Below are 55399 nucleotides of genomic sequence, written 5' to 3' on the forward strand. Positions count from 1 at the left end.
GCGATGTCCTCGCACACCTGTTCGCGATGTCTCCGGTCCAAACACCCCCTTGCGGGGGAGATGGCCGGCAGGCCAGAGGGGGGTGTTCAAGTGCTGAGCGTGCCGGCATGAACTGCATCAGAGGAGCAACCCTTGCCAGCTGAATCCGCATCGCCCGAACCCGTCCTGCTCGCCGTCGAGGGCATCACCAAGCATTTCGCCGGCGTCACCGCGCTAAGCGATGTCTCGCTCGACATCCGCCCCGGCGAAATCCTCGGCCTGCTGGGCGAAAACGGCGCCGGCAAGTCGACGCTCTTGAAAATTCTCTCGGGCGTCATGCCGCCGTCGGGCGGCCGCATCACTTTCGACGGTGCCGATTATCATCCATCCAGCCCGCAGGATGCCAAGCGGCTCGGCATCGTCACCATCTACCAGGAACTGAGCCTGATCCCGACGCTGACTGTGGCGGAGAATATCTTTATCGGCCGCGCGCCGATCGGTCCGCTCGGGCTGGTGAGTTGGGGGCGCATGGAGCAAGAATCGCGCTCGATCATCGCCCGCGTCGGCCTCTCCATCGATCCGATGACGCCGGTGTCGGCGCTGTCGGTGGCCGAACAGCAACTGGTCGAGATTGCCCGCGCCCTGTCGCTGAAAAGCCGGCTGATCATCATGGACGAGCCGACCTCGGCGCTGACCGAGACCGAGGTGCAGCGGCTGCTGTCGATCATGGATCGGCTGCGCAAGGACAAGGTCGCCATCATGTTCGTCACCCACCGGCTGGAGGAAGCGTCCGCCATATGCGATCGCATGACGGTGCTGCGCGACGGGCGGCTGGCCGGGCATCTTAACCGCGAGGGCGGACCGATCGCGCTGCCCAAAATCATCGAGAAGATGGTCGGCCGCGCGGCGTCCGAGCTCTACGCCCGGCCGGCGCAGCGCGCGGTGGCCGGCGATATCGTGCTGTCGGTGCGCGGCCTGCGCACCGTTCGCGACCCCGAGGCGCCCCACGCCATCGTGCTCGACGGCGTCGACATCGACCTCAAGGCCGGTGAAATCCTCGGCGTCGCCGGGCTTGTGGGGTCCGGCCGCACGGAACTGGCGCGCGCCATCTTCGGCGCCGACCGCATCGCGGCCGGCACCATCACGCTCGACGGGAAGCCGATCGCCCCGGCATCACCCGCGGACGCCATTGCGCTCGGCATCGGCCTGCTACCGGAGGACCGCAAGCACCAGGCGATCTTTGCCGCGCTGGGCATCCTGCCGAATTTCTCCATCGCTTCGCTGGGCAGCTTCAGCAACGGTTTCGGCTTCATGGCCGAGCGGCGCGAGCGCGATGCGCTGTCCGGGTTTCGCAAGATGCTGTCGATCCGCATGGCTTCGGCCGAGCAGGCGATCGAAGGCCTGTCGGGCGGCAACCAGCAGAAGGTGATCCTGGCGCGCTGGCTGGCGCGCGATCCGAAAGTGCTGATCGTCGACGAGCCGACTCGCGGCGTCGATGTCGGCGCCAAGACAGAGGTGCACCAGATCCTGGTGCAGCTTGCGGCGCGCGGCATTGCGGTGATGATGATTTCGTCCGAGCTGCCCGAGGTGCTTGCGGTGTCGGACCGCATCGTCACCATGCGCCGGGGACGCATCACCGGCCAGATGCCGGGCGTCGAGGCAAACGAGGAAAGACTGATGGAACTGATGGCACTCGACCGCAAGGAGATACTATGAGCGTGGCGGGGGAACAGGATCAGCGCGGCGGTATCAACTTCGCGCGGCTTTTGATGAGCTTCGGGCCGCTGCTGTTCTTGGTGGCGCTGATCATCGTCTTCACGGTGCTGAAGCCGAGCTTCATGGACCCGATCAATTTGTTCAACATCACAAGGCAGATCTCGATCACCGGGCTGATTGCGCTCGGCATGACCTTCGTCATCCTCACCGCCGGCATCGACCTGTCGGTCGGTTCGCTGCTCGCCTTCTGCGGTATGGTCGCCGCCGTGGTCGCCAAGGGCGGCTCCGCCAACACGCTGTCGCTGTCGACGAGCGGCACGCAAGGGTTCGGCTGGTTCGCAGCACTCTTGGCCGCCGTCGTTGTGGGCGCTGCTGCCGGCGGGGTGCAAGGGCTTGTCATCACCCGGCTAAAAGTGCCGCCCTTCGTCGTCACGCTGGGCGGGCTGACGGTGTTTCGCGGGCTGACGCTGACCATCTCAAACGGCGGCCCGATCTCGGGCTTCGACGCCTCGATGCGCTGGTTCGGAACCGGGCTGATCGGCCCCGTGCCGGTGCCGGCGCTGATCTTCGCCGCGGCCGCCATCCTGTGCCACATCGTGCTGCGCTACACGCGCTACGGCCGAGCCGTCTATGCCGTCGGCGGCAATGCCGAGGCGGCAAGGCTGTCGGGCCTGCGCGTCGACCGCATCCTGATCTCGGTCTATGTCATCGTCGGCTTTTTTGCCGGGCTTGCCGCCTTCGTGCTGTCGGCGCGGCTGAACTCCTCCGAAGCAGTCGCCGGTATTGGCTACGAGCTGACGGTCATCTCGGCCGTCGTCATCGGCGGCACCTCGCTGTTCGGCGGCATCGGCTCTGTCGGCGGCACGGTGGTGGGCGCCGCGCTCATCGGCGTGCTGCAAAACGGGCTGCAGTTCAACAACGTCTCGTCCTACACGCAAAGCATCGTCATCGGGCTCATCCTGATCCTGGCGGTGGCGTTCGACCGGTGGCTGAAATCGCGGGTGAGAAGGTGAGGAGCAAAGGGGGAGGAGCGGTTGGCGCCCAGGCACCCCCCTCTGTCCTGCCGGACATCTCCCCCGCAAGGGGGGAGATTGGCAGCTTCGTCCTCGCCGCTTTCTCTTCAACGTTGAAAATTGGCGAAAGCAGTCATGACGTCCAATCTCCCCCCTTGCGGGGGAGATGTCCGGTAGGACAGAGGGGGGTGCCTCGCACCTGCGCTTGCTAGGGACCCCCATTCTTGCAAAACAAGCATGCTTTGCTAGAAAGACCTGGGGCGGGTGGCATCGTGAGAGAACCTCATGTTTGCCGATATCATCAGACCGATCACCTTGAGTTTTTCGCTGCTGCGGCGGTTCTGGCCGCAACTCGTGGCACTCGTGCTGGCCGGCGTGCTGGTCGGCGATCTCCTCATGCAGCTCGCGGCGAAGGTGGCGCTGGCCAATCACTTCGCCGGGCTGGCGATGCTGACGCTGGTGGCGCTGGCGCAGCTGGTGGTGACGGTGGCGATGTTCCATGTGTTGCGCCCCGGCCTGCCGCATGTGCTGGCCGCGCAGCGCAGCGCGGACAAGGCCGCAACCACCGAGGCGCAAGCCGTCAAGGAGCCGGGTGCTGTGGACCGGCGCGGCTCGCGGCTGGTGCGGATGATCACCATCGCGCTGCTGCCGTTCTTCGCCTATTACGCGGCCTGGGGATTTCTGGGCGACATCGTTCGCCAATATTCGCGCGCCACGCTCGACCAGGCCGATTTCGGCCAGAGCGCCAATGTGCTCGACGTGCTCGATTCGCGCTGGCTGCTGGTCTCGGTGGCGGTGTCCTGGCTGATCCACCGGCTGGCCAAATTCATGCAGACGAAAACGAAAGCCGCCTCGTTCTGGCAGATCGTCGTGGTGATCTGCGAGACCAACTGGATCTTCGTTGGCCTCTATGTGATCAGCCGCTGGAAGGACTCGGCGCTGCAATGGCTGATGAGCCGCAATTTCTGGTCGGCCCTGCAGGCCTCAGTGGACGGGCTGGCGAACCCGGTGCCGATGGCCTCGGCCGCCCCCATGGTGCCGGTCGAGTCGATCGCGCCATCGACGGTTGCCGTCAACCTGTTCTTCTTCATGTTGCTGCCGCTGATCTGGCTGGTGATGGCGGCGCTGATCTATGGCTATGACGTGCGCGACGATGCCGCCCTGATGCGCGTGCACGGCCGGCTGGAGCGCGCCGGCCGGCGCTATGTCGGCCTGCCGAAATTCCTGCGTGATTTCGTCGAGCATTTCATCGCCGGTTACCGCTCGCGCTATCTGCCGATCGCCAACGGGGTTCGGCTGACAGTCAGCTCCAGTCTGGTGCTTTTGTGCACGCTGGTCGTCGGCTACCGCTTGCTCGACTGGGGCGCTGCCTGGCTATGGCTGGGCACGACGCGGCTGATCGGTCCGCACGAGCTCGACGTCTGGCAGATTTTTTCGCATGGCGTGACGCTGCTGTTCGGCAGCCCGTTCCAGGATTCCTCCACCGGCATCCTGATCGAGCCGCTGCGCATATGCTTTCTCGCCGCCGTGCTGGAGACAGCGTTTTCGATGGCGAAGCGGGCGGGGAAGTGAATTCTCTCCGTTTACGGGGAGAAGGACGCTCACTTCGGCGGCCTCTGAAAGCGCAGGAACCACGGCCGCTCGCTGCCCAATCCGACAGCCGGGCGGATGGTCTTGATGGCGTCCTCGGGCACGATGAAGGTTTCGCCCACGGTGATGATTTCGCCCTTCTTGGCGCCGGAGAAGATCGCCGAGGTGCAGTTCATCACGCCGTCCGGCAGGCCGACGCCGGAGATGAAGTCGGACAGCCAGCGGCGCCCGGCGGCGTCGGTCAGTATCACCTTGCAGCCCAGCCACTGTTTTTGCAGATCGGGGTCGCCAACCGTTACCGCAAAGGTGGCGATGACGGCGAAGGCGTGGTCGGGCAAGCGGCCGGCCTTGCCGCCGCGCAGATCGGCCAGCCGCCACTCGCTGCCGCCGAATGGCACGGACTGGCCGAACTCGACATCCCTGGCGATGAGGTCGTCGCCGTGCAGCCATTCACGGACGCTGTCATAGCTGGTCTCGGCCAGCGTCAGCGGCAGCAGGATAGCGAGCGCGGCAAGACCGCGCCGGCGCCATTTTTTCTCGGTCTCTCGGCCTTCGTCGGCGGCTGGTTCGAGATCGGTCGAAACTGCGGTCATGCCTTTGCCTTGGTCTTGCTCAGTGTTGAGAGTTTCGAGCGCAAACTGCGCTGCGGAATTGCTTTGGGTTCAAGCTGGGTTACTCTGAAACGATTGAGCTCCCTGCATCGGAGAACAAAATTTGCAGAGTCCCGAACCGTTTCAGATTTCCGCGACGGATTTCTGGCTCCTGAGCCACCGGACTGACTCTGCTCTGCCCGGGTACCTGGTGCTTGGTTCCAAGCTGCCGACCAACAACCTCTTGGAACTGCCGCAAGCGGCTCTGGCCGAATTGGGCCCATTGCTTGCGGAAGCTCAGAAGGCATTGACGTCGCGGCTGCGGCCTAACCGGCTCTACATCAGTCGCTACGGCCATTCTCCGGGTCATTCGTTCCATTTTCACCTGATACCTGTCTATGACTGGGTCGAACGGCTCTTCTGGTCCGACCATCGATATCGATCCTTGAACAGTTCACTGATGCGTCAAGCGAACCGGGCACCGATGGCGCGGAACTCACGCTGTTTATTTGGAGGGAATTTTGTGAGCGGGCCGATCCACCCCCTGTCGAAGGTCCTTCTGTTGCGGAAGTGATTGCATTGCTGCGCCAGGTCATGGGCAGTTAGGCTTGCGCGCCCCTTCCTACAGTCGCGCATCAAGATCGTATTGCGGCAAGACATCCGCTGGCTGGCCATCGGCGCCGGTCGGCACCGCGTCGAGGCTGATGCGGGCCTGGGCGTCGAGCGGGCCGAACCGGCGCGCGGCGACCAGCAGGCTGGCGCCGGGGATCTGGTCGGGCGGCATCTCGAAGATGAACAGGCCGCGTCTTTCCAACCCCGGATCAATGGAATGCGGCGGCATGTCCTGGCGGTAGCCCAGCCGTTCGCTCTGGTGGTAGCGCAGGCCGGTCGGGCCTTGCCAGGTGCCGTCGGCGACCGTGGTGGAGGTGCTGGTGGCGGTGAGACTGGTCGTCACCACCGCCCACAGGCCGCTGGTCGTCAAAAGCTTCTCCTGGCCGAACTGGTCGCTCTTCAGCGTGCGGGCAAAGACCACTCTGTCGAGGCGGACAGCGAAGCTGCGCGCCCGCACCGTGTCGTGGACGGCGCCGTCGACCGGGATCGGTGCGGTGAGCTCGGCATAATGCGGCTTCGACACCTGCATGCCGTAGCTCAGCGCCACGGTGGTGGCGAGGATCAGGAGATTGCCGATGGCCCGGATATTCATGAGCCGCCTTTCCGTGAGTCTGCCACGGGCAGGTCGACGACGGGCAAGGTGACGGTGCCGAGCCGAGTGGGATTGAACCAGCCGGGCGTCCCGTAAAGGTTGTCGCGCGGCTTGAAGATCTCGGCGATGATGCCGAAGCTGAGATTTGCCGGCACGATGGCGTCGCCGGCAAGCGGCCAGACATAGGCCATGCGTTCGGTCATGCCGGGATGCAGTTCCGGCGTCAGAGTCGAATCACGGGTCAGCGCGATCATCGGCAGGCCGTCGAGCAGAGCGAGTCCGTCCGGCGTGAAGACATTGAAATAGGCCTTGTCGGATTGCGCCGTGCGATTGGTCAGGTCGACCTCCAGCACCAGCGCCTTCTGGCCTGGTTTCAGCGGCACGCCATAGACCTTGGCGCGGCTGACATATGCACGCACCGGCTTGAGATGCCAACGCCCGGCATCGATGCCGGCATCGGGCGGCAATTGCGGCGGGGCGTGGGGGGGCAGGGCGCCGAACGCGCCCATCAGGCCGGCGACGAACAGGGCGGCGATGGTTCCCGCGCCGGCCGTTATCCAGGTTTGAAATTTTAAGCGGGCAGTCTTGAACATTCCAAACTATGCACGTCGACGATCAGCCACCCCTGCGCAGTCTAGAAAGAAAAAATTGCTGATGGAACCCGCAAATGGCTGGTCCAGCCTCACGCTGCTTCGCGCGCCCATAGAAGATGGCCATGGCGACGAAAATACCGCGCCACCAGCCGCTGTTGCTTGGCCCTGATCAGGTCGGGCAGGCGCCGCTCCTGGCGCCAGCGCGGTATGTTGCGCCAGCAGGCTATGAAGCGGACGGCGTCCTCGATGGCCTCCTCCGCCGAGAGGGCCGGGCCAATCGCGGCCAGGAACAGCGCCTCCGACGGTTTCAACGCGTCGATCACCGCCTTGCGCCTGACGTGATCCTGACGGGCGTGGGCGATGCCGTTGCGGCGGATGGCTTCGAAGGCTTCAAGCAGGGCCAGGCTGTCGCCGGCGTAACCGCAGGAACGGGCAAAATCGGCGGCAAGGGCGTCCATTATCGCTCCCGGGTTTGATGCAATGGGCGGGTTCGTGCTCCGACTCACATTTGCATATCCAGCGTGAAAGCATAACTCAAATTACCTTAGAAGAAAAACTTCTGGGAAAGTTTGAAAACTGCGACTCGACTCCGGGCGCAAAACACAGGAATATGCGAACAAATCAGGAACAAAGACGAGGCAGGGGCGATGGCATTGCCGGGCAGGGAACCAACAATGGCGCATGTCGCCTCGATCTCGGTCGAGTGCGCGGATTGCGGCCGCAACCGTTGGTGGCGGCCCGATCAGTTGAAGCGGTTCGGCGTGACGAGGAACACGCCGCTTGCCGCTCTGTCGGGCCGCATCGTCTGCTCGGCCTGCCGTGCCGACGGACTGCCGGGGGCGACCGTTACGATCCAGGCGGCCTTCATCGACGAGCGCCAGCGCGTGCGTAGCGAAGCGCAGATGCTGAGCGATCGCGAGGTGCCGCTGGAGGGAGCGCGGCGGGCTTGAGTCTTGTCGAAAGGGTGAACGGCCGGTTCGCGTAAGCGAATTGATCGTGCCAGTGGCACGATCAAAGGCCAGCGAACGCCGGGGCGCTGCGAAGCAGCGGGGACCCGGCAGGTGGATCCTGCGCTACCCGGCCCTTCGCAAGCTCAGGGCGTTCAAGGCTCGAAAAGCCAAGCAATTGGCTTTTCGTCCGCTGTGCGGACCGCCTTTCACCCCCGCAAGGGGAGAAGGCAAGAAGCGCTCCTCAATACCCCAGCAATTCCTTCAGCGAAATCACGCGCCAGACATGTTTGATGGCGTAGCGGTTGAAGGTCAGCGTCTTCGGCGGATTGTATTGCTCGACCACCAACTCGCCCGCCGTGCGTTTGACCAGCTTCTTGATGAAGGCCTTGCCGTTGCGCTCGTTTTCTTCGGGGAAGGTCTCGATCACCACGTGGTCGCCGGGCACCGCGTCGCGGCCGCCGCAATAGATCAGGTCGCCGGGCTCGTAACGCGGCACCATGGAATCCGAGAGCACGTGCAGGGCGAACACCTTCGGCAGGTTGCGCACGCCCGGCGGGCGCTGGACGTAGCCTGCCGGCTCGCCGTTGAAGGTGAAATCGCCATCGTCGCCGCCGACGGCCGCGCCTAGCACCTCGATATCCATCGAACCGGCGGGCAGCGGACCGGCATCGGTGACGATCTCCGCGTCGGCGACCGGTCCGGCATCGTCGAGAAACACGACCTGCCCTTGGCCCAGCGCCACCGGGTCGACGCGCAGGAAGGCGGCGGTCTTCAGGAGGTTCTCGGTCTTGGGCAGATTGCGGCCGGTTTCCCAGTTGCCGACGGCGGCGACATCGGTGTCGTTGTGCTCCGCAATGTGGCGCATGACCAGGCCGCGCTGCTTGCGCGCCTTGCGGATCGCCGCCCCGACCTTGATCGACAGTTCCGTTTTTGCCATGGCGCCCATGTGAGCGATGAAAGCGGCCCTCGTCTATGAAAGAATGGCTTGCATATATTTTCGAGTTATGCTTATATCTGGTCATGCAAAACCTGTCCAGCTTTGATGGCGCCGAGTCGCCGGCCTCACGCGAGGCGCATCCGGCGGTCATAACCGCCGCCCATTCCCTTCCGCCCCGGCCGTCCTCCTCCCCGGCCGGGGTGAAGCCCGAGGCTCAGTGCTTGACTGCACCAGCCTCGGGTCCGGTCCGCCTGTTTCCGGCGACCGGAACGGCCGGAGCCGCCGCTCCCAGCGGCTCCGGTCCCCAATTCGGCCGGCATGGCGCCGGCGCTGTTTTTTCGGCTGGCCGATCCTGCATCCGCACCGAGGACGGCACCGTCATCCTGTTGGACAGGCTAACGGGCAGGGCGGTTTCCGCCCTGGACAGAAACACGGCCGAGGCGCGGCTTTTGCACCTTGCCGGCGGGAAATCGGCCCAATCCGGCTGAGGCTGGCCGGCTGACAGCCGGCTCTTGAAAAACAACCTGACTGCGGCCCGGCCACCGGGTCGAACCTTGACGCTGCCCGACGGCGCGCGGCCGAACTTTGGATGGAGCTGGTATATGGCAAGCTATAGCGACGCGGAATTGCACGAGATCGGCCGCTGGCTGAAGGACGGGCTTTCAGCCTCCAGGATTGCAGTCGCGTTCACCGCGCTGCGTGGCAGTCCGGTGTCGCGCGACGCCATCATCGGCATCGTGCATCGTAACGCCATGCTGGGCGCGATCGGCTTTGCCAATGGCAAGGGGCCGCCGCCGCGAGCCAGACAGGCCGGGGGCAAGCGCGCTGGAAGCAAGCGGGCCGATGGCATGTCGGCGAATGCGACGCCTGCCGTCGGCAAGATGCATGGCGTGCTTGCCGCCAAGGATATCCATGCGCATGAAGTGGCCCGGCCCAGGCGCGCCCATTCGTTCGTGCGCGAGGCGGGCGTGCTGATCGCCGACGGCGTAGCCTATCGCCTGGAGGTGCCGGCGCCGCCGCGCGCGGCCATCGGCCGGCAGCCGCATGGCGTGGCGATGCGCTTCGTCGATTGCCTGTTTTCACGCTGCCGCGCGCCGCTGGATCTGACGGTGGAGGAGGATTCTGAAAACGATGCGCCAGGCAGCCGGCCGGGCGCCGATATGCTGTGCTGCGGCATGCGCACCACGGCGCTGAAAAGCTATTGCACCTATCATCAGGCGCGCTTCCAGCGCCGCGTATTTGTGGCGGGATGAGCCCGCTCCCCCGTTGCTGCGCCAGCCTCCTCATCCGGCCCTTCGGGCCACCTTCTCCCCGCTGGGAGAAGAGGAGGGCACCGACGGTGCAAGTCTCCTCTCCCCTCGGGGTCCGAAGGACGGGCGAGACACGTGGCTCGCCCCGGAATGGTCAGCCGAACGAAGCGGAGGCTGGGTGAGGGGGCTGCCTCGCCGCACAGAGGTGGAGGATCTGAGATGAATCAAGCCCGGAGCAAAATCGCCAGAATCTTACTTCGGCATCTGCCGGCCCTGCTTGGGCGTGCGGCTCTGCATGCTCCTTGCGTCCATCGCCATCGCCGGGTTGCCTTCGGCGATCAATATGCCGGTCACCCGGGCAAAGCCGGTAAACACCTTCATGGCGTCGGCTTCGGAAATCTGCGCGGCGATCGCCGCGCTGCAGGCGTTAAGCGCGCTGCGGTAGACATGGCCGCGTCGCTCCAGCGGCCAGCGCTGCAGAAAATCGGCGGCTTCGCTGACGCTGTCGATCTCTTCGACCTCATCCTCCACCCGCACTTTGAGCGGCACTCCGGTTTTCATCGTACCCACCGCGTTCACCTTCGCTTTGCGCGCGGCTCTGTCTACCGCATCCTTAAACGCGCCCCGCTGGCGGGCGGTTGCATCAATTTTTCGGCTGGCTGGCGATCCTCATGGACTAGCCACCGCGTTCAGCCAGTCATGGGCGCGGCTTTTGGGCCTGGCCACCAGTATGTTCTGTTGCTTGGCCGCCCTGGTGAAGGCGTCGAATGCGATGCGCTGGCAGCAGGTGCCGTCGACGGCGAGCGTAACCAGCCGCGTCGCCTCGAGATAACCAGGTGCTGTCTTGTCGGGCCATTGGTGGCGCAGTGCCTCGGCTGCGCCGGCCACCGAACTGACCAGCATGGTTTTGTTGTCGCAAAAGCGCACGGTAACCGGCATGAAGGCTGTCATCGGCGAACCTCCCCTTGGCATGGACGCGACATAACGTCGAAAAGCTCGCGCCGGTTCCATCTGCCTGGATGCCGGTCGGCAAGGATGCTGGCGCGGCGGCGAAGAGGGCGATGACCTCCGGTTCATTGAAGGCCAAAGGAACAGCGTCCCGCTCCGCTCTGCCGACCACGTGGGAGATGCCCAGCAGGGCAGAGGGCGCGCGAAGGATCGCCACTTGCCGGCCTCCCACCATCCGACCCAACCAGGAGTCTCCCATGAGCAAAAAGACCAAACCCGCAAAACCGCAGGCGCCGAAATTGCCGAAGGGCGAGGCCGAGCAGGTGCGCATACGCCGCGAGGTCGGCCATGATTTCGCGCTCAGGGATGACGCCTTCGGCCGCAAGCGGCTGGCGGCGGGGACGCTGGAGGCTGCCCGTGTCTACGAAGTGTCGAATGACGGCTACGCCGCGACCGGCGGCATCGTGCGGGTGCGCGCCATCGATGCGCTTATCGGCATCACCTCGCTGTCGCGCCAGCAGCGCGAGGCAGGCCTGCGCTACCGCGAGGATTTCCGCTGCAGCCAGCAGGCTGATGTCAAGCCGATGCGCTGGACCGAGCGCGTCGACGGTGGCCGCGATGGCGGCGGCATCGCCGACAGCGTTCTCGACGCCGGCAGGGCCTATGCCGTCGCCACAAGAGCGCTAGGCCATTGGGAGGTGGCCGCCGTGGTGCGACAAGTCTGCTGCGCGGACGGTTCCCTCAAGCGCCTGGCCGAGCAGACCGGCGAGGGCCGGAACGTGGTGACGAAGCTGCTGAAGGTGGGGCTGGATTTGTTGGCAGTGCATTACGGGATGATGATGATGAGGCGGTGAGGGGTGAAATGGATCCGACCGGCGATGCCGGCCGGATCCGTGATCAAGCCCGTTCCACAGATTCTCAAGATGTGATGAACAATGCGGACCGGGCGCAGATACCCAGGCGCCTAAAACAAGGCCCTCTCCAATGGCCCCGCCAGTGTCTCGGCAAAGCCCGTCGCCAGGTGGTGCCTGTCACGAAACGCCAGCTTGCCTGATATGACGACGTGGCAGGTGGTCGGGCCGCAGAATTGGTTGGTGAGGTCGATGTAGCGGGTGTCGGGTACGCTGGTCACCACGGCGCGCTCGGCGGCGGCGGTGCTGTCGTTGGCGGCGTCCGCCCTTGGCGTATCGCAGTGCGGCGAGGGGGCTTCGCGCCACCACAGGGTGCGCGCCACGCAGGAGCCGGCGAAGCTGGCGTTGATCGGCGTGTCGCGGATAACAGCCGTCTCGACACCGGCCCGGCTGAAGGCCTGCAAGGTCGAGCGCAGGCCGGCCTGCCAGCGCGCTACTTCGGCGGTGCGTTCGGCGGCGGGCAGGTCGCGGGTCAGATTGCCGATGGAAAATTCGGAGATCACCACCAGGCGCGGCTTGCGGCGGATGATCTCTGATATGGCCTGCTCGCGCCAGGCGTCGCATTCGGTGTAGTCGCGCTTCAGCACGGTGTTGAAGGTGGAGAGCCGCGAGGCGCGGCACGATGATTTAAGATAGGTGATGACCTTTGTGTCGTTGCGCTTGGCCGCCTCGATCAGCGGCGTCGACCACTGGTCGGCGTGCGAATCGCCGAACAGCACGATGGTGCGGGTGGCATCGGCCGGGCCGAACATGCAGGGTTTCGGCGTCACCGTTTGGAAGTCGGCCAGGCAGTTCTTGTCGACGGCCCGCGCGATGGAAGGTCTTTCGACCGCCTGCTCGATGCCGCGCTGCTCGGGGCCGATATTGCGCGTGGCCAGATGCGCGTTGGCATAGGCGACCGCCACGCCGGTGCCGGTCAGCATCAGCGCGGGAACCAGCACAAGGCCGGGAAAAGCGCGAAGCGGTTTTGCGTCTGGAATGACCCTGGGAAAGGCGCGGGCGCCCACCGCCATCCAGGCGCCGCGCCGCGCCGGGTCTTCGATCAAATGATAGGTGAGCACCGACAGCGCGAGCGCCAGCACGCCACAGCCAAGGCGCTGCGGCACGGAAAGGTCCGGCGCCAGCATCCCGGCATAGACGATGACCGGCCAATGCCAGAGATAGAGCGAATAGGAGAGCGTGCCGATCCATTGCAAGGGCGGCAGGGACAAAGCGGTAGCCGGGCCAAGGGCTTGCCAGCCGGTCCGTCTATTGGTCTGCGGCCCGCCGACGCCGCTCAGCAGCACCAGCACGGTGCCGGCCACCGGCAGCAACGCGTACCAGCCGGGGAAGGGCAGGTCCTCGCTCAACAGGAGATAGGCCGTCGCGATCAGCGCCAGGCCGAGCCAGCCAAGTGCGGCCCGCAGCCAGATGCGGTGCTGCAGCAAAGCCATGGGGACCAGCGTCGCCAGGCCGCCGGCAGCGAACTCCCAGGCGCGCAGCGGCGAGAAATAGAAGGCCCAGGCGGGTGCTGCGCTGGTCAGCCACTGGCAGGCGGCGAAGGAGGCAAGGCCGGCAACGCCGATCACGGCTGCGGCCGTTCGCCGGCCCGGCCGCAGCCAAGCGGCCAGCAGAAGCAGTGCCGGCCAGGCCAGATAGAACTGCTCCTCCACCGACAACGACCAGAAGTGGATGAAGGGATTGCTGGTGGCGTCGGCGGCGAAATAGTCGAACGACCAGCGCAGCAGCCACAGATTGATGGCATAGGCGGAGGCGAACATGGCGCCGCGCGAATAGAGCGCCTGCTCCTGCGGCGCCAGGATGAAGTAGCCGGCGGCCAGCGTAACCAGGATGACGAACAAAGCTGCCGGCAGAAGCCGCCGCGCGCGCCTGGCATAGAAGCGCCAAAGGTCGAGCCGGCCGGTCTCGCCGATCTCCTGCATGAGGTGGGTTGTTATCAGCCAGCCCGAGATGACGAAGAAGATGTCGACGCCGGCAAAGCCGCCGGGGAGCGAGGTGAGGCCGAAATGGTAGGCGACGACACCGCCGACAGCGAGCGCGCGCAATCCTTGTATGTCCGACCGGAACGATGCTGCCACGACGGCTCCTTCGTGCAAGGCCCAGCCCCTGCGCAACGTCGGCCGGGCAGGCTGATATCGCAATGCAACAAATTTATCGCAGTGCAACATAAAACAATTTTGTCGCAGTGCAACATAGCAGGAATGGAAATGGGCCGGCGCGCCGGCGGGCTTGATCGTGGCGTGGCGGGCTTGGCCGCGCGCCCTGCGGCAGACGCAAAACAGCCCCGCGAAGGGGCTGTTTCTCATCGGTTCGCCGGATTGCTACTTGCTGCCGCCGTTCGCTTTCACGCTGCTGCAGAATTCCGGATGGCTGTTGGCCGCAGTGGCGTCCTTCGCCTCGTCCTCGCAGGCCTTCATCATCGCGGTCTGGTCGTCCGGCGTAAGGGCCTTCCAGGCTTTAACGAAGTCGTCGTTGCTGACCATCGTCTTCATGCCGCTATCGGTGTAGAAGGGCTGCATCTTGGCCGGATCGTCGAGAGCCGACGTGCCGGTGTCGCCTGCCGCAAGCGCGGAGCCGGCAACCATCGAGAGCGTCATCGCGCCGAAACAGATCATCTTGATGTTCATGGTGTACTCCTCCTGTTGCTTGGGATCGTCGAAGCAACGATCAGTTGGAAAACGACAGGTTTGGGTGAAAGTTCCGGCATTTTTTGCGCAAAAATCCCGAAACGAAGAAAAATATAGTCGAAAAACTTGAAACTTTCCCCGATTTTTCCCGTAGAAAGCGAGTTTAGCGGGTCTCGCGTGCAAGACTGACCACCAGCCGATCGACGCTGGGGTCGTCGAGACTGACGATATGGGCCATCAGCATCGCTCGCCTCATGCTGATCCTGGTGACGTCCTGCCGCATGATGACCGACACAAAGGCCGGCCCCGATCCGGTGAGGACGATCGCCCTGCCGACCAGAACTGGTTCGGAGATGGGCGCCCACTGTACGGTCATGATCGAGGGCTCGCTTGTCTGGCGGCGGTTGATGCCTGTGAAATAGATCCAGTTCAGGCGCGAGATCGCCACGCCGTAATGGTTGCCGGGCATCCTCGAACCACCCTGGCCATCGACCGGAGCCCAGCGCGTTACCCGCCTGAAGGTGACGAGATCGGCCTCACGCCGCACGAAGGTGACCGAGCGCATCAAAAAATCGGGTCGGCCGGGGATCGAAAAATAGGTGAAATAGGTGCCTCCGGCGATGGCGGGCGACGGCGGCCGCACCATGTTCTCGTACAGTGCCTCGCGCAGCGTTGCATTGCTGTCGCCCTTGGCTGCCGCGGCGGCCGGCTCACGATACAGCTCATCCTCGTCGATCTTGAAATAGTCGCAGATCAGCCTGGCGGTGGCTTTGTTGGGAACCGCCTTGCCTTGCAGATAGCGCTCGAACTGGGTGCGGTTGATGCCAAGCTCACGGCACACCGCGCTGACGGAAGCGTGGCGTTGGACCAGCCGCCTGAGATTGGCGGCGAGATTCTCGCGGATTGGCACGACATCTCCCCGACAGACGTACGGACCAGTATTCAAGCGATAGCTTATATACACTTGCATGACGTAGCGAGGGTGCGAAGATGGACCTTTGTCCAATAGGGCGAGGATCCCGTGGCGCGTAGACTGTACGATTTTGACAGTCCGGCTATGCAAGCCCCGCAAATGGGCGTATTTCGGTGGCAAGAGCGACCTCAGATCGGCCTCTCGACATCCTGCAATGGAGGGCGGTTTGGATCATACCGGCCTGGTCGAGCTTCTGGACTACACACAAGCGCAATTGACGAAGATCCGCCAGGCGGTCGCGGCAAGCGAGCACGCCGGTGCCATGTTCACCATCGACTGCCTTGTCGGAGCGGCGGCCGAGCAGACGAAGTGCAAGCTTGCAAGTCTGGAGCATGCCGGCTTGCCGGTCGGCAGGGATGGGCCGATTGGCAGGGATGGGCCGATAGACAAGGATGGGTCGATTGGCCGGGGCGCATTTGAAGGCGGTGCGGCGCCGCCCGGCAAAGCGACATCGGGCAAGCCGGATGCCGGCGGCAACCGCTCCTGATCAGGGCGCGCCGATCTCGCCGATCAGCCTTGCATATTCGGCCTCGGCTTCGCCGTAACTGCCATTGGCAAGTTCCAGCAGCCCGGCGCGGTCACGAATGACGATTTCACCCCGACGCGAGCGGATCAGCGCGCGGCCTTCGAGCAATTGAAGGGCAACGGTGACGCCTGGCCGCCTGACACCAAGCATGATGGCCAGGAATTCGTGCGTGATGGCGAGATGTTCGCCCGGCACGCGGTCGTCGCACATGAGCAGCCATCGCGCCAGCCGCTCCTCGAGCTTCAGCCGCGCGTTGACGAGCGCGGTGCAGCCGGCCTGGGTTTGTAGAGCGTTGATGAAGCGCAGCAGGAACATGCGCATGGTCGCACTTGCCCCCAATGCTGCCTTGAATGCGCCGGCTTCGATGCGGATCGCCTCGCCTTCGAGTTGTACATAACAGGCATGCGGCGCACGGTCGTCGCCCATCACAAGGGAGTATCCCGTCATGCCTTCGAAGCCGATGAAGCCCACTTCGGCCTCTTGGCCGCTCGCTGTGCTGGCGACCACCGAACCGATGCCCTGTTCGATGAAGTAGACGGCCTCGATCGGAATATTCGGGGTCACCAGCATCATACGCAGCGGCAAGTCGCAGCGCTGCATATGCGGCTCGAGCAACGCCAGATCATCCGCAGGCATGCGCCGCAGCAGCTGATTTTGGTATTGATGGTTTTTGGTGAGATCAGACATGGCGTGGCCCAATGCAGGGCAAGAGCCATCCAATCTCCCAGCCGTCCGTGCCCGTAAAAACGTACGGACGATCGCCTATGTATAGGGGCTCTGAACGAAGAAAGATATCAATGCGATATGAAATTCGAAGCACGGCGCCCCCCAACGCCCGTTCGCATATGAAAAGATCGGCCTGAATGTTAGTGTCGGAAACGTACCAAGCGCCACTTGGTACAAAACCGACATATTTCTTGAGAGCGCCGGATCACGGTGAGGGCCGATAAAATCCGCCGGCTAATGACAAAGCGCCATGTCGCGCGGGCCTGAGAACCGTTCGAAAAAAGAAGGGCAGACCGGCGGGAGAATTGTACGATACTTACTGTGATGAGGCCGATGTTGACACTTGCTCAGTCCGATTTCATTTTTTGATCCACAGCGTCAAAGGAAGTGGTCGCTGCTCCGAAAGGGGCTTCTTATGTCGAGCCTTCATAAGCGCAATCCCGGTTTCCATCCTTCCGATCTGCAGCTGTGCCAGCGCGTCTTCGATCGGGTCTGCCTGGAGCGCAAACTTGACCGCATGTCAGGGGAGTCGGACGTACAGCGGCTGGCAGCCACGGTGTTTTCGCTGTTTCAGAATGGCTGCCGCAATGAAGGCGAGTTGCTCGAAAGTTTCAGGCGGACCCGCCAATGACCAAGGCCAGGATCACGTCCGCGACACCGGCAGCCAAAAACGAACCTTACCACGCTGCGATCTTCGCCCGGAAATACGGCATGTCGCGGAAGGCCGCGGAGGTCGTGCTGTCCGCGAACGGACCGTCCAGAACGGCTTGTGACGCTGCCGCGCGCTCTTTTATGGAAGCGGTTGCCCGCAGAGCGAAGAGCAGCCATGAACCCTGAGTTGCGAGCGACTGCCGTTTCGCCGCCGACCCGCAGGCGCGTCCAATGCTGCCTTTATTGGACGCCGCGAGGCGTCAGCCTGTCGGCCCTGTCGGACCTGTCACTCCTGAAGCGGCTTGCTGCGCCGTCACGGCAGAGAGTTTCTGCCGTTTGAGCAGCATCGGTTTTTCATAGATCTTCTTCATGTCCATGGCTTCCCTCCGCAAATTCGATTGCGGGAGCGTCGTCGCCGGCCGCGCTCTTGTGAAGCCGACCTTGTCGAGGGTCGGCCGACCGGGACGAAAATCCACGCTTCAATTCCTGTCGGCCGGCTTGGAACGCATGCGCGAAACCGTCTCGCGCTCGGCGCGCTTGGAGCGCAGCGGCGGCAGGCCGCGGTCGATCAGGTCCATGTCCTCCAGCACCATATCGCCCATGCGCTTGAAGGCGATGTCGAGCGCGCCGGCACGGTGAGCCGAGCGCAGGAAGCCGGGCAGGGTGCGCACCGGATGGTCCCGCGCCAGCGGTTCTTCGGGGAAAACGTCGCTGGCGGCGACGATGTGGCCGCTCTTCACCGCCGCCATCAGCGCCGGGAAGTCGACCACGCCGGCGCGGCTGAGCAGGATGAAGGCGGCGCCCTTGCGCATGCCGGCAAAGGCCTCGGCACCGAGAAAACCCTGGTTCTCGCTGGTCACCGACGCAACGACGAAGATGAAGTCGCTGGTCGACAGCACCTCGTCGAGAGAGGCCGGTTCGACGCCATTGTCGATGAGGATCGATGGCGGCAGCCAGGGATCGAAGACTTTGGTGCGGGTGCGGAAACCCGACAGCAGCCGGTTGAGCGCCCGGCCGAGATCGCCGAAGCCGATGATGCCGACATCGGCGCCGGACAAGAGCCGCGCCGTGTGGTTGCCGTCGCCGCCCCACAGTTCCTGTCCCTGGCGGAAGGCGAGATCGGCATCGACGATGTCGCGGGCGAGGTTGAGCGCCATGGCAAGGCCAAGCTCCGCGACCGGCTCGGCGAACACCAGGCCGGTGGTGACGACATGGATGCCGCGCGCGAACAACGTCTCGTAGGGCATGTTGTTGATGAGGTTGGTCTCGACATTGAAGACGCAGCGCAGCGCCTTCATCCGATCAAGCGTTTCGGGCGATATGGGCGGCTGGCCGATGATATAGCGCGCCTCGGCCAGCACGTCGGCCGGCAGTTTCGCGATGCCGTCAGCGGTCGTCTCGACAATGCGATAATGCGCCTTGAGCCGCGCCAACTGCCGTGCTGTGAAGATCAGGTCGAGCGTGCGTGGTTCCGGCGCACTGATGACCAGCGGCAAGGCGCTGTTGGACATAACTATTCCCTCTGTTCCCGATGGCCAAAATACCTTGGATGAAACGATTTACAACATCGCGCGGAGAGGCAAGACGGGGCGCTGTTGCCAGCGCGTTCAGCACAGCCCTTGGGCAGGACCAAGCGGGGCCAGACGGAACACTAGCCGTCTCTAAAAGTTGATGCTTGCGGCATGTGGTGCCCTCCATCGCCTGCCGAAGATCGGGGCCTCAGATCGGCCCGCGCCTTTCTGCCGAGAGAGCGCGGGCTTACGCCATGCTGGGCGCCCGCCGCTGTCCCAGATGCCGGACCTTGCGGCCGATGATCATCAACTGGCGCGCGGTGTTGTTGCGCAGGCGCCTTGCGCGCCATTCCAGTCCGGTGCCGGCGGTGATCGACTTGGCATAGTAACTCACCCGCATGCCATCCTCATCGGCAGCCACCTTGACCGGGTCGTCATAGAAAGCGTTGATCTTGTCAGCCGCCATGCCTGGTGTTTCGAGCCATCGTGGAATGTGAACCGAATGGAGCTGATCGACGTCGGTCATCACCCGGCCGATGCCGACGCCCGGTGTTGGACACGTCGTGCAGAAGGCATCGCCGATGAAGATGACCCCGTCGCGGCGATGGCCTTGCGTGGTGCTCAGACTGATCTGTCTGACCTCGACAGGACTTGCGACTTCGAAGTTGCCACATCGCGCTGCTATTTCGGGCATCAGCTCGCAGAGCATCTTTTGCGGCTCCTGGCGAAACGCCCGCGTCCACGCTTCGGCCACATTGCGATAGAGGAACATGTTCGCCCGCATCTTGTCGCCGAGGGGAAAGATGCTGATGTAGGCGATACGGTCGGCAGCCCGCCTGCTGTAGCAGGTGACGGACTGATGACCGAAATTACGCGGCGAGATGGCGAGGTCGAATCCCATCGACAGTGAATGCGCCTTCGATTGCTCGATACGCTCGACGCCGACAGCGCGCCGCACCGCCTCGCCGTGGCCGGTTGCCACCACCAGCAGGCGGGCATCGATGACGGCGCCGTCGGCCAGCACAAGCCGCTGCCGGTCCGGTCCAGTCGAGACTTCGGTTACCTTGCCGACCGTCAGCGGCACTTGCGCAGGCAAGGCATCGCGCAGGCCATTGATCAGCGCGCCGTAGGAGAATGTGAATTCAGCCTTCTTCTCATGCGCGAAAAACTGGCCGAGGCGAAAGACATGCGTGTCGGTCGTCGAGGTGACGAGACGCTTGAGTGTCGCATCGAGGCCGAGCTTTTCGAACAGCAGCATCTGATCCATGCCGATCTTCTCGGCCCGGAACTCCTCGTGGTGGACGCGGTGCGGATCGATCAGCGCCACCTTGCGCCCGGCTTTTCCCAACAGCATGGCTAAGGTGGTCCCAGCCATTCCGGCACCGACGATCGCCACATCGACTTCGGCCGGGCAGGCCTCTGAGATACTCATTCTGCTGCCCTTTCTGGTGGCAACTGCACGTTCACAATCTCCGGTAGAAAATATCTTCCGGACCTGAATCAACCGCAAGCAACCGGAGCGCGTGCCTGGTAGTAACCAATGTTTAGGTTAATCGCGGGCCCGCTGCTTCCAGCGCGGTGCGATCGCCGAGCCATCGATGAACTCAAAGCCGCCAGCCTCGTTGAGCGTGTGAAGTTTACGCCCACTCCATAGCGCACCTGGATGCAAGATGTTTTCAACGACCTGCTCCATCCCGATCAAATCAAGGTGAGAAATGCGTGCGATGCCAAGCGCCGCGCCATAGCTCCTGCGGCAGTCCTGGACCGGGCGCAGCAGGTCGTTGCCGCGCCTGACCATGCGGCCGGCCGGCCGCGCCGAGGCGATGTCGATCAGCACGGGATTTTTGGGATGCGGCGCCCAGGGGCCGCGAAAATCCGGCGCCGACCACAGATGCAGCGTGTCGGAGAAGGCGCCGCCGCCATCGCGGACGGTGGCGAACAGCCACCAGGCGCCGCCATGCTCGACAAGCGTGGCGTCGCTGGCCACGACACCGGACAGAAGCGTCGCCTCCTTGACCCATCCGCCGGGAAAGGCGGTGGCCCGGTAGAGATCGACGGTGCCGTTGGCGCAGCTTTCCGGCACCATCCAGACCTCGCCGTCGCGCTCGAAGACGAAGGGGTAGGAGAGATGGTAGGGCAGATCCAGCACCGGTTCAGGCCTTCCGAGCGGGCCTGCCGGGCCGAAGGGCACGGCGGAGATGATGGCTTTGCCGAGCTGGTGAATATAGTCCTCGACGAACAGGGTCAGCTGGCCCTGGTAGAGGATGGGAAACGGATCGGCGTAGAAGCGGCTGCCATCGTCCGGCAGCTCTTGCCAACCCGACGCCGGATGCGCACGCAGGTCGAACAGATCGGAACCCCCGGTTTGCCGCCAGCCGACCTTCCAATGCGGCGCGTTGTAGCAAAGGTGATAGATCTTCTGGACGATCCGCCGCGCCAGCGCCTTGCCGGCTCTGACCCCAAGCTTGCCGGCCGAGGGCATTGGCGGCGGGCTGCCTGCCTGCGCCGGCTCTGGCAGATCGGGCACCGACTTTGCCGCGCCTGACATGGCAGCGACGATCAGGCTTGCTGTGCGCGCCAGCATATCCTGGAAGGACGCCAGCGCGATGCCGCCATATTCTGTGCCCAGACGCCCGGCGGCGATCGCAACGCCGTTCTCCTCGATGCGGGCAAGCGGCGTGCGGCCGGCGAGGGTCAGGGCCAGCAAGGCCGCTTCCCCGCTGGCGCCGTCATAGGTGACGCGCCAGACCCGTGTGCTTTCCAGCCTGACATCGCCGCAGAGATCGACGACCAGGTCGGGCGAAGCGGGGGACCGCCGATAGGGCGCGAGCGCCGAAAGCGGCACACGCTTGGCTAGTCCATCATGGGCCAGTCCATCATGGGCCAGTCCGTGTATCGCCGTTTCGAGTTGAAACAGGGCCGCGGCGCTGCGCGGAATGCCGCCGCCCGCCGGCCTGACATCGACGGACAGTTCGACGTCGCCGAGCGCGGCAAGGCGCTCCAGCAGCGTGAGATGAAAGGCGCGGACGCAGTCGCCGTCCAGGCGTAGACTTATCTGCATGGTGGAGGTCCGAAAAGGCGGTGCCCGGCCTTGCCGGCCAGGCCGGTCCGGTCAAATTGTAACCCCATCTGCATTCGTCTCCGCTCGCTGCGTAGCCAACACCTCGATATGTATATTTTTAAGCAAACCGCGTGCCAAAATTCACGTCACCTCTCAACATAATTAACAATGTTTTAACAGTTGGAGGAATAGCTAGGTTATCGCCGCAAACTGATCTTGCCGGCATATGGAGTATTGTCGGAGGCAGCCATGCAATCATCCCTGCCCATGGTTCCTCAGCAACACTCTCCGGATGCGGCACGCGCGGGATCATACGCAGCTTCGACTGTCGAACTGGGCGACCTGAAGCGCATCCTGGTGCGCCGCCGGTTCTGGATCTTCGGCACTGTCGCGCTGCTGACGCTGGTCGCCCTTCTCTACGGTCTTTTTACGCCGGCGCTCTACAGCTCGGCGGCGGAAATCCTCATCGATCCGCAGGACCTGCAGGTGGTCACCAACGACGTCAATCCCAGCCGTATCTCACCCGATGGCGGCATCACGCAGGTCGAGAGCCAGGTCAGCGTGGTCCAGTCGACAGGTGTGCTGATGCGGGCGATCGCGGCGACAAACCTGACGCAGGATCCGGAATTCAACGGGCAGGGCTTGCTGTCGCGCCTACTCGGTTCGGCATCGGCCGAAGGCGACAGGTCGGTGCAGACACTCGACGCGCTGCGCCGGCGCCTGGCGGTCAAGCGGGCCGACAAGGTCCTGGTCCTGGACGTCATCGTCACCGCCAAGAGCGCCGACAAGGCCGCCCTCCTGGCCAATGCCATCGCGCAGGCCTACCTGGTCGATCAGGCGAGCGCGCGTGCGAAAATGGCCAGGGACGCCTCCGAGTCGATCACCGCCCGGCTGGACGAGCAGCGCAAACGCGTCCAGCAGGCCGAGAATGCCGTCGAGGCCTACAAGTCCGCCAACAACATGGTGATGGCGGCAGGCAACCTGGTCAGCGACCAGGAACTGACCGAGATCAATACGCAGCTTGCGGCGGCGCAGAGCCGCACCGCGGCGCTGAAGGCGCAGGTCGACCAGATGCGCCGCCAGAGCGGCACGGCGGACGCGACCTCGGAAGCAATGCGCTCGACGGTGATCTCGAGCCTGCGGGCGCAAGAGGCGACGCTGGTCGACCAGGTCTCGCAGCTCGGCACGGAGTTGGGGCCGCGTCATCCCTCGCTGATCGCAGCCCAGCAGCAGCTGCGCGACACGCGCCAGCTGATCGCGCGCGAACTCGGCCGCATCGCCACCGCCACCGAGACCGACTACGAACGGGCGCTGGCCAACCAGCAGGCGCTGGAAGCCAAGGTGGCGGGCATGAAGAGCAAATCGCTCGACACCGACCAGGCCTCGGTGCGGCTGCGCGAATTGCAGCGCGATCTCGAGGCGCTGCGTTCCGTCTACTCGAACTATCTCCAGCGTGCCCAGGAGACGCGCGAGCAGATCAATGTCGACAGCACCAATGCGCGCATCATCTCCAACGCCATGCCCGCCTTGAAGAAGAGCTGGCCGCCTTTGCCGTTGCTGTTGCTGGGCGCGATATTCGGCGGCCTCGGGCTCGGCACCGGTCTGGCGTTGATCGCCGAATATTCCTCGCCGACGGTGCTTTCCAGCGCCCAGATGCAGTCGGCCATCGACGCGCCGGTGCTGGGCGTGGTGCCGGCAAAGTCGGGCACTGGCCGGCGCTGGTGGCCTTTCGGCGGGGCGCGCGCCGTCGCCTCCAGCCAGAAGACCGACGCCGTCGTCGGCCTTGCACTGAGGCGCATGTTCAGTTCGGGCCAGCGTCCGGCGGACTGGCCGCTGGTGCCTTCCATCCTGGTGACATCGTCGCCGGGCGAGGGCGCGCAGCGCAGCCGGGTGGCGCGGCTGCTGGCCGATGCCGCGGCATCCAGGGGCAGCCGTGTGCTGTTCATCGATGCCAATGCCGGCGGCGACCAGAAGGATCCGCAGCCGGGAGTCCTCGATGTGCTGCGCGGCGAGTACGCCTTCGAGGCCGTCAGCCATTACGCAGCCGGCAGCAACGTTGCCGTGCTGGGCAGGGGCCGCTCAAAGGCGGTCTTCCAGGAAGCGCATGGCATCTATTTTGCGCAGCAGATGCTGGCGCGGGCCAGCCGGAGCTTCGAACTCGTCGTCATCGACGGCGGCGCGCTGGCCGACAATCTCAATGCCTCGCCGCTGGTCGCCATGGCCGACGAGATCGTGCTCGTCGCCACGCTGAACGCCACCCCGATGCGCGACGTCACGACGACCGCGCAGGCGGTTTCCGTCATGGGGCGGTTGCCAACGGCCGCCTTGCTGGTCGACGAGGCCGCCTGATATGGCTGCCAGTTGGAGCGCAAGCGCTTCGAACCATGGTGTTGCCGCACCCCGCGCCGGCACGTCGCTCGATGCGCTGACGCGCTTCGGACTGATCGCGGCGGTAGCGGTGCTGTTCAGCATCTCGGGCGGCATGCTGTGGCTGGTCGGCTACAATTATGATGGCCTGTTCGGCAACCCGGCGACCAAGATCCACCCGTCCACCTATCTCATCGTCCTCCTGTTTGCCTGGCGTTCCTGCGCATCAGGCAATCCGGTGGGCCATATCGTCCATCTCGCCGACAGGCGGCCGGCCAGCGCGCTGATGGCCGCCATATCGATCGTGCTTCTGTTCGTCGTCATCGCAAGGCAGCGGCCCGGCATGGCCGGCATGATCGATACGTTCGTGGCCGCGGCACTTCTGGTCCTGATGCTCAGCGAGGACGACGAACGGACCTTCGCCGGGCTGCAGACCGTCGTTCACGTGGTCATGACGGCGAATGCGCTGCTTGCCCTTTTCGAGTTCGCCACCAAGACGCTTATCTTCCCCTATCGCCTGGACGGCGTGGCGTTTACCACCGATCTGCGCTCGAGCGCGCTGCAGGGGCATCCGCTTGCCAATGCCATGGTGACGTCGATCTATGTGCTTGCGCTGCTCTCCGGTGCCAGATCCCTGTCGATGCCTGTGCGGATAGGGTTGATCGGCCTGCAATGCGCGGCACTCGTCGCCTTCGGCGGCCGCACGGCGATGGTGACGACGGTGGTGCTAGGCGGCTGCTACCTGCTTTTTCAGGGCACCACCAAATTGCGCCAGGGCCGCGTCAATCTCTTGGGTGCGGCACTCGGCTTCATGCTTGCCGCACTGCTGCCGGTCGTCATCATAGTGGCGGCATATCTGGGCTTTTTCGACGCGCTGCTGGAGCGCTTCGTGTCGGACAGCGGAAGCGCCAATGCCCGCGTCGAGATGTTCGAGCTTTTCAAGCACCTGGAATTGCGCGATCTGATCGTGGGGCCGGATGTCGAGCTGATCGACAGCCTGCGCCGCATCAACGGTCTCGAACAGGGCATCGAGAACCCGATCATCCGCACGGTCCTCTATCAGGGCGCCTTCTTCACCCTTTTGCTGACGTTCGGCTTCGTGCTGTTCCTGTTCGAGGTGGCGCGCCGCTGCCATGCCGGCATCTGGCTGCCGATGCTGGGCTGGGTCATCCTGATCAACACTTCGGAAAGCGTCGCGTCGAAGACGACGCTGCTGACCAAGTTCGTGGTGCTGGCATTGGTGCTTTACCGGCCGGCGCGGGCAGCTTTCAGACCGGTCAGTCCACCGGCATGGTCAGGCCAAGCGCCGCGATGATATCAGGGTCCACCGCCCGGGTGGTATCGTCCATCATGCCCATGCCGTCGAAGAGATCCCACAGTGCCCAGGCGAAGCCGAGTTCCTCGGCGCTCCGCCTGACATCGGCGATGTAGCGCCCGCGATCCGGGTTGGGCGCGGCGACATAGCGGGCGTCGGTGCGCAGCGCGCCGAACTCGCCCATGATGATGTGTTCCGGCGCAAGGCCATGCGCATCTCCCCAGTCGCGAACCTGGCGAAGATACTTGTCGACAAACCAGCGGTTGGGCCGGGCGTCGAAATAGACTTTCAGCACACGCTCGGTCTCGGCATAGGCGGCTTTCTTGGCATCTTCAGGGGTTTCGGTGTCCTGCGCCATGCGCGCCCTGACCGAGGCCAGCGTCTGTTGCAGCGAGCCGGCGGATGCCGGCCACGGCACATTGTTGAGCGACCGGTAGACGGGCTCGCGCATCCAGGGCGCGCCCTGATGGCTGAACAGATAGGGCTCATAGAAGTGAAAGGTGAACAGGATCGGTTCGAAGGGCGACAGCGGTGCCGGATCGAGCGCGGTCAGTCCGCTCACCATCGAGCCGCAGCCTCCGGTGACGACCAGCGGCAGGGTCGCTGCCGATGCCCTTGCCGCCGTCAGAAGCGCGAGCTGAATTTGCAACCAGACGTTCGACGCGCAGGCCTGCGCCGGTTCGTTGACCGGCTCGAGCGCCACCCTGCCGGGCTGGAACCGCGCCAGCCTGCCGGCAAGCTCGCCGACCAGCCCGCGATAGAGATCGAAGGCGGGTGCCACGGTGCTGGAGACCATGCGGTCGGGGTTCCAGTAATGGGTGGCCGCATTGGCCTGGATGTTGACGATGATGCCGAGACCGGCGTCGAGGGTGGCCGTGACAGCCGCGTCCAGCATGTCCAGCAACTTGCCGCGCGTGGCGGCGTCGGCGGCCAGGAAAGGGCCGGGATCAACAGGCAGACGGATGAAATCGAGCCCGGTCCCGCGCAGCCGACGCAGGTCGTCCGGGGTCGGCACCGGCCGTTGCGACTGGAAGGGCGGCCAGTCATAGTCGGTGCGCGGAGCGGGAAATTCGCGCGTCAGCGAGAACCAGGGCCAGGCGTTGACGCCGCGCCGAAATCGCGGCCCGGCGGCTGCGCGAGCGATTGGTGCGACCGGGAGCGAGCCGAGAGCCGCCGCGGTGGACAGCGCCGTCCGCAGCACCCGCCGGCGCGACCAGCCTGTCATACGGTTCCTGGCGATGCGTGATCCATCGCGGTGGTCTTGGCGGCAGTCATGCCGAGCAAATGATAGGCCTCATTTTCATAGGCAAGCAGGACATCGTCCCAGCGAAAGGCTTCGCGGGCGCGCGCCCTGGCGGCAACGCCGCAGGCCTTGACCAGGGCATCATCGTCCAGCGCCTGCTGCATCCGCTTGGCGCAACTGTCCTTGTCGGTGAAGTAGATCGCCGCAGCCCCGGCGGTCCATCTGTTGTAGGGATTGTCGTGGGCGATCACCATGTTGCCGGCCGCCAGCGCCTCGACCAGCGAGGGGTTGGTGCCGCCGACCGTGTGGCCATGCAGATAGGCGCGGGCGTGGTATCTGAGCGCCTTGACCGTCGCCTGGTCGTAGATGGCGCCCGGCAGGACCACCGAGCCATTCGCCGCCTTGCGGATGGCGGCATGATAGGGGATGTCGTCGGACAGCGTTCCCAGCACCACCAGCTTCATGTCGCGCTTGGCGGAGCAAAAAGCTTCGACGATCGGCAGGATGTTGTTGTCGGGTTCGATGCGGGCGATCGAGATGAGATAGCGCCCGGGCTCGAGGCCGAGCGCCCGCACCGGCGCCTCGGGCGCTGATGTCACCGGATCGGCGCCATAGGCGATGGTGGCGATGGCGCTGCGCGGCCGGCGTGTCGCCAGGTGATCTGCGATGGCGGGATGATCGGCGACCAGCCGATGCGAGGCCCATGCGCCGATCCATTCGTTGAGCCAGAACCAGGTTCGCGCCGCCATTCCCCATTTTGGGCGGCGCCACTCGATGCCGTCCATGTTGGTGAAGATCTTGCGTCGCTTCAGCCTGAGCCAGGTCAGGAAGACCGCGCCATTGTAGCCGAGCACCAGGCAAACACCCGGTCGCCGGGCGGCGTCGCGGGCGCATTGCCAGTCGAATTCCAGCGTCGCGCGCGGTCCCTTGGAGGCGACCTGGATGTGAATGAGCTCGATGCCGCGCCAGGTTTCGCTGCGCACCCTCTGGTCGATCCGTTCGACCTCATCCTGGCAATAGACGCCGACTTTCCAACCGCGCCCGACAAGAAACAGCGCCAGTTTTTCGGCAAAGGTTTCAAAGCCGCCATGGGCCGCGGGTATGCCGCGGGTCCCCAGGATCAGAATGGCGGGCGTTGCTGGTTTCATGGCCGGCGGCACTTTCACATGTCTCATATATTAGATATTGCTTAATTTATAATGAGCAGGTGGCAACTTCCGTGCCACCTCCCGATTTCGGTATCCTGCGAGGGATCATCGCGCGGGGTTGTAAAAAAACGGTGTTGAACCCTGTGGTTGTTTCATTCTCGGTCAACCCTTCTGTGCGTAGCTGTATCGAAACGAAGCAATGCCTGGGGCGTACGGCCGGCAGTCGGGCGTATCGAACCGATAGTCGGACATATCAACTGATAGTCTGATGTATCGAACCAGGCATGATTCTTGCGGACGGGCTTCTGCCACAATCGCCCAGCGCGATGGTTGTAGCACCCGGCGGGATATAAAGATGCGGATTGCCTGCGTTCATCAGGGTTATGAACTCTATGGTTCTGACCGAAGCTTCGCGGAGAGCGTTGCCGCGCTGCGCGCTGCGTTTCCATCGGCCGACATCGAGGTGGTTCTGCCGCGCAGCGGGCCGATCGTGCAGATTTTGGAAGCCCATGCCAGCCGGATCGTCTTCGAACCGCTCTGGGTGCTGAGGCGCCAGGCCGTCGCCCGTCTTGCGACGATCGAGATGGCGCGATTGCCGGTTGCCGTGTTCAGAGCGTGGCGGCGCCTCAGGGATTGCGACCTCGTCTATGTCAACACTTCGATCGTGGCCGACTATGCGCTGGCCGCGCGCTTGCTGCCTCACAAGGTGGTCCTGCACATCCACGAGATCCCAGAAGGCGCCATGCGCAGGATACTCGTCGGCCTGATGCACTTGAGCCATGCGGATCTGATCTTTAACTCGCGCGCAACGCGCGCCGCGTTCGGCGAACCCAAGACCGCGCGCACGCATGTCGTCTACAACGGCGTTGCCGGGCCGGCGGCGGTCGAACCGACGACCTATGACGGCAAGCGGCCGTTGCGGGTGCTGCTGCTCGGCCGCATCAACAGGATCAAGGGGCAGGAGGTCCTGCTGGAGGCGATCGCCTCGATGCCGGCGGAACTCCAGTCGAGGATCGAGGTGCGGCTGGTCGGCGGCGCCTTCGAAAGCAGCGAGCGCGAGCGCGCTTTGGCCGAACTGGTCGAGACGATGGACCTCACCGGGCGCGTCAGCGTCCTGCCTTTCATACCCGACCCTTCGGAGCATTATCGCTGGGCCGACATCGTCACCGTGCCGTCGCGGCGTCCGGAATCGCTGGGGCGCGTCGCCATCGAGGCGATGGCCTACGGCCGGCCGCCGCTGGTGTCGGCCATTGGAGGGCTGGTGGAAGTGGTCAGCGACGGCGAGACGGGCTGGCATGTTCCGCCCGGCGACGCAGCAGCTCTTGGCGCGAAATTGCAGGAGATCATCCTCGCCCCTGAGGCCTGGCGCGGTTTTGTCGCCGCGGGCCGAGCGCGCTACGAGGCGATTTTCAGCGAGCCGGTCGCGGCCGCCGCGATCGCGGCGATCGCCGCCGACAAGCTAAAGACGACCATGGCGCGGCCGGGGCGGGCGCGGGCCGCCCGCGAAGCGGAGACACGCCCGTGAAGTTTGCGGTCCCGAGCCATTTGGTTCGACGCCTCGTGCTGATGATCGGCGGCGAGGCGATGCAGAGCGGCTTTCACTTTGCCCTCAACATCATGCTGTTGCACCTGCTGTCGGCACAAGGCTACGGCCTGTTCGCCATCGGCATGGTGATGGGCGGCGTCGGCCTGTCCTACATCAGGTCGCTCACCGCCGTTCCCGCCAGCATCTGGATGAGCAAAAGCACCAACAGCGCCGGCGTCGATGCCTATGACGTGGCGTTCGGAACGGCGGCGCTGATCGTGGCGTTGCTGATGGCCATCGGGACAGCTGTTCTGATGCATCTGCTGGGCGATCCAAGCGGAATTGCCGCCGGCTGCTTCGTCGGTGCCTGGTCGTTGCGCAGCCATATGCGCACGGCTTTCTTCGCACGGCGCCAGCAGGTTGTCGTCTCCGTCAGCGATGGCGCTTTTACAGTCGCCGGCTGTGTCCTGACCGGGCTGTCGATCTGGTTGGTCCAAGACCCGCTGCAGACCGTGTTCTATGCACTAGCCGCGGCAAATGTGTTCGGCATTTTCGTGCTGGTGCGGCTGGCTCGGCGCTCGCTTCGCATCAGCTTCCGCATGCCGACGCGGCGACGCTATGTCAGGCTCTGGCCCCAGCTGCGCTGGTCGGCATTCAGCGCGACCACCACCAACATCCAGGGTCAATGTCTGGCGCTGCTGGTCGCCGGCATTGCCGGGCCAGCCGCCTACGCACCGCTGGCGGCGGTTCTGGTGCTGTTTGCTCCGCTACGCATCATCAGCCTTGCGTTCGTCAACATGACGCAGCCGGATCTCGCCAGGCTGATGCGGAACAATGAAACAGGCCGTGTCTGGACGCAGGCCAAGATCTGGGCGCTCGTCATGGGGCTCGGCGGCCTTGCTTATGGATGTGCGATCATGTTCGTCCTGCCGATGATAAAATCCCAGGCTCTCCAAGACGCTTCGACCTGGTTCATCGGACTTTTCGTGATCGCGAATTTTGTCCCTATCATGCTCTATATCATGCCCCGCATCGTGCTTGAAATACTCGGCGATTTTCGGATCGTCGCGTTCATCACCACGGGCGGCGCGGTCGTCGGCCTGGCGCTGATCGCGGCCCTGCTGGCAATCGCGTCTCCGCCGTGGGCGTTGTTGGGTTCCGCGGTCTCCGAGATGTTCGTGCTCGTGGCATCGTGGTATTTCGCGCATCACCGCATGTGGAATATCGAGCATCCCGATGAGGCGCGCGACAGCCGGTTGGGCGCGTGGCGGCGCACGCTGCCGTTCGCTACGGCAAAGCGATAGGAAAAAACATGGCAGTCCAGGCGGTGCAAATTGCTGCGGTGGCCGGCTCGCCCGATGGCCAGTCCTCCCATCCGGCCACCGTCGTCGCCATCGATGCCTACACGGCGCGGCTCCACACCAGCCTGGAAGCGGTGAGGCCGCTCTGGCTGCGCCTCCAGACGGACGGTGTGTGCACCGCCCACCAGAATTATGCCTGGGCCGAGGGGATCGTTGCGCGGCTGATGCCGCAAGGTGCGGAACTGCTCATCGTGGAGGTAAACGATGCCGTCACGGGTGCGCCGCGAATGCTGGTGCCGCTGATACGGCGACCGGCCTTCCGCCATCGGGTGATCGAATGGCTGAGCTGTGGCGTTTGCGACTATTCGGCACCGCTGCTGGCCGATGCCAGCCCGTGGACGACGCAATCGGCGCAGGCCGCGTGGGCCGCGGTGCGTTCCGTGCTGCCGCCGGCGGACCGCATCCAGATCACGGGAATTCCGCAATCGATCAGCGGTGTCGCCAATCCGCTAGCCCTGCTGGCGGCCACGCGCGATTCCCTGCATACCAGCTTCGGCCTCGCCATCGACGGCGATCCGGAAACCGTCCTCAAGCGCCTATGCCGGCCATCCTTCGTCAAGGCTTTCAACAAGGACTGGCGTCGCCTCGAACGGCTTGGCGGCGTGGAACTGGTCGAAGCCAACACGCCGGCCCTGGTGGAGGTCATCTTCGGCGGCCTGGTCCGGATGCGGCTCAGCCGCTTTCGCGAACTGGGCCGCTTCGACCTGCTGACGCAGGCGGCGGTTGTCGACTTCTATCGAAACGCCGCTCTCGAGGGCCTGTCGGATGGGTCGGTGCGGCTCTTCGGGTTGCGTGTGGGTGAAGCTCTTATCGCGGTCCAATACCTGCTGATCCATCAAGTCACCGTTCATGCTCTGCTGATCTCAATCGATCAGGGCGCGGTGCCCAATGTCTCGCCGGGACTTCTGATCATGGGCAAGTTGATGAGCTGGGCGCGCGGGCGCGATTTCAATTATTTCGACCTGTCGGTAGGCAACCAGAGTTATAAGGAACATATGGGTGCCTTGGGTTCGGGCCTGCGCGAGCTTTGCCACGGGATTACGGTGCGAGGCAGCGCCGTGAGCGCAGCCATCGAGATCCGCAACCGGGCCGAGGTGTTCGTGCGCTCCAAACCTCGGCTGCTGAAGAGGCTCCAGGGACTGATGCGGGGTTTGCGGCGCCTGCGTGGGGGATCAGAATGACGGGAGAAGCATGTGGCAAGCTACGCGGCGGGAACGACTCCGATAGGGGATTTGCCCGGTGGGCCATTTTCCCCGACTGTCGCCAACGTTGATGCAACCGCGCACTTCACGGCTCGGCTGCACACCAGCTTCGACACCGTAAGGCTGCTATGGCTGCTCCTTGAAGCTCACGGCGTCTGCACTGCCCACCAGCATTATGCCTGGGTCGAAGGAATCGCCGCACGGCTGATGCCCAAAGACGCGGATCTGGTCCTCGTCGAGGTGAGTGACGCCGTGACCGGCGCGCCGGCCATGCTGCTGCCGCTGATGCGGCGCCGGGCTCTCGGCCACCACGTGATCGAATGGCTGAGCTGCCGCGTGTGCGACTACGCGGTGCCGCTGCTGGCGGATGGGAGAGCGTGGACTAGGCAGAGTGCCGACGCCATGTGGGCAGCGGTCCGTGCCGTGCTGCCATCGGCGGATCGCATCCATATCGCGGGAATTCCGCAGCAGGTCCACGGCGTGGCCAATCCGCTGGCATTGCTTTCGGTGGCGCGCGACTCCATCCAGGTCACCTCCGGCCTCGTCCTGCATGGCGACCCGGAGACGCTCATCAAGCGAATCTGCAAGCCGTCCTTTGCCAAGGCCTTCCGCAAGCATTGCCGCGGCTTCGAACAGCTTGGTGGCCTCGCTTTGGTCGAGGCCGATACGCCTGACCTGACCGAGGAGCTCCTGGATGCACTGCTGGAACTGCGGCTCAAGCGTTTTCGTGAGCTCGGGCGTTTCGACCTCCTGACGCAGGCCCCGGTCGTCGATTTCTACCGCGCCGCGGCGCTGCAAGGCCTGTCCAACGGATCGGTGCGGCTCTTCGGACTACGCGTCGGTGAAGCTTGGCTTGCCTCCATCTATGTGCTGGTGAGAAAAGGCACACTTCACGCCCTCCTGCTCGGCATCGACCAGAATGCGGTCGCCAATGTCTCACCCGGCCTGACGACGATGGGCAAGCTGATGGTGTGGGGATGCGAGCGGGGCTTCGACTATTTCGACCTGTCGGTCGGCGGCCAGGGCTACAAGCAACATATCGGTGCCTCGAGCTCGGTACTGGCCGAGATCTGCGAACCGGTGACGGTGCGGGGCAGAGCTGCGAACGCAGCCATTTTGCTGCGCAGCCGGGTCGAAGGCATGACGCGGTCGCGTCCCCGGCTGCTCAAGGCCGTCCAGGGCCTGACGCGCCGCTTGCGGCGATTGAAGGACTGAGTACGAGCGTTTGCCGACGACCGATGTAAAGAGGCACCAAGGCCGGCAAGCTTGTTGACTGGGTTGGTTGGCTCTATATCTGAAAGCGCCGCTTGCCGTTCAGAAATGAGTGTCCTCGGCAGATTTTTTAAGTTGGCGTTTTCGGCAGATCATATCGATGGATGCAAGTTTAGGAGATGGGATTCGTTCCATCCTCATTATTCAAACGAAGTACATTGGAGATGTCGTTCTGACATCTGCTTTGGTTCGCAATCTGCGTCTTTCTTATCCGCAAGCATCGGTGACCATGCTTTGTGCGCCGGGTCTCAAGCAGTTCATCGTCGCGCAAGGGATCGCCGATGTTGCCGTTGGCTTTGAATCCCGTGGCAGAGGAAGGACTCTGCTCAAGCGTTTGAGCGACTATCGTGGCGTCATCTCTGATCTGCGGCGTCGGAAATTCGATCTTAGCATCGACCTCACCGATTCAAAAACCTCGCGGATCATGCATCGTTTGATCGGGGCTCCACTTCGCGTCGGCTTCGATCCTTCCGAGCATCCGATGAAGTTCTGGGAAATCCAGCTTGCAAACGTGCTCGCCGCGACCTTCGGACATGGCGGACCGCATTATCTCTACAGGAACCTGTCTCCACTCAGCGCCCTCGGGTTGGATTATCAGGATCCAACGCCTCGGCTGCAGCCGACCAGGACTGCCCAGGAAGAGTGTGCCAGGCTTCTTGCGGAAAACGCTTTGGCGAAGAAGTCCTATGTGGCCGTGCATGCCGGCGCGAGGTTTGAAGGCCGTTGCTGGCCGCCGCAACATTTTGCTGCGGTCATCGATGAGGTATACGCCAAAACCGGGCTGCGATCCCTGCTCGTTGGTGGGCCGGATGAAGGGCTTGCCGCGCAAAGGATCCTTGAAGTGGCAGCATCGCCGGTCGCAAGTGTGGTCGGAAAAGCCTCGCTTGAGGTCTTGACAGCATTGTTGGCCGAAGCGTCGATCTTTCTTGGCAATGAGAGCGGCCCGATGCACATCGCGGCCTCTGTCGGAACTCCAGCGGTGGGGCTGTACGGTCTGACGTCGCCTGAGCAATGGGGCCCATTCGGTGTCCCCAACCGGACGCTCCAGCCGCCCATGCCTTGCCCATGCATCGCTCCAGGTTTGTGTAAAGAAAACAACGCCGGTGGGGTCTATTGCGTCCAGCGGCTCCAGGTTGCCGATGTTGCGGCGGGGACACTCGATCTCATCGGCACGGAAGTTCAAAAATCTGCTCATTCGGGCACGCCGGCCGCGTAGCAGAGCGGCAGCGACGGACGCTAGTTTTGGCGGCGTGGTGGTGCACAGTTCATCTTCGTGTGCTTCACGTCTTGATTCAGGCCAAGGCCCAAGCATATTCAAAAGATTGGTAAATTTAACCGGGCCGCATCCTGCGCTGTCCGCGAAATTGACAGGACGGCGCGTCTGCGCCATCCTTGACCCCAGTCGTCAGGCTGCCGGCAGCGGCCGCGTTGTGTGTCTGGGGCGACCGAGGGCAGTGTCATGTTCAGTCCCGTCACAGGTCAGAATTCCAAGCGCGCCGCGGTGCGCAAGGCGCTCGATCGTCACAAGGTCTACATCACCGCGCAGCGTTTTTCGGCAGGCACCTACCAGGCCCGGGTTCTGGTCGACGGCGAGGCCTATTGGGTCGACGAATTCCGGCTGAGCCAGCTGCAGCAAGGACTGTCGCCGGCGGAGCTCGAGTTGACGCCGGCCGCTGACGATTGAGAGCGTGACTGGCTTGTTCCTGGCCGCCGTGCTTCGATCCTGGCGATGACGACTCCACCAAAGCTCAAAGCCTATCGCGCCAAACGCGAATTCGCCAAGACGCCGGAACCGGTTGGCGGGCTCGTCAGCAGCGACGGCAACCGCTTCGTCGTCCACAAGCACCACGCCACCGCTGACCATTATGATCTGCGCCTGCAGGTCGGCGATGTCTTGAAGAGCTGGGCGGTGCCGCGCGGGCCTTCGCTCAATCCGGCCGACAAGAGGCTGGCGGTCGAGACCGAGGATCATCCGCTCGAATATATCGACTTCGAGGGTGTCATTCCCGAGGGCGAGTATGGCGGCGGGCCGATGATCGTCTGGGATACCGGCACATGGGCGCCGATGGACGACGTCGAAAAGAGCTTGCGAACCGGCGCCTTCAAGTTCCGGCTGGCCGGCGACAAGCTCAATGGCGGCTGGATGCTGACCCGGCTGAAGCCGAAACCCGGCGAAGACGAAAACAAGAAGAACTGGCTGCTTTTCAAGGAACGCGACCTCGCCGCCGACACCGCGCTTGACATCCTCACGGCCCGCCCGGAAAGCGTCAAATCCGGATTGCGCATCGAGGAGCTGGCGGCGCCGGCGAAGCCCGCTGCCAAACCCGCGCCCAGACAGGGATCGCTGAAGCCCGGCACGCTGCCGGGCGTGTTCAAGGCCCCCATGCTTGCCCGTATCGAGCCGCAACTGGCGACGCAGGTGCCAAAGCCACCCGATGGCGACGACACCCAACAAGTCTGGCTGCACGAGATCAAATTCGACGGCTACCGCACCATGGCGCATCTCGCTGGCGGCGTCGTCAAGCTGATCACCCGTGGCGGCATCGACTGGACGAAGCGCTATGGCGACCTGCCGCATGCGTTCGCCAAACTGCCGTGCCGCGACGCCATCATCGACGGCGAGATCGTGGTGCTCGACGCCCGGGGCATCAGCCGCTTCGCGCTGCTGCAGGATGCGCTGGCCGAGGGCGCCGGCAACAAGCTCCATTTCTACGCCTTCGATCTTCTCCACCTCGACGGCTGGGACCTGACCAAGGCGCCGCTGGTCCGGCGCAAGGCGCTGCTGGCGCAGATGCTGTCGGGCGTCGGCGCCAATTCCGCCATCCAGTTCTCCGACCATGTCGAAGGTTCGGGGCAGGGGCTCTACGACCAGGTGTCGGAACTCGGGCTGGAGGGTGTCGTCTCAAAGCGCGCCACGGCCATCTATCAGAGCGGCCGAAGCAAAAGCTGGACCAAGACCAAGGCGTTGCTGTCGGACGACTTCGTCATCGCCGGCTTCACCATCTCCGATGCGGCCGAAGGGCTGGCGGCGCTCGGCATGGCAGAGTTCGAGGGTGGTGAATTGCATTATCGCGGCAAGGTCGGCACCGGTTTCGATGCCGCCACCGCCGGTGAGTTGCTCGCCAGGCTGGAGCCGCTGCGGGAAGGCGCCACCCCGCCCGAGGGTGTCCCGCGCGAAATCATGCGCGAGATGAACTGGGTGCGGCCGCTGCTGTCGGCGCGCATTCATTACGCCAACCGCACCTCAGACAATGCGCTGCGCCACGGCGTCTTCCGTGGTTTGAGGGATGTCGGCCTGTCGACGCCGGTCTCGTCCAAACGCAAGCGGCTGATCGCCGAGGCCGACCTTGCCACAATCTGGGTGACCAACCCGACGCGCCGGCTGTTCGGCAAGACCGGCCCGACCAAGCTCGACATCGCGGTCTATTACGCGCTGGTCGGCGACTTCATGCTGCCGCACATCCTCGGCCGGCCGGTGTCGCTGGTGCGCTGCCCGACCGGCCTGCCGAAGGATTGCTTCTTCCAGCGCCACGCCTTCACCGGCATGCCGCCCTCAGTGGTGACATTCGAGGCGACGAATTCCGAGGGCGAGACCAAATCCTATCTCTCGGTTGAAGGCGCGAAAGGGTATCTGGCGCTGGCGCAGTTCGGCGTCGTCGAGTTCCACACCTGGGGCACCCACCGCACCAGCCTCGACAGGCCCGACCAGATCGTCCTCGACCTCGATCCGGGAGAAGGGATTTCATGGCGCGAGGTGGTCGAGGCCGCCGTGCACATCAAGGGCGAATTGGAGCGCCTGGGGCTGGTACCGTTCGCCAAGACCTCCGGCGGCAGCGGCATCCACATCACCGTGCCGGTGACGGGCGCGCAGAACTGGAAGAAGCTGCACCAGGCGACCAGCGCGATCGCCACGCATCTGGCGGCAACGGCGCCTGACACCTTCACCACCACCATGGGCAAGGACAACCGCAAGAAGCGCATCTTCATCGATTATCACCGCAATGCGCGCGGCCACACCTCGGCAGCACCTTACTCGCTGCGCGCCCGCACCAATCTGCCGGCCTCGACGCCGGTCAGTTGGAGCGACCTCGAATCCATCGATGCGCCGCAGGATCTGAACTATTCCTCCCTGCCGGGGCTGCTGGCGACGTCGGGCGATCCGTGGGCCGAGATCGACGAGTTCGCGCGGGATTTGCCGACCTTGAAGAACTAGGTTCCTCGGCCCCCATGAAATGGAGGAGAGCGTTGCGGGGCGAGGAACCCAACGCCATCGACGCTTCCGACAATTTGAATTATTCTCTCCGCCACGACCTCAAAGACGTGGCGGAAGATTTCGTCAGGGATTTGCCTGTATTGTGCGGGGTCGGTGTAGGATTTGCGCAGCCTCGTTCGTCCTTCGGACGAAAAGCGCTGCAGTGAATGTCAGTGCATGGCCGCGTAGGAGTGTTTCATGGCGCCCAGGGCAAGTTGGAAAGGTTACCTCAAACTCAGCCTCGTCAGCTGTCCGGTGCGGTTATATCCCGCCACCAGCGCCAGCGAGCGCATCTCGTTCAACCAACTGCATAAGAAGACCCACAACCGCATCAACATGAAACCGGTCGACCCCGAATTGGGGCTCGTCGAGCGTGCTGATCTGGTCAAGGGCTACGAATACGAGGACAAGCAGTACATCATCATAGATGATGCCGACCTCGATGCGGTGCGCATCGAATCCAATCACACGATGAACATCGAGGCCTTCGTGGACGAGGACGAGGTCGACGTCATCTATCAGGACGCGCCCTACTACATGGCGCCTGACGGCGCGATGGCGGAGGAGACCTTCGCCGTGCTGCGCGAAGCCATGCGCAAATCCGGCAAGCTGGCGATCGCACGCCTGGTGCTGTCGAGCCGCGAGCGGGTGGTGACGATCGGCGCGCGCGAGAACGGCATGTTCGTGTGCACCTTGAGGAATCCGAACGAAGTGCGTGGCACGGCTGAATATTTCGGCAACATCCCAGCCGGCAAGCCCGATCCCGAAATGCTGCAGCTCGCCGAAGCACTGATCAAGCAGAAGGAAACCACCTTCGATCCGAAGAACTATGAGGACCGCTACGAGGCGGCACTCATGACGATGATCCGCGAGAAGCTGAAAGGCCACAAGCCGATCATCGCGGCGGCACCCGAGCGCGGTAATGTCATCAATCTGATGGATGCGCTCAAGGCGAGCCTGTCGCAATCGAAGCCGCCGGCCAAGTCGAAAAGCAAGGCCGACGAGGTTGCCAAGCCCGCCGCGAAGAAGGCGGCAGCGGGTGGTGCTGCTGAAAATCCGTTGAAGGCCAATCTGCTGAAGGCGGTCGGCAAGAGCAAGAAATGACGGCACCGACCGGCGCTGTTTTTGGCACGATAGGCGCGCTGGCGGCTTTTCCGCTCAGGCTGGCTGCGCGGGAAGTGGAACGCCGACACGGCCAGCTGCGGCGCGGTATCACCAGGCGCACCACGCATGTCGTCTTCGGCCGGACACTGTTGGCCAAAGCCGGGCTCTCCAGGAACGGCGATGCCGAGATCGAGCGCCGTGTCGCCGCCGAGCGCGCGGCCGGGCGAACGCTGATCAGCGAGAACGGATTCCTGCGCCTTCTCGGACTGATGAAGACACCGGAAGCGTCTTCGCTGTCGCGGCAATCGCTGATCGATCAGTCGCGGCTATCAGGCTCCGACCTCGACCTGCTCGGCCTGTTCGATGCGTTCGAGCATGACGTTGAACCCTATTCCTTCCGCGACCTGATCCTGGCGCGCAAATATGCCGGGCTCATCGCCGGCGGCGCGACATGGGGGGCGATCGCGCGCTCCGTCCACCGCTCCGGCCCGGTGGCGTCGCTGACCGCCAAGTCGCTCAATGTCGGCTCGCAGCATGGGCGCGCCGATGCCATCTATCTCGAAGGCGGCCAGAGCGAACTCGATGGGCAGTTGCTGTTCGATCTCGGAACAGCCGGGGCAGAGGGTGACGACACGCTAGAGGAGTTGTTCGCCGAGGCGGAAGCGGCGGAGGAGCAGGGCGACAATGATGGGGCCGCCGCGCTCTACCAGCGCTGCCTGGCCATCGATCCGAGCGATGCGATTGCCGCCTTCAACCGCGCCAACTGCCTGCGCGCCGGCGGCCACGCGGCGGACGCCGCGCACGACTATATCAATGCGATAAAACTCGACCCGGCCTTCGTCGAGGCGTGGTTCAACCTGGCCGGACTGATGAGCGAGCAAGGTCGCGAAGCCTCGGCGCGAAGGCACCTGCAGAAAGCGATCGCGCTCGACAAGACCTATGCCGATCCGGTGTTCAACCTCGCCCGACTGGAATTCGACGCCGGCAATCTGCCGGAGGCGCGGGGCCTGTGGGTGCGTTATCTCGAACTCGACGCGGAGTCCGAATGGGCACGGGTTGCAGCCAAGGGCGTGCAGTTCGTGGATTTGCAGTTGGCGCGGACGGCGGGGTGAGGGATGCTGGCGCTTGAACACCCCCCTCTGGCCTACCGGCCATCTCCCCCGCAAGGGGGGAGATCGGAAGCTTGGGCGTCCCGCTCCTTCTTGCAAAGTGGGAGATTGGCGAAAGCGGTTGAGCGCGCAATCTCCCCCCTTGCGGGGGAGATGTCCGGCAGGACAGAGGGGGGTGTGACGGAACTCGACCTCTCCAGCGAGACCGCCCCATGACCGCCTTCCTCTTCGACGGTCCCGACACCGCGCCCACCACCATTCTGCTCGCCCACGGCGCCGGTGCGTCGATGGATTCGCCCTCGATGACCGCCACCGCCAAGGCGCTGGCCGCGGCCGGCTTCCAGGTCGCGCGCTTTGAATTCCACTATATGGCCGCGCGCCGCTACGGCCACCGCAAGCCACCGCCGCGGGCCGAGACGGTCAACCCGGAATATATCAAGGCGATAGCCGACCTCAGGGCAAAGGGCGTGACGGGACCGCTGATCATCGGCGGCAAGTCGATGGGCGGGCGCGTCGCCTCCATGATCGCCGACGAGATGTTTGCCAAGGGCGAGATTTCAGGGCTGGTCTGCCTCGGCTATCCCTTCCATCCGCCGGCCAAGCCCGAGCAATTGCGGACAAAACACCTCGCCGGGTTGAAGACGCCGACGCTGATCTTCCAGGGCACGCGCGACGAGTTCGGCACCAGGGACGAGGTTGCGACTTATGGCCTTTCCGACCGCATCGAGATTATCTGGCTGGAGGATGGCGACCATGATCTCAAGCCACGCAAGAGCATCTCGGGATTTTCGGCGGCCGACCATCTGAAGACGCTGGCCGAGACGGTGAAGGCGTGGTCGGGTCGGATCGCTTCCTGAAGCGATGAAGATCGCCTCCTTCAACATCAACAACATCAACAGCCGGCTTGAAAATTTGCTGGCTTGGCTGGCTGCGGCAAAACCCGATGTCGTCTGCCTGCAGGAACTGAAGGCGCGCGACATGCAGTTTCCGCGCTCGGCATTGGCGGCGGCCGGCTATGGCGCGGTGTGGAAGGGCGAGCCGACGTGGAACGGTGTTGCCATCCTGGCGCGGGGTGCCGAGCCAGTGCTGACCCGCGATGCCTTGCCCGGCGACGATGCCGACAGGCAGAGCCGCTATATCGAGGCGGCGGTGAACGGCATCATCGTCGCTTGTCTCTATGCGCCGAACGGCAATCCTCAGCCCGGCCCGAAATTCGCCTACAAACTCGCCTGGCACGCGCGGCTGGAGGTGCATGCCGAACAGTTGCTCGACACCGGCCTGCCGGTGGTGCTGGCCGGCGACTACAACATCGTGCCCGAGCCGCGCGATATCTACCCCACCCGCTCCTATGAGGACAACGCGCTGGTGCAGCCGGAAAGCCGGGCGTCGTTCCAGCGCCTGCTCGACCAGGGTTGGCTTGATGCCCTGCGCAAGAAGCATCCGAAGGAAACGCTCTACACATTCTGGGACTATCGCCGCAACCGCTGGCCGCGCGATGCGGGCCTCCGGCTCGATCACATCCTGCTGTCGAAGAAACTGGCACGCCGCCTGACCGTTGCCGGCATCGACCGCGACGTGCGCGGCGAGGACGGCGCCAGCGACCATGCGCCGGTGTGGGTGGAATTGAAGTAAGGCGACTGCTTTCATGCGTCGCGCTTGAACGGATTCCTGCAACGCGCTTTAAGTCTTTGTCTCGATGCATGTCGCTGTCCCAAATCCGGGTTCGCTTTTGGCCGACATGCAATAACCTGTCGGCAAGTAGCCCAACGCAGCCGGATCGCCCGTGAACGCAATCCCCCATGAGATTTGTGAAGCGAGGCTCCATGCCTGACTTGGGCGCTGTCCAGATACTGGCCGCCGCCATTGTGGTGCTTGCGGCTGCTGTCGCGTCCTGGCTGCTGTGGCGGAAGCGCAGCCGTCGCAAGGGACGGCGGCTAACCAATCCGGCTGCCGACTATGCCGTCCGTACCGATTGGAACGCCCGCGGGGGTATGCTCAATTACTCGTCCTTCGTCTATTTCGATGTCGATCGCGACGGCAAATACGGCGCCGGAGACCGGCCGATGGCCGGGATCATGGTGCGGCTGTATGACGAAGCCGGCAAGCTCGCCGCGTCCGCGCGCACCAACAATGCCGGCTTTGCCAACTTTCCCATGTCGGTGAAAAGCAGAAAGGCAGTGATCCGCAAGCCGGGCAACTGGCGCTTTGTGGTTTCGGTGCCGCCCGGCTGGCAGGCGAAAAGCGAAAATGACATTCAGTCCCGACACTTCCTGCCGCTGCCGGGTTCGCCGGCCGGGATGGTATCGCAGGAGATGCTGCTGCCTGTCGGTCTGGCACCGCCGCGCCGCGTCAGCGGGCGCGTCGCCGGCGATGGACCAGCGACCCTCTCCGTGTCGGGGAATGGGTACGTCCTGGAGACGCGGGCACTGGCGCCGGGTGCCGTCTTCAGCTTCGACCTGGCTGAAGAAGCCGACACGGTCAGCGTCAGCGGCGGCGGCTTGGCGCGGCGGCTGACGCTATCGCCCTACTCGGCGGATCTCGGCCTGCTGTCGCCGCAACGCGCCGGCATCGACACTGATGCCGCCCTCGAAACGATCGATTTCGACGATGTGACGTCGCGCAGCCTCAGGAAAATTCCGGCTGGCCATGCCGGATTGGCGTGGCGCAACCTGAATGCGATGGCCCGCGACTTCACCAAGGACAGCCAGGGCTATGTCAATGGTAATGTTTCCGGCGACCATGTGCTCTACACCAGCAGCGGGCTGCCGGCCGAATTCAGCTGCGAACGGCCGTTCGGCTTTCACTCGGTCATGCTGAGCGCCGCCTGGCTGGCGTCGGAAGGGGAGGTGGCGCTGATCGAAAGCTGGCTTGGCGAGCAGCTGATTGCAAGCGACGAGGTCACGCTGTCGGCGCTAACGCCGCTGCACTACGCTCCAATGCTCAAAGCTGTAACGCGTGTTCGCCTGTCGACGAAGCACTATTGGCAAATGGTGTTGGACGACCTGATCCTGGTGCGTTGAGGTTTGGACGCGCCAGGAGCAGGTGGCGCTGAAATTATTGCGGTGTCGGCAACGAGGAGCCGTTGGCCGCAGTGACCGCCGACAACCGGCCTTTTTTCAAGAACGATGGCTTCACATAGATTTTTTTCATATCAGACTCTCCTAAAATCCCGATCCGATGATGCCAGACTGCGGCCATCTGTCAACCATGCGGGCTGAAATCGGCAAACTGCAATAAATCCAAGGAGGCGCGGCAAGGCGCCCGCCCTCCAATAGCGGCAACCGGATCGCAATGTTGGACAGCCAGACCGGCCCGATTTATGCGGTGGCCTTCGCCGCCGACGGCGCGGTGCTGACCGGCGGCAACGACCGCACCATCCGCGACTGCCGGCCACCGGCGGCGACGGCGTGGTGCTGTTTGCCGGCGCGCCGGAATGAGCGAAATCTTGATCACCCTGTCCGCCGTGCTATGTAAAACCCATGCCAGCACCCAGCCTCCCAGACAATGCGCCGCTCATCGTCATCGATCTCCAGACCGGCATGTTCGACGGTGTGCACGAGCAGCCGATCCATGATGCGCCTGATATTGTCGAGCGCACCAAGGCGGTGATCGATTGGGCGCGGCGCGGCGGGCGCAAGGTCGCTTTTATCAGGCATGACGGACCCGATGGCGACCCGTTGGCACCGGATGAGCTGGGCTGGCCGGTTTGGCCCGCGCTCGGCCAAGCGGCGGACGAGCCGACCTTTGCCAAATCCGTTCGCGATGCTTTCAGCAATCCTGCCTTCGGCGACTGGCTTGCCGGTCAGGGTGCGAGTGCTGTCGTGCTCTTGGGCGCACAGACCGATTTTTGCGTGGCCGCGACGGTCAAGGGCGCCATCGCCAGAGGGCTCGGCGTGACCGTGGTCTCCGATGTGCACAGCACGCTGGACAATGCCAGCGAGAGTGCCGAGCAGGTCATCCTCAGGCACAATGGCGAATCGCCGAGGCCGGCGTCAATCTGGTGACCACAAAGGCGCTTGTCGGCGGCTGAAGCCCGACCGTCGCCGCAGCGCGCATTATCAGGCGGGCCGGCTTGAGGACTTCGCGAGAGAAGACAGGCGGCTGCCGTGGTCGACGCGGACGGGGGGGCGCATTGTTGGGATGGCTCGGGCGCCCGCGTCAACCAGGGCGGCTCGTACCGCCGCATTAGCAACATTGCACATTGCGGGCCGCTCGAAACTTCCGCGAAAGCGGAATAGGCCGGAGCAAAAGTGCGGATTCGGCTGAGACTTTCGGCGCGCTTTCCCGGTCAGGGAGTCAAAAAGTCTGCTGGCTTGTCGGGATGTCGCTCAGGGCGTTTGCCGGGTCCTGCACCGGATCGGCGAGGAACGATGCCGCAATCAGGTCGTCGGCATCGATCCGACCATGACGATCTTCCATGATGGCCGCGACCTTTTGAAAGGTTTTCATTTCGGCATCCGTCACCCGCGCATCACGCATCCTGGCTTGGAGATCGGCCAGGCGAACGCCCAAAGCAGGGGATGTCACAGCTTTGCTTGTCATCTTCACTCGTCCTGATTGGAAGCTGGGCAACCCGCCGCCATGGCTGGCGGCGGGTTGGACAGTTCGAAATTCAATCGTAGACCTTGATGATCTTGCGGGTGCCCGGATCCACCAGGACGGTGCGGTTGTCGACCACCACGTAGCGGTATTTGACATCGGGGATCTCATGAAGTTCGACCGTGTCCGGCAACGCGCTACCAATATTCAGTTCCACACCGGGAACCTTGACCGAAGCGAGAGGCTGCTTCTTCACATACTCGCGGATGACCGTGTCCTGTTCAGGCTGAATGACAACGTCCTGAGCGGCAACGGCGCCGACACCAGCCAACAGCAATAGCGCCGCTGCGGCGCCCGTTAGGTGCATTTTCATACCGTTTCTCCTTGCGAGTCAGCATGACAGGATCGTTCAACGCTGACGGCAACTGAACTTGAGCCAAATGAAAATGTTCCTCCGCTGGGGCTTCGGTCGGGTGAGACGTGCGACTTAAGTCTGGTCTGCGAGCGCATTGGTCTTACCGACGGGAACGGCTCTCTGTTCATGGCTGTTTGTCTCCCGGAATTCGGAGAGACAGATGGACAAAAGTGTTGGCCAAGCGCGCTGGTTGCTCGCACCGATTTTCGCGACAGCTGTCACCTTTCTGGTGATGGGGATAGTCCTTGGCTGACATGTCGTCGATCGGCGCAGCAACGTCCCTTCCTGCGCTGATAGGATTCGCAAGCCGCTTCGGCGGCTGGCGAATCCTCTATTTTCACCATGCGCCGGCCTGCTCATTCGGCAGCCGAGCGCTTCGTTCAGCTTATGCAACGTTGGGAGGTTACTATGGATCGGCGATCCTTCTTGACGGCGATGTTTGGCATTGCCGGGGCCGCGGCCCTTGCAGGGGCAATTCGCCCGATCGAGGCAGCGGCCGGTGTTCCAAGCGCTGGAAACGGCATTCTCGATGAAATTGAGGCAGAGGCCCTCGACGACGAAGGTGCACATGCGGAGGTGCAGCCGGTCGACCATCGACGCTGGGATCGGGGCTGGGATCGGGACTGGGATCGGGATCGGGGCTGGCGCCGGCGCCGGCACGGGCGGCGTTGGAGACGGGTCTGCCGCAGTTACTGGCGGCATGGTCGCCGTCGCGTCCGGTGCTATCGCAGACGTGGCCCTTCGGTCGTCCTTCGATTTTAGCAGCTAGCCTGCACGTCCTAGCGATTTGATCAGTGCGATGGGCTCGGCGTCCGCATCTTTCCTGCGGCTGCCGAGCCGGAGGCTGTTTGTCGAGGCTGAAGCTATACGTGGCGAAACGGCGCGAAGATGAATCCGCGCCACACAAAGGCGAAGACGGCAAGGCGAGGACAAGAAATGGCCCGGCAGCCAGGTGCAAAGGGAGGACGCCGGGCCAGCCGACTTCTGGCGGTCGTCGGCCATCGCTACATTAGATATATCTAATGTTAATGCAAGCAACCCAAAACTTCTCCGATGGACAAAACACCGTCCGAAGCTGTCCGTTTCGCTGCATGATCACCAGCACGGCCGCCGCACTGCAGACAGCGGCAATGGCGGATCTTCCTGGCCTAAGTCTGGAGGACTTGCGCGGCGGCAATCTCGCTATGGCTCAGCAGTAGCTCGTTCAGTTTGCCGCTTTGCTATCGGCCGCGTGTATCGATCGAGCGGGCGGGGAAGACAGGGCACGTTGATCCGCAGGCTGCTCACTGAAGTAAAGTGAACTGCCGAGTAGAAGGAACACGATGCCCACCGCCGTTAATCCAACCATGAGCACGGCGATCGCCGTTCCTGGGCCATGGCCCGTCTTGATGATGGTGGATCGGTGGGGCATCGCGCTGTTCTCCAGGCATGGCACCCGGCGGGGCCGCTTTCGACAAACGACGAACACGGCCCCGATGTTCCCTCGTTGGAAGCTTCAATCGGTCACGTCGGGCTTTTGCTTTTTCCTGTAGGACCAAGGTCTTATCCGTCGTGCGCAAAAGTCCAAGGGGCCTTGTTCAGTTCCGATAATGTCCCTTGGATGTTCCGCTATTTTAGGTAAATCTGATATAATGCCTAGGCGGAAAACTTAGCCGGCCAAGCACATTTTCCCGCGAACCGGGCATGGAAAATGTGGCTTTGGCAAGTTCAACAACAGGCAGTCATGTCTCGGGCGACGAATGGCTCACGTCTCGTCGAATCGGCCCTCGCGGGTCTGATCGCGCGTGATCGCGGCTTCTTCCTCATCATCGGGAAGGGCATCGTCGCTGTCCTGGTACGCGTTATCGTCGTCCTCGTCGGGCAGATCGCCGTCTTTTTCGACGCCGTAACGCATGTCGCCGTTTTCCGGCACGGACTCTGGCAGGATCTCGCCGCCCTTGATCGCATCCCAATCCTGCTGCTCGATGGTAGGCCCATCCGCCTGCGGTGCGTCATCTTCGATGTCGGCGCTTGGTTTGTTGCGCGGTGCCATGCCGGCCTCCTTCCTTGAAAAAACTGGAGGCGAAACTCGGCGTGCCGGCATTTGTTCCCCTGCTCGAAGTGCAAAGAGCGGGCGTGCTTCTGGATTTTCGACGGCTGGCGCGTCAGCCCAGCCCCGCCGGCACCGCCGCCGCGCGCCGGATCGCCACCGTTGCCAAGTCGCCGCGCAATGGAAAGCGCGCAGTGGCGATCGGCCGCTTACTTGCGAAGTTGCTAAAATAATGAAATGTTGTTCGCGGGAAATGGGATGAGCAGGGACTGGTTGGAACCGGCGCGGTTTCGGCGGTTTGGGGAAACCATGTATTTTGGGCAGTTTCTCGTAGGAATGTCAGCCACGGCTCTCATTGTCGCGGTGTGGACCTATATGGTCACCGGCTCTTTCTGGGAGGCATTTGCCTGGACGATAGCGACGCTGCTTGTCCTGCAGGTCGGCTACTTCGTGCTCATCGTGAGGCTGATCTTCAGGCGCTCGCACGATATCGTGCCGAGCCAGGATCCGGTAGACGCCTTCCCGCCATTGCATCGCGACGGTGTCCAGCTTTGAGACCGGCTGGCCAGGATCACTCGCGCGTGTGCGCCCGGGCAAATTCGGGGAACCTCGCCCACAGCGCGATCACGGTGTTTGGTCACTGAGAGACAGCGTTGTCTGGGCATAGCCCCGCTGGAGGTTTCGGCACAGCGTATCGTGGGAACATTTCGGCGTCGTCGTGGGAACATGATGCATGCGCGACCGGCTTCGCATGGCTCAGGCCGTCAGGTGGAACAAGTGATCATGCTTCGCGTCCTCTAGCAGTACCGGTGAGGTTGCCACCTCTATCGGCACTGCCATGGCTCGCTCTGCTCCCGGCGGGGCGAGTCTTTTTCGTGCTCCCATCGTCGAGATAGAGGGACGCGAGGCTGATTTGACGCGGCGACAACAGGTGCTTCGCCAATTCGGCTGCAGAAGGGATTTTTCGTCTTCTAATGTCCGTACACATTTGTGCAAGTTTTCAAGCATTTCCGCGCTGTCTGCCGCATGCTTGATCAGCAACAAATTAATATCCGGGCTGCAAACATAACATCTTCAATTCTGAAGTTGGATGGAACCACATGGCAGCGGTGGAGTTTTTATGGAGGGCGGAATTCAATTGTCACTAGGAGACGGTCATGAAACTTTATCTTACAAGCGCGGCGGCTGCCATCGTCCTGACGGGTGGCATGGGTGCGGCGCTGGCGGAGAGCGTCGTCGTCGTCCAGCCGCAGCAGGAGACGGTCGTTCGCGAATACATCAAGAGGGAACCGCTTGCCTCGGTGAACCTTCTGGGGGTCGAACTCAAGCTCGGCTCGTCGGTACCGGACACTGTCGAACTGCGTGAAGTGCCCGACGTCAAATACCGCGTCGCGGTGATCAATGACCAGACGGTCCTCGTCGACCCGGAGACCCGCCAGATCGTTGAAGTGCTGCCCTAAGGGGTTCCCGCAGCACTGGACCTTGGGAAAAACCCGCCCCGACGTCGCGTCGGTGGCGGGTTTCCTTTTGTCGCGATCCGCGATGGCCTATTCGGCGGCCAGTCTATCCTGCGTCTTGGTCTCGAAATCGCTGGCGTCGTGGCGCTCATGCAGTTGCATGGCAGGCTCGCCGAAAGCGCGGTTGACCATGCGGCCGCGCTTGACCGCCGGTCGGGCGTCGATCGCCTTGGCCCAGCGTTGCACATGTGCGTATTCCTGCACGGATAGGAACTCGGCGGACTCATTGTACATGCGTCCGAGCGCCAGCCCGCCATACCAGGGCCACACGGCCATATCGGCGATGGAATAGTCCTTGCCGCCGAGATATTCAGTCTCGGCCAGCCGGCGGTCGAGCACATCCATCTGGCGTTTCACCTCCATCGAGAAGCGGTCGATGGCATATTCGAACTTTTCCGGCGCATAGGCGTAGAAATGGCCGAAGCCGCCGCCCAGATACGGCGCCGAGCTCATCTGCCAGAACAGCCAGGACAGCACTTCGGCGCGCGCCGGCTGTTCGGTAGGCAGGAATTCGCCGAACTTTTCGGCGAGATAGACCAGGATCGAACCGGATTCGAAGATGCGCACCGGCGTCTTGCCGCTGCGGTCCATCAGGGCCGGGATCTTGGAGTTTGGATTAACCTCGACGAAGCCGCTGCCGAACTGGTCGCCATCGTTGATCCGGATCAGCCAGGCGTCGTATTCGGCACCCTTGTGGCCGCGCGCCAGAAGCTCTTCCAGCATGACCGTGACCTTGACGCCGTTCGGCGTCGCCAGCGAATAGAGCTGCAACGGATGCTTGCCGACGGGCAGTTCCTTGTCATGCGTCGGCCCGGCGATCGGCCGGTTGATGCTGGCAAAGGCTCCGCCGCTCGGCTTGTTCCAGGTCCATACTTTCGGCGGTGTGTAGTCGGTCATTTCGTGGCCTCGTGTCGGGGAAGGATGGCAGGTCGCCATAAACTAGGGCTGCGGATGTGTAAGTTCAACTTGCGTTGAACTATTATCGATGCCCTCGGAGCCAACATCGGCAATTGGGCACTTCCTCACCCTTGCGCCTTCTCCTGCGTGGCATACCTATAGAAGATGTCACCAAAGCCCATCCAGGACAAAAGCATGACCATCAATCCCAATCCGCGCTCGGTCGTCGCCGTGCGGGCCACTGTCCCCGAAGATGCCTTTACGGCCGGGGCGCTCGGCACGCTCAGGGAAGGCAGCGGCGTCGTCATTCGCAACGATGGGCTGGTGCTGACCATCGGCTATCTCATCACCGAAGCGGAAGAGGTCTGGCTGACCAGCCATGACGGCCGCGTCATCCCCGCGCACGCGCTGGCCTATGACCAGGAATCGGGCTTCGGCCTGGTGCAGGCGCTGGCGCCGCTCGGCCTGCCGGCGGTGGCGCTGGGCGATGCCGGCAAGGCCAGGATCGGCGACGCGGTCGTGCTGGCCGACGGCATCGGCCAGTCGGTGCAGGCCAGGATCGTCACCAAGCAGGAATTCGCCGGCTATTGGGAGTATCTGCTTGACGAGGCGATCTTCATTGCGCCGGCGCACCCCTCCTGGGGCGGTGCCGGGCTGTTCGGCGCTGACGGCTCGCTGCTCGGCATCGGTTCCCTGCGCCTGCAGATGAGCCGCAACGGCGAGGTCGCCGACATCAACATGGTGGTGCCGATCGATCTGTTGCCGCCCATACTCGACGACCTCCTGACGCGCGGCCAGGTGGCCAAGCCGCCGCGCCCGTGGCTCGGCGCCCTGTCGGCCGAAAGCGACGGCAGAGTGGTGGTGATGAGCGTGACCGAGGGCGGCCCGGCGGCCAAGGCCGGCTTGCGCCAGGGCGACATCATCTCCGACATCCGGGACGGCGCGGTCGACGGGCTGGCCGATTTCTACCGCAAGCTGTGGGAGAGCGGCTCGGCGGGGGCCGAGATTCCAATGCGGGTGCTGCGCGACGGCCGCGAAACCTGGCTGCGCGTCAAATCGGCCGACCGCGGCAGTTTTATGAAAAAGCCGCAACTGCAGTAGACGCGTCGATGGCGTCGGCGATGTCGTCGGGTTGGCCGATCCGCCCGACCGGCAGCCGCTCGGCCATCGCGGCCAGGGTCTCGTCCTTGCGATCGCCGGCCCCCTGCGTCCAGATCGTGGTGTCGACCCAACCGAGTGACACGGCATTGACGCGGATCGGAGCCAACTCGACCGCCAGCGCTCGTACGAGGCCTTCGGGCGCTGCGTTGACAGCGGCAACGACGGAGCCGCGCGCGGCTGGCCGGTAGGCGGCGATGCCGGAAACGAAGGTCATGGAGCCGGTTGCTACCAGCCGTGGCGCACCGTGCTTGGCGAGCAGCAGCGGGCCATAGAGCTTGCTCTCGACAACCTTTTGCGCCGCCTTCAAGTCAAGCGCCGGCAGCAGCTGGTAGGAGCCTTCGATGTCGGCGGCGGTGCTGACGATGTGATTGACGTCGCCGATCCCCGCGAACAGAGCCGCGACCTGGTCTTCGCGGGTGACGTCGACGACGGCCGTTTCCAGCCCGGCGGGATTGCCCAGCGCCTCACGCGCCCGTTGCAGCCGATCCTCGCCGCGCCCGGCGGTGATCACACTGGCCCCAGCCTCGACGCAGCGCCGGGCCAGCGCCAGACCCATGCCAGAGCCGCCACCGACGATCAGGATTTTCTCATTTGAAATGCTCATTCGCTCTGCCTTTGCTTGGATGGAGAAGGGCAGGGAATTGGCAGTTCGGTACGGCAAGTGAAAACGGAAGAAACCGATAGCGCTATCGGAAGCGCCGATGATGCAGGGCGATCAGTTGCCGCAAGCGGTGAAGGCGGTGCCCGGGTTCCAGTCCTTGAAGGCGATGGTCTGGCCTTCGACCGAGACGGTCTTGTGCTTGGTGCTGCCGTCCGGCTGCTTTTCGCTGCCGGTGCCTTTGCCGGTCAGGACATTGTACTCGCAGGCGCTTTCGGCATTCTCCTTCAAATAGTCATCATGGTCATAGGCGAAGCCGGCGACGATGAAGGCAGCGTCGCGCCAGGCGATGGTCAGCGTCATGTCGGTCCGTTCGCTGCCGACCGGCATCGCCGGCAGGTAGAATTTGATCGAACCGTTGGGCAGCATCGTCAGTTCCGGCTCGGTGTCGGAGTTCTCGTAACCCGGCCGGTCGTAGCCGTTCCATTCCCCGTGGATCTGCTCGTGCACGGTTTCGACGGGCTTGAGGTAATTGTGCTCCTTGTCCCTGAGGAAGAAGTGGACATCCATCGGGTGGCCGGGCTCGGTCTCCACCACCATGGCGAGATCGACGGCGCCGTCGCCGTTGAAGTCCCCGGTCACCGCTGTGATGATCTTCCGGGTTTCGATTGGCTCGGCGAGGGCGGCCGTGGGGAGAGACAACACAAAGGCGAGCAACAGAGATTTCATGGCATATTCCCCCGGGAGCGAGATGGCGTGCCCGAGCACGAGCATGGCAGGTATTCCGAAATTTCATACAGCGGGGCCGGGAGAAAAATGTTCAGGTCGAGGGGCGCGAAGGAACGCCGTAGGCGCCCGCCAAGTTTGCTGCCGGAACTGACAGCGACTCGTGCCATTCTGGTCGATGACGGGCAATGCCAGGGACGACAGAGAGGGAACTGATGGCGCGAGCGACACCGAAAGGACAGGCCGGCTAATGGCGCCGGTCAAGGTTGATCCCGACAAGGTCCATGAATTCCCGGATCCGGGCAGCTTCTACGCATGGCTCGGCAAGCACCACGCCACGGAAACCGAAGTGTGGATCAAGGTTCACAAGGTGGGGTCGGGACTGAAGTCGATCACCCCCAAACAAGCCATCGACGTGGTGCTGTGCTTCGGCTGGATCGATGCGGTGCGCAAGGGGTTGGACGACAAGAGTTTCCTGCAGCGCTACACGCCGCGCAGCCGGAAGAGCATCTGGAGCCTGATCAACATCGACAATGTCGCGCGGCTGGTCGAGGAGGGCCGCATGACCGAGCATGGGCTCAAACAGGTCGAGGCGGCCAAGGCGGACGGGCGCTGGGCGCGCGCCTATGGCAGCGGCAAGGAGATGAAAATCCCCGACGACCTGCAGGCTGCCATAGACGCCGAACCCGCTGCGAAGGTGATGCTGGCAAAGCTCAGTGCCCAGAACCGTTTCGCGCTCGCCTTCCGCACCCACAACATGAAGACCGAGGCCGGGCGCAAGAAGAAGATCGAGACGTTTGTGGCAATGCTGAAGCGCGGCGAGACGATCTACCCGCAAGGCAGGAAGTAAGGTTTGGGGTGGGCTGGTTTGGGCGCGAGTTCGTCTTCGGCACGGCAAGCCTGTCCGCACGGGATCCGGCGTTGCGCGAAGCGCTTCAGGATCTGAATCGTGAAATTGTTCCAACTGCTTGTTTTTGCGCAATTCGATGGTCGGCGCGTCGCGCGGCTGCTTCAGCAACGACATCGCCGGTGGACGAAGGACGGCACGGCGGCTACCCTTCGAAAGCCGCGACGATCGAGCGGCGGACGCTGGGAGTCGTTGCCGTTGAGAAGAGTTGCTTCGTGGACGATGGCGCTGGGTCTCATTGTCATCGTCGCGTGTGTGGGAGCCGGCGCCACGCTTGCCCAGACCTCGCCCGACCAGACGTCTCCCGACCTGGCTTCTCCCTCGGCCTCGCCGGCAAAAGAGATCTCGGTCGGGATCAAGGAGGCGCCGCCTTTTGCGTTCAAGCTGCAGGACGGCAGCTGGTCGGGATTGAGCATCGACCTCTGGCAGAAAATCGCCGGGCGGCTCAACCTTCGCTTCCGCTATGTCGAAGTGCCTGCCGTGCAGGACCAGATCGATGGCGTCGTCAACGGCAGGTTCGATGCGGCGATGGCCGCGATCACGGTCACGGCCGACCGCGAAAAGGCCGTCGACTTCACGCAGCCCTTCTTCACGACCGGGCTCGGCATTGCGACACCGCTCAACAACCAGCCGTCATGGCGGCCGGTGCTGCATGCCCTGACGTCGTTCGGCTTCCTGCAGGCGGTGCTGGGGCTGGTCATCATATCGGTGGTGGTCGGCGTCCTGATCTGGATGTTCGAACGTCGGCACAATGACGATTTCGGCGGCGGCGTCGCCAAGGGACTGTTTTCCAGCATGTGGTGGTCGACCATCGCCGCGACGCAAGCCAGCACCGGCGACTTCGGTCCGCGAACCGTGCCGGGGCGCGTGCTGGCCGCGCTCTGGATGATGGGATCGATCATTGCCATCGCGGTGTTCACCGCGGGCGTCACATCGGTGCTGACGGTGACGCAGATGGAAGGAATGGTGCAGGGCGAAAGCGATCTCGCCCAGGTCACGGTCGGCGCGGTGCAGAGCTCGTCGACGGCGTCCTATCTGGATTCGACCCAGATCCGTCATCAGGACTTTGCCTCGATCCAGCAAGGCCTCAACGCGCTTCGCGCCGGCAAGATCGATGCGCTGGTGCACGACAAGCCGCTGCTTGGCTGGCTGGTCGGGCAGAATTACGCGACAAGCCTGCAGGTTCTCGATGCGACCTTCGACCAGCAGCAATATGCCATTGCGCTGCCGCTCGGCAGCCCGTTGCGCAAGTCTCTCGATGTCGCCCTCCAGACCATCGAAAGCGATTGGTGGAAGCAGGCCGTTTTCCAATATCTGGGCGAGAAGTAGTCGACAGGAGCTTCCGCGGTGCGATGCGCTGGAAAAACCGCCTTCGCTCTGCGAGAGAGGCGGCCTTTTCTTCAAGAATTGATGGTTGCTGTCACTGGTTCAGGTCGACCGGTGTCACGCCAAGAAGTTTCAGGGCATTGGCATAGCTCCGGATGCCTTGCGCCTGCTTGCGCTCGGCACAAAACCGGTTCGCCTTGTCCTGGAGCGCGGTTGCTTCGGCGATCTGGCTTGCGCTGGTGCCTGGGGTGGCCTTCGTTTGGATGGCCCCGTCGAGTTGAAGGCCGAGCTGGCTGCAATATTCGCTCCGGGTGACCGCAGCGTCCGCACCCGATTGTGCGACCGCCAGCATGGCGAGCGAAATGCCTGTCAGGGCACCGATCCATCCGGTCAAACGTCGTTGCATGTTTCGGGACCATTTCTTCGCGTTGTGCCGCGGCCGCTTGGCCGCCGCGAGGGTGGTTATGACAGGCGATGTTTTCGCGAGTTTTTCCCGGATGTTGAATCTTGTTTCTGGGGTGTGTCTGGGGTGAAGCTGTCAGTCTCCCCCCACGAGGGCAGGGCTATCGCATATGGAATTCCTGAGATGTCTGCCCGGCACGGACCCCCACCCCTAACCCCTCCCCACAAGGGGGAGGGAGACTTCCGTTGGCACTGACCCGGGAGAATCGCCTGTCTTTTCGGCGCCAAGAAGAATTAAAGGCACGCGGCAGCGTTCCCTCCCCCTTGTGGGGAGGGTTAGGGTGGGGGTTCTTCTTCGCAAGAATCCATATGCGATAGCCCTGCCACGAGGGGGGAGATCGGCTGTATGCGGCGCTTGCGCCTCTTTCTTTGCGGCCATCCTTCGCGTAAGGCGCCGGGCAAATCCTTTCACGCAGCATATAGCCCGGACACCGCATGATCAGACTTGAAAGCATCAGCAAGCAGAACGGCCGTCAGCTTGTCTTCATCGAAGCGTCGGCGTCGCTGCAGAAGGGCGAGAAGGTCGGCCTCGTCGGGCCGAACGGCGCCGGCAAGACGACGCTGTTTCGCATGATCACCGGCCAGGAGCAGCCCGACGAAGGCCAGGTGCAGGTCGATCGCGGCGTCACCATCGGCTATTTCAGCCAGGATGTCGGCGACATGGAAGGCCACAGCGCCGTGGCCGAAGTGATGAACGGTGCCGGGCCGGTAAGCGAAGTCGCGGCCGAGATGGCAGCGCTCGAGGCAGCCATGGCCGATCCCGACCAGGCCGACCAGATGGACGAGATCATCGAAAAATATGGCGAGGCTCAGCACCGCTTCGAGGAACTCGACGGTTATGCGCTGGATGGCCGCGCCCGCGAAGTGCTGGACGGTCTCGGCTTTTCGCAGGAGATGATGGACGGCGATGTCGGAAAGCTCTCCGGCGGCTGGAAGATGCGCGTGGCGCTAGCGCGTATTCTGCTCATGCGGCCCGACGCCATGTTGCTCGATGAGCCAAGCAACCATCTCGACCTGGAAAGCCTGATCTGGCTGGAATCCTTCCTGAAAAATTATGACGGCGCGCTGCTGATGACCTCGCACGATCGCGAGTTCATGAACCGCATCGTCAACAAGGTGGTCGAGATAGACGCCGGTTCGCTGACCGCCTATTCCGGAAACTACGAAT

The 55399-nt window shown here is 63.5% G+C and carries 57 protein-coding genes and 1 pseudogene (1 of these 58 cut by a window edge); 33 read left to right on the forward strand and 25 right to left on the reverse strand.

Annotation, left to right across the window (positions count from 1 at the left end; translation table 11 throughout):
- Window positions 1-132: 132 nt before the first annotated feature.
- The 3 genes from NKI99_RS13215 (at window position 133) to NKI99_RS13225 (ending at window position 4280) form a co-directional block, all read left to right on the forward strand.
- Window positions 133-1695 carry a sugar ABC transporter ATP-binding protein gene (locus NKI99_RS13215; protein WP_128305540.1) on the forward strand — a complete coding sequence of 521 codons (1563 nt, stop codon included), beginning with the start codon at window positions 133-135 and terminating at the stop codon, window positions 1693-1695.
- Window positions 1692-2708, forward strand: coding sequence for an ABC transporter permease (locus NKI99_RS13220; protein WP_352443288.1), 1017 nt, complete (start codon window positions 1692-1694; stop codon window positions 2706-2708). Before NKI99_RS13215 ends, NKI99_RS13220 begins: the two co-directional genes overlap by 4 nt.
- 285 nt (window positions 2709-2993) lie before the next feature.
- A complete protein-coding gene (locus tag NKI99_RS13225) occupies window positions 2994-4280 on the forward strand; it encodes a hypothetical protein (RefSeq protein WP_023813282.1) in 1287 nt (428 codons plus the stop codon).
- A gap of 29 nt (window positions 4281-4309) precedes the next feature.
- Here the strand turns inward: NKI99_RS13225 and NKI99_RS13230 are convergent, their stop codons facing one another.
- On the reverse strand, window positions 4310-4891 hold the full coding sequence (locus tag NKI99_RS13230) for a hypothetical protein (protein WP_023813283.1): 582 nt from the start codon (window positions 4889-4891) through the stop codon (window positions 4310-4312).
- Window positions 4892-5012: 121 nt separating this feature from the next.
- Between NKI99_RS13230 and NKI99_RS13235 the strand changes: the two are divergent.
- Window positions 5013-5494: pseudogene (locus NKI99_RS13235) on the forward strand (HIT family protein).
- Between the two features lie 16 nt (window positions 5495-5510).
- Here NKI99_RS13235 and NKI99_RS13240 read toward each other — a convergent pair.
- The 3 genes from NKI99_RS13240 to NKI99_RS13250 form a co-directional block, all read right to left on the reverse strand.
- A complete protein-coding gene (locus NKI99_RS13240; protein ID WP_023813285.1) occupies window positions 5511-6092 on the reverse strand; it encodes a hypothetical protein in 582 nt (193 codons plus the stop codon).
- Window positions 6089-6685 carry a hypothetical protein gene (locus NKI99_RS13245; RefSeq protein ID WP_128305544.1) on the reverse strand — a complete coding sequence of 199 codons (597 nt, stop codon included), beginning with the start codon at window positions 6683-6685 and terminating at the stop codon, window positions 6089-6091. The genes NKI99_RS13240 and NKI99_RS13245 overlap by 4 nt, the downstream gene beginning before the upstream one ends.
- An 89-nt stretch (window positions 6686-6774) precedes the next feature.
- On the reverse strand, window positions 6775-7143 hold the full coding sequence (locus NKI99_RS13250) for a hypothetical protein (RefSeq protein ID WP_023813287.1): 369 nt from the start codon (window positions 7141-7143) through the stop codon (window positions 6775-6777).
- Window positions 7144-7332: 189 nt separating this feature from the next.
- Here NKI99_RS13250 and NKI99_RS13255 point away from each other — a divergent pair, with 189 nt between their 5' ends.
- Window positions 7333-7635 (forward strand): hypothetical protein, encoded by a 303-nt coding sequence (locus NKI99_RS13255; RefSeq protein WP_031213614.1) that lies wholly within the window; start codon window positions 7333-7335, stop codon window positions 7633-7635.
- 241 nt (window positions 7636-7876) lie between these two features.
- On the opposite strand, the gene NKI99_RS13260 is transcribed toward NKI99_RS13255, so the two are convergent.
- Entirely contained in the window at window positions 7877-8581 is a 705-nt protein-coding gene (locus tag NKI99_RS13260) for an XRE family transcriptional regulator (protein ID WP_023813289.1), read from the reverse strand.
- A gap of 212 nt (window positions 8582-8793) precedes the next feature.
- On the opposite strand from NKI99_RS13260, the gene NKI99_RS13265 reads away from it, so the two are divergent.
- Window positions 8794-9060 carry a hypothetical protein gene (locus tag NKI99_RS13265; RefSeq protein WP_245273285.1) on the forward strand — a complete coding sequence of 89 codons (267 nt, stop codon included), beginning with the start codon at window positions 8794-8796 and terminating at the stop codon, window positions 9058-9060.
- A 114-nt stretch (window positions 9061-9174) separates the two neighbouring features.
- Complete coding sequence (locus NKI99_RS13270) at window positions 9175-9825, forward strand: GcrA cell cycle regulator (RefSeq protein ID WP_352551405.1); 651 nt, start codon at window positions 9175-9177, stop codon at window positions 9823-9825.
- Window positions 9826-10074: 249 nt separating this feature from the next.
- On the opposite strand, the gene NKI99_RS13275 is transcribed toward NKI99_RS13270, so the two are convergent.
- Together NKI99_RS13275 and NKI99_RS13280 are read right to left on the reverse strand one after the other, a co-directional pair.
- Complete coding sequence (locus NKI99_RS13275; protein ID WP_023813292.1) at window positions 10075-10383, reverse strand: DUF982 domain-containing protein; 309 nt, start codon at window positions 10381-10383, stop codon at window positions 10075-10077.
- A 108-nt stretch (window positions 10384-10491) separates the two neighbouring features.
- Entirely contained in the window at window positions 10492-10773 is a 282-nt protein-coding gene (locus NKI99_RS13280; RefSeq protein WP_352551403.1) for a DUF982 domain-containing protein, read from the reverse strand.
- Between the two features lie 254 nt (window positions 10774-11027).
- On the opposite strand from NKI99_RS13280, the gene NKI99_RS13285 reads away from it, so the two are divergent.
- Window positions 11028-11624 (forward strand): DUF6456 domain-containing protein, encoded by a 597-nt coding sequence (locus tag NKI99_RS13285; protein ID WP_352611052.1) that lies wholly within the window; start codon window positions 11028-11030, stop codon window positions 11622-11624.
- Between the two features lie 110 nt (window positions 11625-11734).
- Here NKI99_RS13285 and NKI99_RS13290 read toward each other — a convergent pair whose 3' ends face one another.
- The 3 genes from NKI99_RS13290 to NKI99_RS13300 form a co-directional block, all read right to left on the reverse strand.
- Window positions 11735-13759 (reverse strand): acyltransferase family protein, encoded by a 2025-nt coding sequence (locus tag NKI99_RS13290; protein WP_352611053.1) that lies wholly within the window; start codon window positions 13757-13759, stop codon window positions 11735-11737.
- A gap of 243 nt (window positions 13760-14002) precedes the next feature.
- On the reverse strand, window positions 14003-14308 hold the full coding sequence (locus NKI99_RS13295) for a hypothetical protein (protein WP_023813297.1): 306 nt from the start codon (window positions 14306-14308) through the stop codon (window positions 14003-14005).
- Window positions 14309-14471: 163 nt separating this feature from the next.
- On the reverse strand, window positions 14472-15218 hold the full coding sequence (locus NKI99_RS13300; protein ID WP_352611054.1) for a helix-turn-helix domain-containing protein: 747 nt from the start codon (window positions 15216-15218) through the stop codon (window positions 14472-14474).
- Window positions 15219-15447: 229 nt separating this feature from the next.
- On the opposite strand from NKI99_RS13300, the gene NKI99_RS13305 reads away from it, so the two are divergent.
- Window positions 15448-15768, forward strand: a complete 321-nt coding sequence (locus NKI99_RS13305; protein ID WP_352611056.1) for a hypothetical protein — start codon at window positions 15448-15450, stop codon at window positions 15766-15768.
- Here NKI99_RS13305 and NKI99_RS13310 read toward each other — a convergent pair whose 3' ends face one another.
- On the reverse strand, window positions 15769-16443 hold the full coding sequence (locus NKI99_RS13310; protein WP_502905544.1) for a Crp/Fnr family transcriptional regulator: 675 nt from the start codon (window positions 16441-16443) through the stop codon (window positions 15769-15771).
- 505 nt (window positions 16444-16948) lie between these two features.
- Here NKI99_RS13310 and NKI99_RS13315 point away from each other — a divergent pair.
- Window positions 16949-17164, forward strand: a complete 216-nt coding sequence (locus NKI99_RS13315) for a hypothetical protein (protein ID WP_224699683.1) — start codon at window positions 16949-16951, stop codon at window positions 17162-17164.
- 280 nt (window positions 17165-17444) lie between these two features.
- On the opposite strand, the gene NKI99_RS13320 is transcribed toward NKI99_RS13315, so the two are convergent.
- From NKI99_RS13320 to NKI99_RS13335, 4 genes are all read right to left on the reverse strand, one after another.
- Window positions 17445-17561, reverse strand: a complete 117-nt coding sequence (locus NKI99_RS13320; RefSeq protein ID WP_352611058.1) for a putative RiPP precursor — start codon at window positions 17559-17561, stop codon at window positions 17445-17447.
- Between the two features lie 102 nt (window positions 17562-17663).
- Window positions 17664-18695, reverse strand: a complete 1032-nt coding sequence (locus NKI99_RS13325; RefSeq protein ID WP_352611059.1) for a hydroxyacid dehydrogenase — start codon at window positions 18693-18695, stop codon at window positions 17664-17666.
- A gap of 247 nt (window positions 18696-18942) precedes the next feature.
- A complete protein-coding gene (locus NKI99_RS13330; protein ID WP_352611060.1) occupies window positions 18943-20127 on the reverse strand; it encodes an FAD-dependent oxidoreductase in 1185 nt (394 codons plus the stop codon).
- A gap of 117 nt (window positions 20128-20244) precedes the next feature.
- The gene (locus tag NKI99_RS13335; protein WP_352611061.1) at window positions 20245-21756 is read right to left on the reverse strand and encodes a glucosamine inositolphosphorylceramide transferase family protein; all 1512 of its coding nucleotides are present in this window, start codon (window positions 21754-21756) and stop codon (window positions 20245-20247) included.
- 249 nt (window positions 21757-22005) lie between these two features.
- Here NKI99_RS13335 and NKI99_RS13340 point away from each other — a divergent pair, with 249 nt between their 5' ends.
- Together NKI99_RS13340 and NKI99_RS13345 are read left to right on the forward strand one after the other, a co-directional pair.
- Window positions 22006-24105 carry a GumC family protein gene (locus NKI99_RS13340; protein WP_352611063.1) on the forward strand — a complete coding sequence of 700 codons (2100 nt, stop codon included), beginning with the start codon at window positions 22006-22008 and terminating at the stop codon, window positions 24103-24105.
- A 1-nt stretch (window position 24106) separates the two neighbouring features.
- Entirely contained in the window at window positions 24107-25438 is a 1332-nt protein-coding gene (locus NKI99_RS13345; RefSeq protein ID WP_352611064.1) for a VpsF family polysaccharide biosynthesis protein, read from the forward strand.
- On the opposite strand, the gene NKI99_RS13350 is transcribed toward NKI99_RS13345, so the two are convergent.
- Together NKI99_RS13350 and NKI99_RS13355 are read right to left on the reverse strand one after the other, a co-directional pair.
- Window positions 25401-26663 carry a glycoside hydrolase family 5 protein gene (locus tag NKI99_RS13350; RefSeq protein WP_352611066.1) on the reverse strand — a complete coding sequence of 421 codons (1263 nt, stop codon included), beginning with the start codon at window positions 26661-26663 and terminating at the stop codon, window positions 25401-25403. The genes NKI99_RS13345 and NKI99_RS13350 overlap by 38 nt on opposite strands.
- On the reverse strand, window positions 26660-27829 hold the full coding sequence (locus NKI99_RS13355) for a DUF1972 domain-containing protein (RefSeq protein WP_352611067.1): 1170 nt from the start codon (window positions 27827-27829) through the stop codon (window positions 26660-26662). The genes NKI99_RS13350 and NKI99_RS13355 overlap by 4 nt, the downstream gene beginning before the upstream one ends.
- 355 nt (window positions 27830-28184) lie before the next feature.
- On the opposite strand from NKI99_RS13355, the gene NKI99_RS13360 reads away from it, so the two are divergent.
- The 12 genes from NKI99_RS13360 (at window position 28185) to NKI99_RS13415 (ending at window position 42674) form a co-directional block, all read left to right on the forward strand.
- Window positions 28185-29354, forward strand: coding sequence for a glycosyltransferase (locus tag NKI99_RS13360; RefSeq protein WP_352611068.1), 1170 nt, complete (start codon window positions 28185-28187; stop codon window positions 29352-29354).
- Window positions 29351-30658, forward strand: a complete 1308-nt coding sequence (locus NKI99_RS13365) for an MATE family efflux transporter (protein ID WP_352611069.1) — start codon at window positions 29351-29353, stop codon at window positions 30656-30658. The genes NKI99_RS13360 and NKI99_RS13365 overlap by 4 nt, the downstream gene beginning before the upstream one ends.
- A gap of 8 nt (window positions 30659-30666) precedes the next feature.
- Window positions 30667-31896, forward strand: coding sequence for a GNAT family N-acetyltransferase (locus NKI99_RS13370; RefSeq protein WP_352611070.1), 1230 nt, complete (start codon window positions 30667-30669; stop codon window positions 31894-31896).
- A 12-nt stretch (window positions 31897-31908) separates the two neighbouring features.
- Window positions 31909-33132, forward strand: a complete 1224-nt coding sequence (locus tag NKI99_RS13375) for a GNAT family N-acetyltransferase (protein WP_352611072.1) — start codon at window positions 31909-31911, stop codon at window positions 33130-33132.
- A 109-nt stretch (window positions 33133-33241) separates the two neighbouring features.
- Window positions 33242-34405, forward strand: coding sequence for a glycosyltransferase family 9 protein (locus tag NKI99_RS13380; RefSeq protein ID WP_352611074.1), 1164 nt, complete (start codon window positions 33242-33244; stop codon window positions 34403-34405).
- 243 nt (window positions 34406-34648) lie between these two features.
- Window positions 34649-34873: a hypothetical protein gene (locus NKI99_RS13385; RefSeq protein WP_023813316.1), complete on the forward strand. Its 225-nt coding sequence runs from the start codon at window positions 34649-34651 to the stop codon at window positions 34871-34873.
- 45 nt (window positions 34874-34918) lie between these two features.
- A complete protein-coding gene (ligD, locus tag NKI99_RS13390) occupies window positions 34919-37402 on the forward strand; it encodes a DNA ligase D (protein ID WP_352611076.1) in 2484 nt (827 codons plus the stop codon).
- Between the two features lie 237 nt (window positions 37403-37639).
- Window positions 37640-38545: a non-homologous end joining protein Ku gene (ku, locus tag NKI99_RS13395; RefSeq protein ID WP_024501732.1), complete on the forward strand. Its 906-nt coding sequence runs from the start codon at window positions 37640-37642 to the stop codon at window positions 38543-38545.
- Window positions 38542-39657, forward strand: a complete 1116-nt coding sequence (locus NKI99_RS13400) for a tetratricopeptide repeat protein (protein WP_352611078.1) — start codon at window positions 38542-38544, stop codon at window positions 39655-39657. The genes ku and NKI99_RS13400 overlap by 4 nt, the downstream gene beginning before the upstream one ends.
- 209 nt (window positions 39658-39866) lie before the next feature.
- Window positions 39867-40511 carry an alpha/beta hydrolase family protein gene (locus NKI99_RS13405; RefSeq protein WP_352611079.1) on the forward strand — a complete coding sequence of 215 codons (645 nt, stop codon included), beginning with the start codon at window positions 39867-39869 and terminating at the stop codon, window positions 40509-40511.
- A gap of 4 nt (window positions 40512-40515) precedes the next feature.
- Window positions 40516-41286, forward strand: a complete 771-nt coding sequence (locus NKI99_RS13410; protein ID WP_023813322.1) for an exodeoxyribonuclease III — start codon at window positions 40516-40518, stop codon at window positions 41284-41286.
- A 191-nt stretch (window positions 41287-41477) separates the two neighbouring features.
- Window positions 41478-42674 (forward strand): hypothetical protein, encoded by a 1197-nt coding sequence (locus tag NKI99_RS13415; protein ID WP_023813323.1) that lies wholly within the window; start codon window positions 41478-41480, stop codon window positions 42672-42674.
- Between the two features lie 34 nt (window positions 42675-42708).
- Here NKI99_RS13415 and NKI99_RS13420 read toward each other — a convergent pair whose 3' ends face one another.
- Window positions 42709-42804, reverse strand: a complete 96-nt coding sequence (locus NKI99_RS13420; protein WP_023813324.1) for a hypothetical protein — start codon at window positions 42802-42804, stop codon at window positions 42709-42711.
- Between the two features lie 144 nt (window positions 42805-42948).
- Here NKI99_RS13420 and NKI99_RS13425 point away from each other — a divergent pair, with 144 nt between their 5' ends.
- Both NKI99_RS13425 and NKI99_RS13430 read left to right on the forward strand, forming a co-directional pair.
- Window positions 42949-43128, forward strand: a complete 180-nt coding sequence (locus NKI99_RS13425) for a WD40 repeat domain-containing protein (RefSeq protein WP_245486366.1) — start codon at window positions 42949-42951, stop codon at window positions 43126-43128.
- A gap of 5 nt (window positions 43129-43133) precedes the next feature.
- Window positions 43134-43658 (forward strand): isochorismatase family protein, encoded by a 525-nt coding sequence (locus NKI99_RS13430; protein WP_352611080.1) that lies wholly within the window; start codon window positions 43134-43136, stop codon window positions 43656-43658.
- Between the two features lie 292 nt (window positions 43659-43950).
- On the opposite strand, the gene NKI99_RS13435 is transcribed toward NKI99_RS13430, so the two are convergent.
- The 3 genes from NKI99_RS13435 to NKI99_RS13445 form a co-directional block, all read right to left on the reverse strand.
- Window positions 43951-44196 carry a hypothetical protein gene (locus NKI99_RS13435; RefSeq protein ID WP_031213628.1) on the reverse strand — a complete coding sequence of 82 codons (246 nt, stop codon included), beginning with the start codon at window positions 44194-44196 and terminating at the stop codon, window positions 43951-43953.
- Between the two features lie 70 nt (window positions 44197-44266).
- Complete coding sequence (locus NKI99_RS13440) at window positions 44267-44566, reverse strand: DUF1236 domain-containing protein (protein ID WP_031213630.1); 300 nt, start codon at window positions 44564-44566, stop codon at window positions 44267-44269.
- A 1786-nt stretch (window positions 44567-46352) separates the two neighbouring features.
- Window positions 46353-46640, reverse strand: a complete 288-nt coding sequence (locus NKI99_RS13445) for a hypothetical protein (RefSeq protein ID WP_023813332.1) — start codon at window positions 46638-46640, stop codon at window positions 46353-46355.
- A gap of 14 nt (window positions 46641-46654) precedes the next feature.
- Between NKI99_RS13445 and NKI99_RS13450 the strand changes: the two genes are divergently transcribed.
- The 3 genes from NKI99_RS13450 to NKI99_RS13460 all read left to right on the forward strand — a co-directional run bounded on the left by NKI99_RS13450 (window position 46655) and on the right by NKI99_RS13460 (window position 48097).
- Window positions 46655-46870, forward strand: coding sequence for a hypothetical protein (locus NKI99_RS13450; RefSeq protein WP_023813333.1), 216 nt, complete (start codon window positions 46655-46657; stop codon window positions 46868-46870).
- A gap of 103 nt (window positions 46871-46973) precedes the next feature.
- Window positions 46974-47192, forward strand: coding sequence for an exopolysaccharide production repressor protein (locus tag NKI99_RS13455; RefSeq protein ID WP_245486367.1), 219 nt, complete (start codon window positions 46974-46976; stop codon window positions 47190-47192).
- 602 nt (window positions 47193-47794) lie between these two features.
- On the forward strand, window positions 47795-48097 hold the full coding sequence (locus tag NKI99_RS13460; protein ID WP_128305564.1) for a DUF1236 domain-containing protein: 303 nt from the start codon (window positions 47795-47797) through the stop codon (window positions 48095-48097).
- 87 nt (window positions 48098-48184) lie between these two features.
- On the opposite strand, the gene yghU is transcribed toward NKI99_RS13460, so the two are convergent.
- Complete coding sequence (gene yghU / locus NKI99_RS13465) at window positions 48185-49051, reverse strand: glutathione-dependent disulfide-bond oxidoreductase (protein WP_128305565.1); 867 nt, start codon at window positions 49049-49051, stop codon at window positions 48185-48187.
- Window positions 49052-49246: 195 nt separating this feature from the next.
- On the opposite strand from yghU, the gene NKI99_RS13470 reads away from it, so the two are divergent.
- Window positions 49247-50152: a S1C family serine protease gene (locus NKI99_RS13470; protein WP_128305566.1), complete on the forward strand. Its 906-nt coding sequence runs from the start codon at window positions 49247-49249 to the stop codon at window positions 50150-50152.
- Here the strand turns inward: NKI99_RS13470 and NKI99_RS13475 are convergent.
- Window positions 50127-50816, reverse strand: coding sequence for an SDR family oxidoreductase (locus NKI99_RS13475; RefSeq protein WP_128305567.1), 690 nt, complete (start codon window positions 50814-50816; stop codon window positions 50127-50129). The two genes, NKI99_RS13470 and NKI99_RS13475, sit on opposite strands and share 26 nt — an antisense overlap.
- Window positions 50817-50927: 111 nt before the next feature.
- Window positions 50928-51539 (reverse strand): hypothetical protein, encoded by a 612-nt coding sequence (locus tag NKI99_RS13480; RefSeq protein WP_164893069.1) that lies wholly within the window; start codon window positions 51537-51539, stop codon window positions 50928-50930.
- Between the two features lie 247 nt (window positions 51540-51786).
- Between NKI99_RS13480 and NKI99_RS13485 the strand changes: the two genes are divergently transcribed.
- Window positions 51787-52386 carry a YdeI/OmpD-associated family protein gene (locus tag NKI99_RS13485; protein WP_128305569.1) on the forward strand — a complete coding sequence of 200 codons (600 nt, stop codon included), beginning with the start codon at window positions 51787-51789 and terminating at the stop codon, window positions 52384-52386.
- A 255-nt stretch (window positions 52387-52641) separates the two neighbouring features.
- Complete coding sequence (locus tag NKI99_RS13490; protein ID WP_245486369.1) at window positions 52642-53772, forward strand: transporter substrate-binding domain-containing protein; 1131 nt, start codon at window positions 52642-52644, stop codon at window positions 53770-53772.
- Between the two features lie 91 nt (window positions 53773-53863).
- On the opposite strand, the gene NKI99_RS13495 is transcribed toward NKI99_RS13490, so the two are convergent.
- Window positions 53864-54175 (reverse strand): hypothetical protein, encoded by a 312-nt coding sequence (locus NKI99_RS13495; protein WP_352611081.1) that lies wholly within the window; start codon window positions 54173-54175, stop codon window positions 53864-53866.
- Between the two features lie 491 nt (window positions 54176-54666).
- On the opposite strand from NKI99_RS13495, the gene NKI99_RS13500 reads away from it, so the two are divergent.
- Window positions 54667-55399, forward strand: partial view of an ABC-F family ATP-binding cassette domain-containing protein gene (locus tag NKI99_RS13500; protein ID WP_127267001.1) — the 5' portion only. The gene runs 890 nt beyond the window's last position; 733 of the gene's 1623 nt are visible here — the first part of the coding sequence; the start codon lies at window positions 54667-54669; its stop codon lies beyond the right edge, outside the window.

This window comes from Mesorhizobium sp. M0239, from assembly GCF_040321815.1.
Lineage (GTDB): Bacteria > Pseudomonadota > Alphaproteobacteria > Rhizobiales > Rhizobiaceae > Mesorhizobium.

Bases quoted from the DNA above. Each gene is read 5' to 3' on its own strand.
- NKI99_RS13220 (WP_352443288.1), top strand. From the start codon at position 1,692: ATGAGCGTGGCGGGGGAACAGGATCAGCGCGGCGGTATCAACTTCGCG.
- NKI99_RS13225 (WP_023813282.1), top strand. From the start codon at position 2,994: ATGTTTGCCGATATCATCAGACCGATCACCTTGAGTTTTTCGCTGCTG.
- NKI99_RS13230 (WP_023813283.1), bottom strand. From the start codon at position 4,891: ATGACCGCAGTTTCGACCGATCTCGAACCAGCCGCCGACGAAGGCCGA.
- NKI99_RS13240 (WP_023813285.1), bottom strand. From the start codon at position 6,092: ATGAATATCCGGGCCATCGGCAATCTCCTGATCCTCGCCACCACCGTG.
- NKI99_RS13245 (WP_128305544.1), bottom strand. From the start codon at position 6,685: ATGTTCAAGACTGCCCGCTTAAAATTTCAAACCTGGATAACGGCCGGC.
- NKI99_RS13250 (WP_023813287.1), bottom strand. From the start codon at position 7,143: ATGGACGCCCTTGCCGCCGATTTTGCCCGTTCCTGCGGTTACGCCGGC.
- NKI99_RS13255 (WP_031213614.1), top strand. From the start codon at position 7,333: ATGGCATTGCCGGGCAGGGAACCAACAATGGCGCATGTCGCCTCGATC.
- NKI99_RS13260 (WP_023813289.1), bottom strand. From the start codon at position 8,581: ATGGGCGCCATGGCAAAAACGGAACTGTCGATCAAGGTCGGGGCGGCG.
- NKI99_RS13270 (WP_352551405.1), top strand. From the start codon at position 9,175: ATGGCAAGCTATAGCGACGCGGAATTGCACGAGATCGGCCGCTGGCTG.
- NKI99_RS13275 (WP_023813292.1), bottom strand. From the start codon at position 10,383: ATGAAAACCGGAGTGCCGCTCAAAGTGCGGGTGGAGGATGAGGTCGAA.
- NKI99_RS13280 (WP_352551403.1), bottom strand. From the start codon at position 10,773: ATGACAGCCTTCATGCCGGTTACCGTGCGCTTTTGCGACAACAAAACC.
- NKI99_RS13285 (WP_352611052.1), top strand. From the start codon at position 11,028: ATGAGCAAAAAGACCAAACCCGCAAAACCGCAGGCGCCGAAATTGCCG.
- NKI99_RS13295 (WP_023813297.1), bottom strand. From the start codon at position 14,308: ATGAACATCAAGATGATCTGTTTCGGCGCGATGACGCTCTCGATGGTT.
- NKI99_RS13310 (WP_502905544.1), bottom strand. From the start codon at position 16,443: ATGCCTGCGGATGATCTGGCGTTGCTCGAGCCGCATATGCAGCGCTGC.
- NKI99_RS13315 (WP_224699683.1), top strand. From the start codon at position 16,949: ATGTCGAGCCTTCATAAGCGCAATCCCGGTTTCCATCCTTCCGATCTG.
- NKI99_RS13320 (WP_352611058.1), bottom strand. From the start codon at position 17,561: ATGGACATGAAGAAGATCTATGAAAAACCGATGCTGCTCAAACGGCAG.
- NKI99_RS13325 (WP_352611059.1), bottom strand. From the start codon at position 18,695: ATGTCCAACAGCGCCTTGCCGCTGGTCATCAGTGCGCCGGAACCACGC.
- NKI99_RS13330 (WP_352611060.1), bottom strand. From the start codon at position 20,127: ATGAGTATCTCAGAGGCCTGCCCGGCCGAAGTCGATGTGGCGATCGTC.
- NKI99_RS13335 (WP_352611061.1), bottom strand. From the start codon at position 21,756: ATGCAGATAAGTCTACGCCTGGACGGCGACTGCGTCCGCGCCTTTCAT.
- NKI99_RS13340 (WP_352611063.1), top strand. From the start codon at position 22,006: ATGCAATCATCCCTGCCCATGGTTCCTCAGCAACACTCTCCGGATGCG.
- NKI99_RS13345 (WP_352611064.1), top strand. From the start codon at position 24,107: ATGGCTGCCAGTTGGAGCGCAAGCGCTTCGAACCATGGTGTTGCCGCA.
- NKI99_RS13350 (WP_352611066.1), bottom strand. From the start codon at position 26,663: ATGACAGGCTGGTCGCGCCGGCGGGTGCTGCGGACGGCGCTGTCCACC.
- NKI99_RS13355 (WP_352611067.1), bottom strand. From the start codon at position 27,829: ATGAAACCAGCAACGCCCGCCATTCTGATCCTGGGGACCCGCGGCATA.
- NKI99_RS13360 (WP_352611068.1), top strand. From the start codon at position 28,185: ATGCGGATTGCCTGCGTTCATCAGGGTTATGAACTCTATGGTTCTGAC.
- NKI99_RS13370 (WP_352611070.1), top strand. From the start codon at position 30,667: ATGGCAGTCCAGGCGGTGCAAATTGCTGCGGTGGCCGGCTCGCCCGAT.
- NKI99_RS13385 (WP_023813316.1), top strand. From the start codon at position 34,649: ATGTTCAGTCCCGTCACAGGTCAGAATTCCAAGCGCGCCGCGGTGCGC.
- ligD (WP_352611076.1), top strand. From the start codon at position 34,919: ATGACGACTCCACCAAAGCTCAAAGCCTATCGCGCCAAACGCGAATTC.
- ku (WP_024501732.1), top strand. From the start codon at position 37,640: ATGGCGCCCAGGGCAAGTTGGAAAGGTTACCTCAAACTCAGCCTCGTC.
- NKI99_RS13400 (WP_352611078.1), top strand. From the start codon at position 38,542: ATGACGGCACCGACCGGCGCTGTTTTTGGCACGATAGGCGCGCTGGCG.
- NKI99_RS13405 (WP_352611079.1), top strand. From the start codon at position 39,867: ATGACCGCCTTCCTCTTCGACGGTCCCGACACCGCGCCCACCACCATT.
- NKI99_RS13410 (WP_023813322.1), top strand. From the start codon at position 40,516: ATGAAGATCGCCTCCTTCAACATCAACAACATCAACAGCCGGCTTGAA.
- NKI99_RS13415 (WP_023813323.1), top strand. From the start codon at position 41,478: ATGCCTGACTTGGGCGCTGTCCAGATACTGGCCGCCGCCATTGTGGTG.
- NKI99_RS13420 (WP_023813324.1), bottom strand. From the start codon at position 42,804: ATGAAAAAAATCTATGTGAAGCCATCGTTCTTGAAAAAAGGCCGGTTG.
- NKI99_RS13430 (WP_352611080.1), top strand. From the start codon at position 43,134: ATGCCAGCACCCAGCCTCCCAGACAATGCGCCGCTCATCGTCATCGAT.
- NKI99_RS13435 (WP_031213628.1), bottom strand. From the start codon at position 44,196: ATGACAAGCAAAGCTGTGACATCCCCTGCTTTGGGCGTTCGCCTGGCC.
- NKI99_RS13440 (WP_031213630.1), bottom strand. From the start codon at position 44,566: ATGAAAATGCACCTAACGGGCGCCGCAGCGGCGCTATTGCTGTTGGCT.
- NKI99_RS13445 (WP_023813332.1), bottom strand. From the start codon at position 46,640: ATGGCACCGCGCAACAAACCAAGCGCCGACATCGAAGATGACGCACCG.
- NKI99_RS13455 (WP_245486367.1), top strand. From the start codon at position 46,974: ATGTCAGCCACGGCTCTCATTGTCGCGGTGTGGACCTATATGGTCACC.
- NKI99_RS13460 (WP_128305564.1), top strand. From the start codon at position 47,795: ATGAAACTTTATCTTACAAGCGCGGCGGCTGCCATCGTCCTGACGGGT.
- yghU (WP_128305565.1), bottom strand. From the start codon at position 49,051: ATGACCGACTACACACCGCCGAAAGTATGGACCTGGAACAAGCCGAGC.
- NKI99_RS13470 (WP_128305566.1), top strand. From the start codon at position 49,247: ATGACCATCAATCCCAATCCGCGCTCGGTCGTCGCCGTGCGGGCCACT.
- NKI99_RS13475 (WP_128305567.1), bottom strand. From the start codon at position 50,816: ATGAGCATTTCAAATGAGAAAATCCTGATCGTCGGTGGCGGCTCTGGC.
- NKI99_RS13480 (WP_164893069.1), bottom strand. From the start codon at position 51,539: ATGAAATCTCTGTTGCTCGCCTTTGTGTTGTCTCTCCCCACGGCCGCC.
- NKI99_RS13485 (WP_128305569.1), top strand. From the start codon at position 51,787: ATGGCGCCGGTCAAGGTTGATCCCGACAAGGTCCATGAATTCCCGGAT.
- NKI99_RS13495 (WP_352611081.1), bottom strand. From the start codon at position 54,175: ATGCAACGACGTTTGACCGGATGGATCGGTGCCCTGACAGGCATTTCG.